Raw genomic sequence first — 57,671 nt, 5'->3', positions numbered from 1 at the left:
GCTTTGCCTCTTTCGCCGGCGCGGCTTCCCGACCCACGCTCTTGCGCAGCGCGTCCATCAGATCGACCACGTTCTCGCCCTTCGGCCGCTCCGTCGGACGGATGACCTTGCCGGCCCGCTTCTGATTGATGAGATCGACGAGGGCCTTCTCATACTGGTCCTCGAACTTATCGGGCTCGAACGAACCGGCTTTCTGGTCGACGATGTGACGGGCCAAATCGAGCATATCTTTGGTGACCCTCACCTCCTGGATCTCGTCGAAATATTCCTTGGGGTCGCGGACTTCGTAGGGGTAGCGCAGCAGCGTCCCCATCAGGCCCTTGTCCAGCGGCTCCAGCGCGATGATGTGCTCGCGGTTGGTCAGCACGACGCGGCCGATCGCGACCTTGTCCATCTCGCGGATGGTCTCTCGGATCACTGCGAAGGCGTCGTGGCCGGCCTTGCCGTCCGGACGCAGATAATAGGGGCGGATCAGGTAGCGCGGGTCGATGTCGGTCTTGTCGACGAACTCGTCGATCTCGATGGTCCGGGTCGAGTCCAGCGCGACCTCTTCGAGATCCTCCTTCGTCACCTCGATGTATTGGCCCTTGTCGAATTCGTAGCCTTTGACGATGTCTTCGTTGGGCACCTCGTCGCCGGTGTCGGCGTCGACCTTCAGGTATTTGATGCGATGGCCCGTCTGCCGGTTGAGCTGGTTGAAGCTGATCTTCTCCGACTCAGAGGTGGCCGGATAGAGTGCGACCGGACAGGTCACCAGTGACAGACGCAGGAAGCCTTTCCAGTTGGCGCGTGGGGCCATGAACGCGGTACTCCGGGAGGACGGTGCTGGATTCAAGACGAACGGAGCCTGCCGGTTCCGACATCGTCGCGGCCCGCTGACAGGAAAATTGGTCATCTGCCTACAGCACCCCGGACACGTCCGAAAACGTCGTGAATCACTTGTTTTCCAGGTACCTCGTGGACCTTTTGGCCGGTATTGTGGATCTATGAACGCGATGACACAGCCCCTTGGAGACGGGCATACTCTGGACCCGGCGGACCTGGCCGCAATGGCCGACGCGTTGGCTCAGTCGGCCGATTACAGGGTCCTTCGACGCCTGATCCCCCGGTCTCCTTACACCCCGGCGGCCGGGCAGGAGGTCCGGACGGGCATTCTTCTCGATACCGAGACCACGGGCCTCGATTGCGCCAAGGACGAGATCATCGAGCTCGGGATGGTCAAATTTGACTACGCGGCCGACGGGCGGATACTTGGCGTCAGAGACACGTTCTCCGCGTTCAACGAACCGAGGGCGCCGATCTCCGCGGAAGTGACGGCCCTCACCGGCATCACAAGCGAAATGGTCGCGGGACACAAATTCGACGATGCCGCCGTCACAGCCTTCGTCGAAAGTGCAGTCATTACGATCGCGCACAACAGCGCCTTCGACAGAAAATTCGCCGAACGATACTGGCCCGTGTTCGAGCACAAGGCTTGGGGCTGCAGCATGAGCGAGATCGACTGGCGCAGGCACGGCTTCGCTGGCGCGCAGCTCGGCTATCTGCTGAACGGCGCCGGCTACTTCCACCACGCGCACCGGGCAGTCGACGATTGCCACGCTTTGCTGGAGGTTCTCGCTTTTGAATTGCCGACGATGGGCTCTTCCGCACTGGCGCTCCTGCTGGAGACCGCCCGTAAGCCGACAATGCGAGTCTGGGCGGAGCAGACCGCTTTCGAGCTCAAGGACTCGTTGAAACGTAGGGGCTATCGTTGGAACGACGGCAGCGATGGCAGGCTGAAGTCCTGGTTCAGGGACGTCGACGAGACCGCGCTCGACGACGAGATCGCGTTCTTGCGGGCCGAGATCTACATGCAGGACGTCGAGCCAACCGTGCAGAGGCTGACCACATTCACAAGGTTTTCCGGCCGGATTTAAGGTGGCCTAGCGGCCGAGACGCTTCTCGACGCGCTTGCGGCTGTTGCCGACCTTTTTGACGGCCTTCTTCACGGCCGATGCGGAGCGGCCGGTCTTCTTCGCTTCGTAGCGGACTTCGTAGTCCTGTCCCTTGGCGACGCGTGCCCGGTCCTGCTTGCGTCCACGCGCGGTCTTCTTCTTCGCTGCGGCCATCGGCTGCTCCTCTTGCGAACTGATGGCGATGCAACGCCGCAAGGATTCGCGGGTTCCGGAAACGAATTCTATCGTCCTCGCTTGAGCCCGCGTGTTGGCACGGCCCCGGATGCGGCGGATTCGAGCGCAGTTGCATCGGCTCGCCAGCCGGTGCGCAGCGCCTCTAGAAACTCGTCAAGGCGTCGGTCACCTTCGGCCCGTCGGGCGCTCGCGGCGACCAGCATGGCGCGAGGCCGATGCATCCGACGCCCATGAAGCAGATGGCGCGGTTCTTAGAAAGGCTGAGATCCGGATCGGAGATCATCCGTAGGCGCGCGAAGAACGGCTGTCCCTCACGGTCATGTGTCCAGGCCCCTATTGAAGTACGATCGTAATTTAATATTATGATCGTAATCACATCCTGTCGCCCCTCCGCGACGGATACCTTCTTCGGCTCTTCTCGAGGTTTCCATGGCCCGCACCACTGCCGCTTTAGTCCGACCCACACTCGGCGAAATCAGTGACCTGGCTCAACTCGGGCTTGCGGCGGCGGCTGCGGCTATCCGAAACGGCGACATCACGTCGGAGGCCTACACCGCGGCACTTTTGCAGCGCGCCCAGGTCGTTGCCGACTTAAATGCCTTCATCACCATCGATGAGCCCACCTTGCTCGCGTCCGCCAGGGAAGCAGATAAGGCGCGTGCCGCGGGGACAACAGCCCCGCTACTTGGCGTGCCCATCGGCATAAAGGACAGCTATTTAACGAAAGGGCTTCCAACAACTCTTGGTCTGGAAGGGCTCGCGAACTTCTTGCCTTACGAAGATGCGGACGCCGTTCTCGCCATCAAGGACGGCGGCGCCCTTGTGTTCGGCAAGAACAACCTGGTTGAGATGTCCTATGGCCTCACCGGCCACAACGCGCGCTTTGGCCAAGTGAAGAATCCGCATGCCCGCGATCGCGTGTCGGGTGGATCGTCCAGCGGCTCCGCCTCCTCCGTCGCCGCCAACATTGTACCCGCATCCCTCGGGGGCGATACGGTCGGGTCAATTCGGGTGCCCGCATCATTCTGCGGCGTGGTGGGGTTCAAGCCGACGACCGGGCGATGGCCGCGCGGCGGAGTCGCGCCAATTTCCCACACGCTCGACACCACGGGCGTGTTCGCGCGTAGCGTCGAGGACTGCGCTCTCATCGATCAGGTTGTGACCAAGGAGTCGGCCGCGGAGCTCTCCAATGGCGGCTATGACCTGAAGGGAGCCCGGCTGGCTTTCGCACCGCGTCAGTTTCTCGATCTCGTTGACGTGGAAGTCGAGGCTCGCTTCCGCGAGGTGGTTCGGCGGCTGCAGGACGCCGGCGCCGAAGTCGTCGAGGTCGATCTGGGCGACGATTTCAATGTCCTCGTCCAAACCGCGACATGGGGGATCTTCGCTTACGAGACGATGGGAGCCATTTCGGAATTCCTGCGTCAGCACGACCTTCCGACCACATTCGAGGAGATCTACAAGGGTCTAAAGCCTCAGCTTCACCAAGCATGGGGGCAAATAGTATTGCCTGGCGGTGCGGGTGCTACATCGGCAGAAGCCTACCAGACCGCGCTCAACGCGAGCCGTCCGGAAATCCGGCGCCGCCTCCAAAGGGCGTTCGTCGAACAGGGGGCGCAGGCGATCCTGCAGCCGACGACGCCGTGCCCGGCACCTTTGATCCAGAACCAGGCGACAGTCCATATTGCGGGACAGGAAGTCAGCTACCTGGCTTTAGCGAACCACACTGTGTCGGCCAGCAGCGTCGGGCTGCCCGGTATTAGCCTTCCTGTTGGCTTGTCCAGCAGTGGGCTGCCGATCGGCCTTGAGTTGGATGCCCCCTTAGGAGGCGACCGTGCACTCTTGAATCTCGCGAGCCGAGTCGAAGTCCTTTGGGAAGCCTAGCGCGTAGGGGCGAAGAGCGGGAACATCCATGCGTTTCGAGAAAGGCCACAAGGCAGCAACCCGACGGCACATTGTCGATATAGCCTCTAAATGCATTCGCCGAGACGGTGTCGCTGCCGCCAGCATCGGCGGGATCATGAGCGAGGCCGGTCTGACCAAAGGGGCCTTCTCTCCCCATTTCGAGTCCAAGGAGGCGCTCGTCCGTGAAGCGATGGCGAGTGCACTCGCCGACCAGCAGGATCGTCTCGGCGGGGACCAGCAGGGCGGGGACCTTGAAGCTTTGATCCGAGCCTACCTCAAGCGCTTCCACCTCGGAAATCCGGCGGAAGGGTGCCCCTCAGCGGCCTTGCTTCCGGAAATCGCCCGTCAACCGCTGCGTACTCGAAAGGCCTATGAGAAGGGACTGCGGAGCTACGTCTCGGCGCTGGCCGCGCTGCTTCCGATAACGGACACAGAGAACAGCCACCGCCGCGCAACGGCCGTCTTCGGGCTTATGGTCGGAACCCTCCAGCTCGCACGCGCTGTACCAGATGCTGCGTATGCCGAGCAGATTCTGGAAGGCGGCATCGACGCCGCGCTGCACCTCGCGCGAGCTCCATATCCCGAAGATTGAGCACCTTGGCGTGCTACTTGCGCTGGTGCCGCGCCGCGGCGTGCATCTTCGCCGGATTTTCGTCGCCCGTGCACTCCGCGGGGACCGAGCTCTTCGCGCCGGAGTCATCCTCTGAGCGTTCACGCTCCCCGCCTTTCATCGGCTTCTCAGGCATCATTCCATCCGAGCCTTGTCCTTCAGGTCGCGGATCCGGATATCGGCTTCTTCCTTGGAAGTGACGATCTCCGATTCGTCCGGCACACGCGCAATTGCACTGAGCCTCTTGAGCTCGTCGAGTTGTTCCGTTGTGGGCTTTTCCATCTTCGAATCCTTGAGCGCTTGCACGACGGCTTCGTCGTCGAGCACATCCAGCAGCTTGTCTATGGTTTGCTCGCAATCTCTGGGGCCGGCTCGACATGCCGGGCCAAAATGCCTTGTGCCTCTTCCAAGGCCTTCGCAACTCGCTGTTCCGGATCCATGACCGGTACTCCACATACTCCGCAGGAAAACGCGGCTATGATCGGCGCGTTCCTTTGCTCAGCCCCTTGAACGAGCTGGCCCGCAGTAGACCTTCGGAGGTGATGTCACGGTACTCGATGTCGGCATAGAACTTGGGTTCGACCCACGTCGCCTTCGGTTTCCTGATGGTCTTGGTCAACTTCTGCTTCGGGCTTACGACGGTATCGAGCGCCTTGCGGATCTGCGCCGAGGTGGTCCGGCTCCATCCGGTCCCGACCTTTCCCATGTAGACCAGATCCTTGCCTTCCTTTTTGCCCAAATAGAGCGCGGCCACGCCGGATGGGTCCTTGATGAAACCGACCACGGGAAACTTGCCCTTCTGAACGACCTTGATCTTCTGCCAAGCCTCCACTCGATCCGATCGGTATGGTGCAGCCACCCGCTTGGAGACGATGCCTTCGTAATCCAGCCTGCTGGCTGCGGCGAAGAGTGCCTGGCCGTCCCCTTCGTGGTGCTCGCTATAGAGGACGGGCTCCTTGAGGTCGTGCTCCTCGATCAGATTCTTGAGCAGCCTCTTCCGCTCGATTTGCGGCTCTTTCCGCAGATCTCGGCCATCCAGCCAGAGCAGATCGAAAGCGAAGTAGACCAGTCGATCCTGATCGCCTCTGCCGAGGTCTGCCTGCAACTCGGAGAAGTTCGTGCGTCCATCATGGATGACGACAACCTCGCCGTCGACAATGGCCTGTCCTTCGATATCGAAGGCAGCCGCAATCCTTGAGAACTTGTTGACCCAGTTGTAACCGTTGCGGGTGTAGGCCCGCCGGTCGTCACCGTCGATCCGGAGCTGGATGCGGTAGCCATCGTATTTGATTTCGTGAATCCATAGAGATCCCGAAGGAGCCTTCATCTTCAGGGTCGCCAACTGGGGTTCGATGAACCCCGGCATTGTTGGGCCTTCGGTCTTTTCGGCCCGAGGCGCCTTCGTACGCTTTGCCACGCTAGTCAACTCACAAAAAAGCCGCCGCCGGGTTGGGGCCGACGGCGGGCAGTCTACCTACCTTAATCAACGAGTCTCGCAACTTCGAAGGCGGCGAGGAGTTCTAGTGATTGCACTCATCCCGCATTTGCGCCAAACCGCGACGGGCGATCCAGTCTTCGCCAAACCCATCGAACTCCCGGCGAGAGCCGGCGTTTACTGACATCATGTCAGACGCATTCAATTACTTCCGCGCCTACGCCGTCCGAGCTCTCTGCAAAGCGAGATCTATGCCGCGGGGCAAGATGAAGCATCTGCAACTGGTGGCCGGCCGAATCTACAATCTCCTCAAGAAGGAGGCTGCCTACGGCCCCAATGTCCAGCACCTTGAGGACTTTCGCGCAGCTCAGAAGCTCGAGGCCTCTCTCGATCGCCAGCCAAGTGACCGCTCCGGCCGTCGCCCTGCTCCGGCGGCGCCGCAAAGCTCGCATAGGGAGGCTGGCTGAATGCCTTCGCTCGACGGGCGCGGTGTGGCAAGTGTTCTGCGAGAGTACGCGCAGCGCACCGCCTTGCGAGGCGGCAATCCCTACCGGGCGAAAGCCTACTCTCGGGCCGCCGACAGCTTGGCGGTTCTAGCCGTTCCTCTGGACGTGCTCGTCGCCGAAGATCGACTTACCGAGATCCCAGGAGTCGGCGATGCTATTGCCGACGTCATCACCAAGGTTCACAAGACGGGCAGTCATCCCAGCCTCGAAAAGTTGCGGAAGGAGATTCCCGCGGGCGTGCTCGAGATGCTCGCTATACCCGGCCTTCGTCCGGAGAAGGTACTGCGCCTGTACAAAGATCTCGGCATCGGCTCGCTCTCGGAGTTGGAGGCCGCCGCCAAGGATGACCGCATCAAGAAGGCGAAAGGACTCGGCGCCGCGCTGCAGACCAAGATCCTGCAGAACCTCGCGATCGTCAAAAGCGGAGAAGGCCGCCTCCACCTGCACCGCGCTGCCGCGCTGCTCACGCATGCGAAGGACTCGATCCGCAAGTCCCGCCCCGAACTCAAGCGTGTGACGATCGCCGGCGACTTCCGCCGCGGCTGCGAACTCGTTGGCGATCTCGCGATCGTTGCGGAGGCTGCCAAGCAGGTCAAGACATCGACGCCACCGGCCGACGGGCTGCAAATCCGAGTATCTGACCGCAAGCACTTCGGCGCTGCTCTCCTCTTCGCGACAGGCTCCGCCACTCATATCGAACAACTCCAGGCTTTGGCGGCGGAAAAGAGGATGCGATTGGAGCCCGATGGCTTGCACAAGGGCCGCATGCTGATCGCCGGCGAGGAGGCTGAAATCTACCGCGCCCTCGGTCTGCCCTTCATCGACCCTGAACTCCGGGAGGGGCGCGGCGAGATCGAGGCGGCTCTGAAAGGCAAGCTCCCGAAGCTCGTCACCGGCCAGGACCTGCGCGGGATCCTTCACTGCCACACGGATGCCTCTGACGGCACCGAGACACTGGAGACCATGGCTAAGGCCACGCGCCAGCGGGGCTTTGAGTATTTCGGCGTGGCGGACCATTCCAAGTCTGCCCACTATGCCGGAGGTCTCTCCGTCGAGGAGATCACGCAGCAGCACCGGGAAGCGGATCGACTGAACAAGCGCTTCGGCAAGGACTTCCGGATCCTCAAAGGGATTGAATCCGACATCCTGGCGGACGGGTCGCTCGACTATGACGACGACGTTCTGGAGCGCTTCGACTTCGTCGTCGCCAGCATCCACGGGCGCTTCAAGCTGGACCGTAAGGCGCAGACGCAGCGCCTGCTTCGGGCCGTTTCCAATCCTCACACCACCATTATTGGCCATATGACCGGCAGGCAGTTGCAGCGGCGGCCCGGCTACGAAATCGACGTCGAGAAGGTGCTGCGGGCTTGTGCGAAGCACGACGTGGTGGTCGAGATCAATGCTCATCCATGGCGGCTTGACCTGGACTGGCGCTGGCACCAGGCTGCTCTCGAGTTCGGCTGCATGCTGAGCATCAATCCCGACGCGCACTCGATTGCCGAGCTCGACCACATGCACTGGGGCGTTCAGATGGCCCGGAAGGGCGGCGTCCCTGCCGATCGGGTCCTGAACGCAATGAAGCTTCCCGAGATCACGCGCTATTTCCGCCACAAGCGGCGCTCGTTCGCCCGCGCCGCCTGATGCCGTAGGCGCACGATCTCTCGCTCGAAGGGAAGGTTTTGGCGGTCGCCGCCGATCGCGGCCACCGCTTCAGCAAACCGACCCAGGCCCGCATCATCCTGGTGAAAGATCACGGCGTCGAAGGTGACGCCCACGCCGGTCCGTTCGTCCGGCACCGTTATTTGGCGAGCCGTCGGCCCCGCCTGCCCAATCTCCGGCAGGTCCACCTGATCCCGTCCGAACTCTTCCTGTTTCTCCTCGAAGCTGGCTTCGAGGTTGGCGCGGGCGACCTCGGCGAGAACGTCACCACCGCCGGATTGGACCTCGAATGGATGCCACTCGGGACCCTGATCGAGCTCGGGCCGTCCGCGGTCGTCGAGCTGACGGGCCTCCGGACGCCCTGCGTCCTTATCGATCGCTTCCGAGCAGGCCTCAAGCGGCAGGTGCTCTCGTCGGCGGAAACAGGCCCCGCCTTCAAATCTGGAGTGCTGGGCGTGGTCCGGGCCGGGGGACCGGTTTTGGCCGGCGACAGCGCGCGGGTTCGCCTTCCATCCTCCTCGTTTCGGCCTTTGCCGGCCCTATAGAGAGCCCTGCCATGGCCCGAAAATCGACCTTGCCTCTTCGCCTGCAGCCCATGCTGGCCACACTGACCGATTCACCGTTCGACGATCCCGATTGGGTCTTCGAGGACAAGTTCGATGGTTTTCGAATGGTTGCGGAAATCCGGGGTGGTCGGGTCGCCCTCTACAGCCGCAACGGTAAAATCATCAGCCACTCCTATGTCGAGGTCGCGAAAGCACTTGAGGGCGTGAAAGCTGATGCTTTGATCGATGGCGAGCTCGTCGCGATCGGGAAGGACGGCGTATCCCATTTCCAATTGCTCCAGAACGCCCTGCGCCATGAGGCCAAGCTCTTGTACTGCGCGTTCGATCTCATGTTCGCGGACGGCGAGGACCTGCGTGCGCTGCCGCTCCTCGAGCGCAAGAAGCGGCTAAAGGCCATCCTTCCACGCCACAAGCTCATCGCCTTCAGCAACCACCGCAAAGGAAAAGGAACGAAGTTCTTCGCAGAAGCCGAGCGGAGGCATCTCGAAGGTATCATGGCCAAGCGCGCCGACAGCCCCTACGCGTCCGGACGCCGGACCGCCGACTGGCTGAAGGTGAAGACCGCGCAGCGGCAGGAGGTCGTGATTGCCGGCTTCACCGCGCCGAGGCGAACCCGGCCTTTCTTCGGCGCCCTCGTTCTGGCGGTACGCGAGGACGATTCATGGCGGTACATCGGCCATGTCGGCACCGGTTTCAGCCACCAGGTTCTGGAAGAGCTTCACGGCAAGCTGGTGAGGCTCAAAACCGCCAGATCGCCGTTTCCTGCCAAGGTGAAGGATGAGCGGGTCACGACGTGGGTGCGTCCTTCGTTGGTCGCGGAAGTGAAGTTTGCGGAGTGGACGAGCAAGGGCGAGCTGCGCCAGCCGGTCTATCTTGGCCTGCGGTCCGACAAGAAGGCCAAGGACGTCGTTCGCGAAAAGAGTTGGTCGCGCAAATAGAGCCGACGTGAAGAGACGTTCGACCCGGTCAACCAGCGGCGCGCTCGGCTGCCGAAGGCCACGGCGGGAGGGGCGGCAACCCGAGAGCTTTGCGTACAGGCCCGAATGACCGCCGATGAGCGGCGCATGCGCCAAGCCTGGCGAGAGCTTCGTAATGAGCCGGCACCGGGTAGCCCTTGTGATCCGCGAAGCCGTAGCCGGGGTGTCGCACGTCGAGCGCCCGCATCACGGCATCGCGCTCGACTTTCGCGAGGATGGAGGCGGCGGCGATGCTGGCGGACTTGGCATCACCCTTGATGATCGCCTGCTGAGGGGTGTCGATTTCCTTCAACCGCTTCGCATCGATCAGCAAATGATGCGGCGTCATCCCTAGGCCCCGGACCGCGCGCTGCATAGCCTGGATGCCTGCCCAATGGATGTTGATCGCGTCGATCTCCTCGACCTCGACGAACGCCACACACCAACTCTCCGCCTTTTCCTTGATCTCCTTGGCGAGCTCTTCGCGAGCCGCGGCGTCGAGTTTTTTCGAGTCGTCGATCCCGACGATCCGCGTCCCGGGTTTCAAGATCACGGCGCCCGCGGAGACTGGCCCGGCGAGAGGGCTCATTCCCGCCTCGTCCACGCCTGCCACGGCATAATGACCGCTTTCCCAGAGAGCGGTCTCGAAGCGGAGCATCTTGCGGAGGCGCTGCCCTTCGGACCGATTTTCAAAGCGGCGTTTATCGATTGCGGCCAGGATGGCACGCGCTCCAGCGCGGCTGTCGGCGCGCAAGATCTGCTCCACGCTGGCCTCGAGCGGTCTTTTCTCGACGACATAGCGTTGACGCAACACATCGAGTGAGTACTGGGACATCGCCGCCTTGGTGGAGACTGACTGTGGGAGCGTGTCGGTGAACTTTGTGGCGATTGTCTGAAGTTAAGCCATGCCTCATCCGCTGCGCAGCACCTTGTTGAATGGAACCGGGCCGGCTCTCATCCGAGGTTCGGATAATTTGCGCTGCCACCGACCTCAGAGCGTAACGAACTCGGCGCTGTAAGAGCCCAGTGCGCAACTCGGCCCTTCGATGGCCGAATCGAAAAGCGCTCGGTAGATCGGGCTGGCATGGCCGCAAACAAGGTAACGGCGGTACGCTTGGGGCTGGGGAGGCAATCGACGGTCCGGGACGGCAAAAATTGGCAATAGATCTCTTGCCACGGGCGGCCCAATGTGGCGATCGCCTTCAACGTTTGCTCGATCCGAGGAGTTCCCTGTATTCGGGCGAGCGCCGCTGGCGTCAGCCCTTACCTCTCATGTAAGCCCGGTGCACGACTCGGCGGCCTGATAGCCGAATCGAAAAGCGCTCGGTAGATCGGTCTGGCATGGCCGCAAACAAGGTAACGGCGGAACGCTTAGGGCTGGGGAGGCAATCGTCGGCGCAGCCTGGTCGAAGCGTTCCGAGGGGGGCCGCGACTACCTCTCGCTCAAGCTCGACGATCCTTCCTTCAACGCTCCGATCTACGCGAACCTGTTCGATGACGAAGGCGGCGAGGGTTACACCCTCCTGTGGTCGCGGCCGCGCAAGACCGGCGAGTAAGAGTGCCCCACCAAGCCCCGTCTGGTCCGCTGGGCGGGGCTTCTCATTCTTCCGGGCATGAGTGAGCGATAAGGTCTTTCGGATCGAGCGGCTCGACATTCAATTATTCGGCCTGTCCCCGAGTCCTTTTCTTGGCGCTTGCGGACGGGCGAATGAGCAGGTCGGCGGCCTCGACACCAAGGCTGCGCGCCAGCCGATCGACAACGTCGATACCTGCCGCATAAACGCTTCGCTCGAGTGCGCTGATGTAAGTGCGGTCGATTTCAGCACGATGAGCCAATTCCTCCTGTGACAAGCCACGGGCCTGCCGGAGCTTCCGCAAATTAATTGCAAGTATCTCGCGTATATCCATACGCGAGAGGGCATGTCCTTGAAGAGTATTTCACCACGGAGTATTCTCTACAAAACGCGATCGGGATGGCTCCCGCGACTATTTTGCTGCTCCTTCCTGCCCGCGTGTTAGAAATTGTCTAAACTAAGGCGTGGAGTCTTATGAGGAAGCCGCCGCTCGACCCAGACGTCGCCGACGCTGCGCCTGCAGATCAAATTCTCACTGGCTACGATGAGCAGCATGTCGTGACCTACATGCGCCTTCTGCAGGCCGAAAGCCAAGGGGCAGACTGGATGGAAGTCGCTCGACTGGTGCTGCATATCGATCCGGTGCGGGAGCCTGACCGTGCGCGAAGCGCATTTCAGAGTCATCTCGCGCGCGCCAAATGGGTGACTGAGCAAGGTCGCCTCTTACGCGCCACCAGCTCGAAATAGAAGAGAATCGTCGGCCGGCGGCTAACAGCAAGAACTATTTTCTTTTGCTGATCGGTGGTCATTCCTGTGCACCACGTGGTGCCAAACTAGGGACTTCCTACAACCGTTTCGTTCATAACTATTGCGCCGCCATCCTTGTTAGCTGCATACAATGGGAGGGACGTAATGCCTGAGTTCGACTGGCGGTCGCCGGAAACCTACAAGAACCTACAAGACGCCGAAATCACCGACATCGCCTGGGAATGTCTTCGTCGCAATGCGGACTATCGACGCGACTTTGAGGCTATGATGGCAAACAGTCCCGATGGCGAAGTGACACCAGAATTCAGGAGGAGATGGGGTATCTGCTTTCGCCCATGACCCGCAGAGGTCCTTCGCCGAGCAGACAATCTTTTGGGCGCCTGAGGTTCTAACCGCTGTCGTTCCGGTCACGGTTGCCGCGGCGGCCGATCTCGGGTCGGCGTCTCAGCCACTACTTGACCTTAGAATTAGCTAGGTGCGCCGCGCCGCGAGCTGACGCATCCGGGCGTGCTGGCGCAGGCATCCGCAAGAGGGCTTCTGCCCCTTTAGTGCTTTGCGCTGCGGCTGGGCGCCAGACGGCAAAACGATGCCATCCTGACAGGCTGCGTCGCGGGCTAGCTCTTCTTGCCCGTCTTCGACTTCAACGACAGACCAAGCCGCATCGCCATGCGCTTGATCGCGTCAGGCGATCGCCCGAGTTGCTTTGCTGCTTCTTCCACCGACGTGGAAGACTTGGCCAGCTCCATGAGCCGGCGATCCTCTTTGAACGACCAGGGCTTCCGCGCCATAACCGAAACGTTCCTCTTCGCATAGACACAACGACAAAGCCGCCAAGCGGACCCATGTTCGCTCGACGGCTTTGCTTGGGTGGGGCCGGGCTTGGGGGAGCCCGGTGCGAGAAGTGGATAGGGTATTGACAAAACTTCGCAACAAACACCGCGGATTAAGCTAACTGCTCAACCTTACCAGGAGGAAGTTGACGCATCTCGCTCCGTATAATCACGGAGGTTGCGTCAGCCGAGACCTATTCATGCAGGTCGTAGCCAAGGCGGTCGGACACGAAAGCTGATGGGATCGCCGTGCGGAGTGCCTCAGGCGGCAATTCACTGAGCAGACCGCAGTTGCGCTCCACTATCCCCGCTCGCAGCGCGCGCCGATGTTGTCGGTATCGCAGACATTGTTGTGCTCAAAGTATCAAGGTCAGCGCATTGCGTGCTCGGCGACATAGAGGTAGTCGCAGATATTGCCGCCATCGCCGTAGACCAGCAGCGATTCGCCCGCCAATCCGCGAACGATCATGTGAGGAATGAAACGATCATGTGAGGAATGAGCTTTTCGGAAAGCGACAGGGCCCGTAATCGTTGAAGCAGTTCGTCACCATGGGAAGACGGGAGGTCCTATGCGGGCGCCGGTTGTTCGCCAAAGATGCCGGATCACGGCCGGGCCGATGAAGCCTGCACGCTCGTGCAGAATCTCTTGCTCGTGATTTCGATCAATCTACACGCGAGCGCTGACTTTGGTCCCATCCCGTAGATCCGCAGCCGAGGTGCGTGGGCTCACTACCGAAGGGCAGACCTGTGGGCGAACCCGAGGCCGCGGAACCAACGGAGAAGATTTTTCTCGTCGGATTAAGGAAATTCGAGAATCTTCAAAGCGCTGCCGACGGTGAATAAAACAGAAACAATTTGTGAACGAAATTTATTCGTGGAGTTCCGCGAGTTAATTGAGGTAAGATTTTAATATTAATTCGATCCGGCGGAGGAAGAAATGTCCGAAAATTGGGAGCTGGCGCCCTCTTCGATTCACAATGATATGGCTGAAATGCAGCGGAAGCTGAGGAGCATCGGCGAGATGGAGCGCGTCTTGACCGAACGGAGTGCCGGCCGCGAAGCCTATCGATATCTGCTGGATGCCCACCGAATTTTATCACGAGAGGCATTCGAGGCCACTCGGTTGGTGGATCTCCACCAGCTCACGAACGCTCCGAGTCAGTCAAATGGCAGCCTAGCAGCGGCGGCGTGAGTGCTGTGCTCTAGGAGTGCCCAAGGATCTTTATCAGGATCTTTATCGCTCGACGCAAACTCGATTTTGGATTGAGCGCTGCGCGCGGCTGCGCCGTTAAACCCGAACGCGAGTGACGCTCGGGCAACTAAGCGCGCACTTCACGAATGCTCCTGCTCGTTCGTGCTCGTATCGGAAGCCTCTGTTTTTTCCGGAATTTTGAATTCCTCGAGCACATGTCCCGATTGCAGCGCCGCAACCAGCCATCGCGGTTGTTTTCCGCGCCCGGACCAAGTCTCGGAAGGTCTAAGCGGGTTGTAGTATTTAGGTATGACCTTTGGATATTTGCGTCGAACTGGTGCACTCGGTTCGAGAGTTCGCTCGTCCGGAGTTGCTTGGTCTAGACGATAGAGCTGCGAAAGGCGCTTTTCGAGTTCCTGTTTCTCCGCTGTAATCTTTTCGGCAAGGACCTTCGTTAGCTCCTCGTGAAGGAGCCAGAGTTCCTCGAAGTCCATTGCCTCAAGATCTTCCTTGCGCATCCTGCCCTTATCGATGTTCTGCTGCCTCCAACTTCATCGTGCCGATGTCGGCATGAAATCGAGCTCCGATGGAAAGTAGGCAAGCAAGGAAATCCCATTTCAAATTGACGTCCTGAATAGATTTAAATATAATTGATTTAAGAGAATATGCGATAAATATTTTTTAGATAATGGCCGTGCGAGGTTTGCCGTGTTGCACAGCGCAAAAATCAGAGTGGTCGATCTCCCCCTTTCGCAATTGAAAGCCTGCATGGCCGAGTTGATCATGCCTCCGGCGCGTTGCAGGGACATCGAGTTACTGGAGCTGCAAATCCAATTGCGGCTCCAGGCCCTGAGGGATATGGCAGTCATTCGATCACGGCTGCGGTCCTGTAGAGGCTGCGCGCCCCAGCAAGCGCCACGGACAACGGCCCGGCGCCGCAGTCGAGTACGGCGAAGGCCTTCGGCTGGCTGGCCTCCGCAACTCGCCGGCCCGCGGATCTAGGCGTTCCATTCGGACGGTGACTTTGGGCCAACGGGTGCACGTGACATGTGTGTCTTTGGCTATTAATGTGCAGGCCTCGGCATTTTTTTGCCCTTGATTAATGGTCGGGCGGCCGGTATTTCACTTGGGCATTTCTTTTGGTTCCATATTTCGCTTTGGATAACGCTTGTCTGTCGCTTGATTAATGTCCTCTCTGGGGATATAAATGAGGTACAACTATAGGGTGGTGACATGTCCCCGAAGAAGCTTGAATTAGAGATCATGTCCCTTGATGATCTTTGGGTGCTCCACGAAGAGATCAGTGGCATTTTGTCAGCCCGGATCAAGGCCGAAAAGCAGGAGCTGGAAAAGCGTTTGGCCGTGCTTAATGGAGAAGCCCGAGGGCCGCGGGACCCGAGTTCTTTTGAAAGAGTTCCGGACGACAAGCCGCGACGCAGGTATCCTCGGGTACTTCCAAAATATCGGAATCCTCAAACGTCCGAAACTTGGTCCGGTCGTGGCAAGCGGCCGCGCTGGTTGGTGGCTGCAATGAAATCCGGACGCAAGATCGAAGAGTTCCAGATCAGCGACGCCGGCGGGAAAGCCCGCCAGCGAGCTTAGGTCCCGGTCGGCGCGCGGGCTCTGCGGTACTGACGTGGTCCGTGGATAATGTTGGCTAGAGGGCATTGCGTCCTCTGAACACCTCAAGCGGCGTCCGCAACAAGATTGCCAGGTCGAGTTGCAAGCTCCAGTTGTCGATGTACCACAGGTCATATTCAACGCGTCGTTCGATTGCGGCTGAATTAGGCGTGGGACCGCGGCACCCGTGTATTTGTGCCCAGCCGGTCAAGCCGGGCTTGACGCGGCGCCGGAAAGCATAATTCCGCAAGAGTTTATTGAACTGCCCGTCGTGCGCCAAGGCGTGAGGGCGCGGGCCAACGAGCGACATGCTCCCATCGAGCACGTTAAGCAACTGCGGCAACTCGTCCAGGCTGGTGCGGCGCAGCCATTTTCCAACGCGTGTGACGCGGTGATCTGCGGGGATCGCTTGAACTACAGTAGGCCCGTCCTCCATCACATGCATGGTACGGAACTTGCGGATCAAGAAGTGGTGGCCGTTAAAACCGCAGCGCCGTTGCTTGAATAGAACGGGCCCGGAAGAATCAACCTTAATTGCAAGCGCAACCAAGGCCAGGAAAGGAGCCAGAATAATCAAGGAAAGTCCGGCGCCGAATAGGTCGATAGCGCGCTTTGTTGCGTTTGCCACAAACGACAAGGGGCCATGCTGGAGTTCTATGCAGACGGCACCACCGATGCGCCGCGTAGGATGACGGAGCAAATCTGAAGTCGCGCCGACCGGCACAAAAAAAATCGGAATTGGCAGAACTTTCAGGTCGGCCAAAAGCGTGCGCCACTCAGGCCACCGGTCGGGATTTGCCTCCAGGACGATTTCATCGATCGTCGAACCGCGAATGTGCTCAATCACTCGCGCACTCAGTCGCTTTCGAGAAGCGGCACTGGAGCCGATCGGAGGTAGGGTGAATCGGCCAGCTACGCTAAAGCCGAGTATTGCAAGACTCTGTGACAGCCCAGCATATTCGGACAGCGGTTGATCCGTAATGAGAACGATGGTTGTCCCGGCGAACTTTCGGCCACTCAGGCCTTTAAGTAGAAGGGCCCTGAACAGGCATCGCTCGGCAATCAGGCAAGCGAGACCGAACACAGCGAAGAATGGCCCAGCGCCCCGGGAGAATTGCGGAGAGATGCTCAAGGCATCCACCGCCAACGCCAACAGAACCAACCAGCTCCAGGCTAGACAAACACCTCGAATCTGCGTGCCCAGCACAAGCAATTCGGGGGGCGCATAAAGGCCCTTCAATTTTGATACGGAACCGAAAAAGCTCGCCGCAAGCAGCGCGTGTGCAACGCTCTGCCCCACTTCAGTCATGGTCCAGCCGGTGCGGATGTCACTGACCAGCGAGGACAAAAGGCTCGCGATCAAAATAGCCATGAGGTCGGCAGCGACGACCGCAAGTTCGATGGAATCGTACCGGATCGGCCACTTTCGCCCGGAAGATAGCGAGGACGGCAAGCGCGTCCCGGCCGCCTCGCAGTCTTGTTCCGCAATATGCCGGTTGACGAAGTTCATCACCAGGAACACAAGATTTTAAATGCCGAAAAATTTAAATGTATATTAACCAATTGATTTAATTTGTTCAAGTCAAAAATCAAGAATCATCCCCGGCGCCGACATGGCGCTAGTCCGTTTTCTTCTGCTGCGAGTAGCTGGCATTCAGTCCGGACATGAGATTCTCGGCGAAAACTTTGCCGCCCGCCGAGGCGGATCGGTAGGCCGCCATGAGCGCTGGTTCGAGAGTGCGCTGCCGCGTCAGGACAATTTCAATGTCCCTCTTGATGAGGTCACGCAATTCTGGGTTTCTAACGAGTCCATCGCGAGACAGCGCTAAAGAAAGCCGCAGTGAAAACAGGTCGACCTCGTTAGGGGTCGTGTAATACGACATCTTAAGGAGCCCGGCCATGTCATACTCGGGCTTCTCGGTCTCGGCCGAGGCAGCCGCAAGGAGGAGCCAGAGCTCGCCACGCAGCGGCGAAGAGTGCAGCTGCGATATGAGCAGGTGGAGGGCTGAGGGACTCGCCGTCACGCGAGATTTCGTTGACAGCAGATCACCTGTGTTGAAATTGCGACGGACAAGCCAGCGGTCGGATTGTTCCTCCTGCGCTGACTCGCTCAAGCTCGCCCTAAGCATAACTGTTCTCAGGATGTGGCCGGCCGAAGCAGGGATCGCGTCGTCGGAATACCGCGGGTCCGCAAGAAGCCAAATCGTTTGCGACAGTAGCGCTACGGCTAGCAAAACCATGAGGACGCGATGCCCCATCTGCGCCGGAAGAGTTGATCGGAGGTGCCTGCGATCGATCGGCTCTTGCGGCGGCGGACAATTGGTTTCATGCCCCGCACCTGCCAAGCTCCGCCCGAATGCCAACCCAAAGAGGCCGGCCAGTAGCAGTGATGGGCCTAAATCCGTCAGCCCTCCGGCGGAGAGACCTATTACCGCTACCGATACCGCTGCCGCTGCGCCTAGCGTAGGATACAAATAGTCGCGCCCGCGCGACAGAGATCGCTTCACCAGCGTCCAGGCAGTCACCGCTACGACCAGAAGCAGGCCGCAGAAGAATACCCGTCCCATATCTATTGCGATTGAGGCCGCGTCGGTCGGGCGCTCGCGAATGGAGCTTACGCCAATGTCCCGATAGATTGGTAGCACTGAACCGAACGAGCCCGCCCCGAACCCCGTCGGTCGAATATCCTGGAGCATCCGCTCGGTTGCGCTCTGGCTTTGGGTCGCTATCGCGATCGTCAGATCCGTATCCTTCTTGGCCGGGATGGCTGTAAAAAACGCGACGAAGATCAGCGTAGCTGTTGCGAAGACGCCGGTACTGCCCCAGATTCCCAAGGACCATTTGCGAATGATTGGAATCGCAAGCAGCAGCTCCGCTCCAAGCAAAGTGGCAATGAAGACGGTGGGGGTCTCGCGGAGAACAAGAGCCAGAAGGCAGACCAACAAGGACGCAAGCGCCACGGGCAACGCCCAATTGGCGGGCATAAAGGCTGGTCGGGGCTCGCGCCGGCGGCGCGCGTCGTCCAATTCGCGCAGGATAGCTGCGCACGATAGCAGAGTACCTAACACAGGGGCGACATGACCGCCCTCTGATGCGGGCGCGAACTCGTTTCGGAACTCCATGGCCCACGACAGCAGTGATATCGCCGCTCCGCAGCTCGCGATGCACAATAGGACGTAGAGGAAATCGGCAGCCCGCTGTCTGTCGAGCGCCACGATCACCGCGACAAGACCGGTGGCCAAAACGGCATTGTACTGAACAAGCGAGAGCACCGTGGCCCGGATGTCTACCGTGATTCTTTCGGCCAACGGTTCGTTCAGTGCAGCCGATGCAGTTATCCAGATCGAGTTACCCCAGCCTTGCACCGGAACAGGAACTAGCTGCAAAATCATCCAAAGGATCGGCGCCGCAAGGATCGCAATCGAGAGGGGATTCAGCACCTTCACAAAGCGAGCGAGTAGAGATGACGGGACCAAAACGCTCGCTGCCAGAAGCGAGGGGGCCATGATGACCGATGCGACAATTGGGCTTTTAAAGCCCTCGGACACAGCGATGGCCGAGGATAACGCCACGAGTAGCGCAAAGAATGTGAATCGGGAAATCATGAGAGACCATCCCCGTATTGCTGGCGGAGGTCGGCTTAATCAACGATAACCGGACTTCGCACTGGCCTTGTTTGCGGTTTCAGGAGTCGGAAAAGCCATATCGAATGTAATGGCTGTCGTTGTAGTAGTCGCTGCGAGACGCGTCGTAGCGAGCCATTGCTTTGATGTTGGTTTTGTTGAGAACCGCTCCGATCACCGAATCCGAAATGGTCGGTGCAGTGTGCAGGGCGTGCTGAACGACATCGGTCTTCGTGCGTCCCCATTCGACCACGAGAATGTAACAGTCAACCAGCGGAGATGTTACACGCACGTCGACCAGAGGAGTGAGCGGTGGAAGATCCACGATCACATAATCATACGTCTGTCGCAGACGCTCAAATAGCTTGCAGATGGCTTCCGTGGAAAGAATTTCGCTTGTATGAAATAGTGCTCCGCGGCGCACGGCCGGAAGGAAGACGAGATTGGTCTTCGGATCTCGCCAGATGACGTCCTCGAGCGAGCGACTGCCATTGGAAACCTCGATGAGGCCTGCAGAAGCTTTTGGACAGATACTTGCGGTCAAGGACGGGTTCCTCAGGTCGCAATCGACGATGATGGCCCGTTTTCCGCTGTGCCCAATCAGCTGGGCCAGAGATGCTGCGATGGTTGTCTTGCCTTCATTGGGAAGGGCCGAGGTTATCCCGATCACCTGGTTCGAAGTCTTCGCCGGGCTGTGGTCCACCGCAAGCTTGATGGAACGGATAGCTTCGGTGAAGCGGGAGAGCGGCATTTCGACCACCGCGCGATGAATCGCCGGAACATTGGAGATCGTCCTTGAGCGCAGGTCTTCCTCCGCCTGCGAAGACTTGGCAGGCGATTTCGAGGGCTTTGGAGCTTGCAATGCCGGTACAAGGCACAAGCAGGGTAGCTCGAGGCCGGCTTCGATCTGGGATGACGTACGAAAGACCCCGTCCATGACATCTCGCAGGAGCCCCAGGAGGACTCCGAGAGCGACCCCTGCAAACATCCCGAGGCCCAGCACGAGGTTGGTTTTTGGTTTGCTCCTGCTTTGAGGCGGTGAGGCGCCAAAGATCACCCGCGTCTCCGAAATTGGAAATGTCTCCTGCTGCGTTGAACCCATGTAGCGCTGCAGAAAGCTCTCGTACAAGCTGCGCAAGCCCTTTGCACGGCTTTCCAGATCTCTAATCGTGAGTTCAGCGGAATTCACCGATTGAGATTTTGACACGGCTTCGGCAAGCTGCTTCTCAATCTCCTGTTGTCTTTGCTTGGCGAGCTCGGCCTCGCTTCGGCTGATTTCGGCGAGGCGCCGGACCTCATCGAACATGGAGGTTCGATACTCCCGCATTCGGTTGCGGATGTTCACGACAGCCAAGTGGTCGCGACCGACCCGACTAGCTAGCTCGGCCTCGCGACGCGCGAGTTCAAGATATTGCTGGCGGAGAGTCGTTAGAATTGTACTGTTTGTTGCGTCTGTTCCGATGGCATCGAGACCGCCGAGCGGTGGTTGCCTTGCTGGATCTGAGCTGAGAAGAGTTTCGTACCGCGTTAACTTCGCGCTGGCTTCAGAGGTTTGAGCCCGCGCGGCGGCCAATCGAGTGTTGAGCTGGGTGATCAGTTGCTCGTCGATTGATTTGCCGTCGGAGGCGACGATGTTGTTCTGGGCCTTGTAGGTATCGACTGCGCGCTGGGCAGTGAGAGCCTGCTCGCCAAGATCGTGCATTCTCTCCTGTAACCAACTCGTTGCCCTCCGATTGGCTTCGAACCTCGCGTCCAGCTGATCGGTGACATAGGCGTTAGCAACCGCGTTCACGATCTCGGCCGCCCGTGGAGCGCTACTCGAACTGAAGCTGATTTCGATTACGTTACTCACGCCGACGCGAGTTGCCGAGAGTCGATTTAGGAAAACCCCGAGGGCCCCTTCGGACGGATCGTCCTCTGTATCCGATGGAGGAGGATTGTTCGAAGCCGAAATCTGAGCTCGAGCCCAGTGCCACGACGAAAGCAGTGATGAACTTGATCCATTGAAGTCTGGGTCGTCGGCAAGCTTCAATTGATTGAAGACCTTGGTCGCGATCGCCTTTGATTTCAGGATCTGAAGCTGCGTCTCGATTTGAGTGACGTCGAAGGCCGGTTCGGCAAGAAGAGACTGTTGCTGCACGAACTGTGCCCTGGGAATTCCAAGCAGAACCTGGGCCTGCGCCGTGTAGGTAGGAGGGGCCAATCGCAAGTAAAGCACGCTGGCGGCGCATGCAAGGACGACAGTAACAGCGATCACGATGTACTGCCTCCTCAAAAAGCTGACTGCAAGTTTGACAAGGTCTCCAAATCCGCCGCTGTCCGGCTGATCGAACGAACTCTGACCGCTCAGCGCGACGCGCGTTCTCTCGGTGTGTAGAAGATTGCTCTGGAGCATCGGGTACCTTTGAAGCGGATCGCGCCGTCATTGCGACAGTGCAGGGGGAGGCTGCTGCCCATTTCGTATTAAATCATATATTATAAAAATCCAGTTGCAAAATTAAATATTAATCTGTTATTAAGGTCGCCATCCAATGACGATGGCCGCGCCGAGTTTCGTTGAGATTGCGTCAAGTATCGGCGTTCTCTGAACTATTTTGTTTCCTGCTTATATTTAAAGAGAGTGGCAAAATTCAATGATGTCGGAGCGCGTGCGGGTTAATGGGGTCGTGAGCCTCATTATTTTACGGCTCCGGCCGGAGCGCGTGTCTCGGGGAGGTGTGAAATGATCGATATTCAATCTCCGCCGCCTGCCTGGATTGCACCCGCTCCCCCCGGAATGGTGGAGCTGGAGTTGTCTCTTCCGCAAATCGATTTGCTCTGTCGGACCCTCGGTGCGGCAGCCGCCGAAGGAAAGCAGATCTTCGGCTGCTCTATGTGGGGCTCTGGAGGATGTTTGATTATTGTTCCCAAGATCGGGCGGGTGAGCTCAATGGAAGATCAGGCGCGCGTCCGCGAACACGAGGTTGCGCACTGCAACGGCTGGAAACACGAAGACCGATGATTGCCAAGCCGAGAGTCGCGTTCCTTCGCAGCAAATCCGGTTCCGACTACGCACGTGTCGGCTGATGATGAGCGCGCTCGCTGGGCGATCTATGGCGGAGAATGTCTGTCTAGGTCTCCTGGCTGGCCAAGATTGAGGACTCAAAATGGCGCAGAGACCCATTCTAGTCACGGGCCGCAAAGGACAGTTGGCCAGGTGTCTTCATGAGGTTGCTTGCCACCATGGGCGGCCGATAGTGGCACTCGGGCGGCCGGACCTCGATTTAGAAGCCCGCCAGGACATCGACAAGCTCGTCGCGTCGATCTGGCCATCCGTCATCATCAATGCGGCTGCATATACTGCGGTTGACCAAGCAGAAAGCGAAGTTGCCAAAGCGTTCAGCGTCAATCGCGACGGTGCAGCTGCGTTGGCTGACGTCGCTTGGCAGATGAACATTCCGTTCGTACATCTTTCGACCGACTATGTATTCAGCGGCACCAAGCCCGACGCTTACGATGAATCCGATATTCCAGCCCCGTTGAATGTGTATGGCGCCTCGAAGTTGGCGAGCGAAGCGGCGGTGCTGGCAGCGCATCCACTAGCAACCATCGTCAGGTGCTCGTGGCTGTACAGCCCGTACGGTGCCAATTTCGTTCGCACCATGCTGCGCCTAGCTGAGACGCGACCTGTCGTTCGGGTTGTCGGAGACCAAGTTGGCAATCCAACATCTGCGTTCGACTTGGCGACGGGTCTTCTCCAGGTGATTGCGCGGCTACCGTCGATCGATCGAAGGACGAGCGCGGGAATATTTCATCTCGTCGGGCAAGGTGAAACGTCTTGGTATGGGTTTGCAGAGGCGATCTTTAATGGGCTCTCCCGTCGCGGAATCCCGGTTCCCAAGCTCGAAGCGGTCACAACGGACGAGTACCCGACCTCGGCGCGCAGGCCACGGAACTCGCGCCTGGATTCGTCCAAGGCTGAACGCGTATTCGGGGTCAGGTTGGGAGCTTGGCAGCATTCGCTTGATGTCTGCCTCACTGAATTACTTAGCACAGCGGGAGAAGCGGATGCTGAAAGGAATTGTTCTAGCTGGAGGCAGCGGAACGCGGCTGTATCCGATCACACGGGTGGTCAGCAAACAGTTGCTCCCGGTTTATGATAAGCCGATGATCTACTACCCGCTATCAACTTTGATGTTGGCGGGCATTAGGGATATCTTGCTGATCACCACACCGTCCGATCGTCCCCAATTCGAGCGGCTGCTGGGCAGCGGTCGACAATGGGGCATTCAGCTCAGCTACGCGGAGCAGCCCCGGCCGGCCGGCCTTGCCGACGCCTTTATCGTGGGCGCCGACTTCATCGGAAGCGATCGTGTAGCGATGATTCTCGGAGACAACATCTTTTTCGGAAATAGTCTCACCCAGCTGCTCGCTAGGGCCGCGGAACGGGAGCAAGGAGCAACCGTCTTCGCGTACCATGTCCGAGATCCGGAGCGGTACGGGGTCGTGACATTTGATGAAGCGGATCGCCCGGTGCGGATTGAGGAGAAGCCCAAACGGCCTGTTTCGAATTGGGCGATTACGGGACTTTATTTCTTCGACAGCCGGGTCGCGCAGTACGCCCGACGGATAGAGCCCTCGGTGCGTGGAGAGCTCGAAATAACCGATCTGCAGATGCGCTATCTTGCGGCTGGCGCACTTCACGTGGAGCGCATGGGGCGAGGCTTTGCCTGGCTAGACACTGGGACTGTCGAGTCGCTCACTGAAGCCGCCGGCTTTGTGCAGACGCTGGAGCATCGACAGGGAATGAAGGTGGGCTGCCCGGAAGAAGTGGCGTTCAGACAAGGTTTCATCGACCGGAACGAGCTCATGACACTGGCTGCTCCGCTGGAAAAGAGTGGCTACGGCAAGTACCTCACCGAACTGGTGAGCGTCCACGGCCTATCCTAACTTAACACAAGGAATGTTGGTCCGGTGGAAAGAATTCAGAACGGCTGCGTCACCCCCTTGAGACACCTGGTCAACAGACCGGTCTCGCGCAACGCGCCCATGATTGATTATGCTCTCAGGGGTCTACGACAATGCTGGATCTCCGAGAAGGGCAGATGGTCTCACATCTATCATCTCGATGGACGTGCTTCGCCGAATGAGTCTCTCCCGCACAGCGACGTGTTTTACACGCTCAACGTCCTCCTTGGCATGTCGCGCGTACGGGACATTCCGGACGATATCGATCTGGCACAAATATTCGATCGGAACGTCGATGAGCTCACTCGGCTTCCGGTTGCGAAATATGCTTTTGGCATGGCACTTTGGGCTGCGGCCGAGCTCGGATTCGCGCTACCTGAGCCGGTGAAGCGGAAGGTGAGAGCGATCTTGACCGATCAGACGCGCTGGAAGAGCTTCCGGGCCCAAGATTTGGGAATGCTGCTGATAGGGGTGGTAGCGCAAACGCGAGCTGGTGAGAACGAGTGGGCTGTATTTGCCGATCCGCTGTTCCGTTTCCTCAGCCATCGCTTTCGGAGCGAATCAGGATTATTTTTTGACACGCCATTCGGCTTTCGGCGGCGCTTCGCTTCGTTCGCGACACAGATTTATCTCGCCATGGGCTGCTATGAATACGGAGATTTCGTCAGAGATGGCTATGCCATTCATTTGGCCGACAAGTGCGTACGCAAGCTGATCGCCCTCCAGGGGCCCCAAGGCGAATGGCCCTGGTTCTTCGATGCGACGACTGGCCGCGTACTCGACTTCTACGAAATCTATTCCGTTCATCAATTTGGCATGGGCCCCGCGCTGTTGGAATTGGCGGAGCGCCACAACGTGCGAGGCGCACGAGAGGCACTAGCGAACGGCTTCAAATGGGGTCTCGGGCAGAATCAGCTCGGCCGCTCCATGCTTGTGCCCAAACTCGGATTGACGGTGCGCTCGCACGTTCGCGCGCGGGAATACACAAGTAGGATTCCGAGGATGTGTCGCGCGTTGAAGAACGCCTACTTGGGACGCGAGACGGGGTTGATCGACAATTTGGATGTGCGGCTCCGCCTCGAATGTCGCAGCTACGAACTTGGCTGGATCTTGTGGTCGTTTGGTCAACGTGTCGACATGCGCGAGCTTACGCATGATCAGGCGTTTAGCGATATCTCCGTGGAACGAGATACGATCTAGCGGTTCCAAATCACAGACCGTCTGCTGCGCAGATGTGCAAACATCGCAATGGCGCGATGCGTTCTCACCGCGCAGAGAACGGCGGTCGCCTTGAGGCGGGCCGCGCCACCCGCGAGACGGTCGCTCATCATGATGGTGACGACGCCCGATGCGGGGGAGGCTAATACCAGCAGCGCCTGTGCAATCCAGCGCAGTCGCCATGCCGGATCTCGTTCTCTCATGTTTCGATAGTGAGCAATTTGCCGATCCCATTTGGCGTACAATTCCCGCAGGGAATTGCGTGCGGGGTGATAGACGATCATACCTGGGGTGTATTGAAAACGAAGGCCGGCGCAAACCGCACGCTGTCCCCATTCCATGTCTTCAGCAACGTCGACTCCCGCGAAGCGGCCCACGCGCTCGAAGTCGCGACGAAAGACCGCCATGTTGCCTGTCCCGGAGTAGCCGTGCCGTTCAATATATAGTTTGAACCGGTAGGCAAACACGCTTTCATATGCGGCGATAGCGCTGACGGCAGTTTCTGCCGGGTGCCAGATCCGAACGTCTCCTCCCAAGATCGTGCCAGGCGGAGACACGGTCAGTGCGTCGACAATGCTGCTCAGCCAATTCGGGTCTGCCCTGCAATCGGCGTCGATGAATGCAAGGATTTCGCCTCTCGCCAATTCCACGCCGGTGTTGCGTGCAGGTCCTGGGCCCGGGGTGATCTCGCGGAGCAGTGTTGCGCCTGGGTGCCTAACAATGGCATCGATCGGAACTGTTGCGGAACCGTTATCGACCACAATGACCTCAAACTTGTCGCGGTCCAGCAGCTGGCGATCGAGGCTGCAGAGGCAAATCTCCAGCGCCTCAGCTTGATTTAAATGCGGAATAATGACCGAGACCGTCGGTTTAATCTTGGGCGGGGTGGCGCCGCTACTCCAGGCGCTTGTATCCGGCTTTTTTTCGGCCATTCGTCGCCTCATTTTTTCGCTGATTTTAGATCGCTCGCATATTAAATTGTGCTGGACATTATATGTATTATAAATTTAAATCTATAATGTTTTGATTAGGTCGGTCGGATTAGGGGTTCCCATGCGTGCATCTTTTCTGGATTGCCCCATTGATATTCTCACGATGGACGAGACCGTTGAACTTGGGCGTCAAGCCATGCGGACACGAAAGCGACTGCAGCACGTCGCACTGAACGTCGCCAAGTTCGTCAACATGCGCTCCGATGCAGTGCTCGCCGCGGATGTGGCCAGCAGCGACATCGTCGGCATCGACGGCATGGGAATCGTCTGGGCCGCGCGAGCACTTGGGCTTCCGGTCACCTCGCGCGTGGCTGGCGTGGACCTCCTTTGCGAATTGCTGAAGGTCTGTGCTGAGGATGGTTTCAGACCATATTTCTTGGGAGCCACTCCCGCCGTGCTCGATCAGGCCGTTCGTCGCGTCCGCGACAAGCATCCTGCCCTCGTCTTCGCCGGTTGGACGGATGGCTACTTCGATGATCGCGAAGAGCGCGAGATTGTCCGAAAGATCCGATCGAGCGGGGCCGACTGCCTTTTTATTGGAATGCCCACGCCGCGCAAAGAGCGATTTCTCGCGGCTCACCGCGACGAACTCGGCGTACCCTACATTATGGGGGTCGGTGGCGCGTTTGATATTCTTTCCGGCGTGGTACGACGAGCACCGGTTCTCATCCAGCAGCTCGGCCTTGAGTGGCTGTATCGGATCTATCAGGAGCCCCGGCGCATGTGGTGGCGTTACGCAAGGACCAATACTCTGTTTGCGGCCATGCTAGCGCAGGCGATGATCATGCGATCGAGCGTACAAGGAGCACTCCCGCCCAGCCAAGTCGGAGGATGAGATGCAGAAGCATTTCCTGATCCTGCTGGGGACCCGGCCGGAGGCGATCAAACTCTTTCCAGTGATCAATCGACTGAAGTCAGAAAACAGAAAGGACGTCGCGATCACCGTCTGCGCGACGGCTCAGCACCGGCAGTTGCTCGATCAGGTTCTCAAGTTGGCCGAAGTCATACCGGATTTCGATCTGGACATAATGACAAGCAACCAGACCCTCGATCATCTCACGGCCCGGTTATTGGCTCAGATCGGGGACATGCTCGAGAAAGTCAGGCCCACAAGGGTCATCGTTCAGGGCGATACGGCGACTGCGATGACGGGAGCGCTTTCTGCTTACTACCACAGAATTCCCGTCTCGCATGTCGAGGCTGGATTAAGAAGTGGAGATATCTTCGCCCCATGGCCCGAGGAGGTGAACCGAAAAATTGTTGGCTCGATTGCGGACCAACATTTTGCGCCGACCGAGCGGGCCGCGCAGGCCTTGCGATCCGAGAATATCCCGACAAACCGGATTCATGTGACAGGCAACACTGTCGTTGATGCGCTGATCCTTGCGAAGGCCAGGGTTGAAGGCGATCCCACGCTTTCGGCGCGATGGAACGAGATTAGGCAGTGCCACGGAAACCGCCGTATTATCCTGGTCACGTGTCATCGGCGTGAGAATTTCGGAGGCGGAGTTCTCAACATCGTAGCTGCATTGGAGACAATCCTTGCACGAGAGGATGTTGCGGTGGTTCTGCCTGTTCACCCGAATCCAAACGTTAGGGACGTGTTCGTTAGCAGGTTCTCCAATCACCCGCGCGTCGTGCTCATTTCCCCTCAGGAATACACCGACTTTGTCAGTCTGCTATCACTGTCATATCTCGTCCTAACCGATTCTGGTGGCGTGCAAGAAGAGGCGCCGACGTTCGGAAAGCCGGTGCTCGTCATGCGTGACACGACCGAGAGGCCGGAAGGCATTGAGGCAGGAACCGCCCGCCTTGTCGGCGCGAGCCACGAGCGAATTGTGGGCGAAACATTCCGTCTGCTGGATGACGATGAAATTTATGCATCAATGGCGCGCTCTCACAATCCATTCGGGGATGGCCATGCGAGCGAGCGAATCGTGAAAGTTCTACTCGATGCCTGAATTTGCCAAAGTCGCAGTTCTTGGTCTCGGCTATATTGGACTGCCGACCGCTGCGCTGATCGCGAGCCGCGGTTTACGGGTCGTTGGAGTTGATACCAACGAGCGCATCGTGGACACCGTCGGATCCGGTAAGATCCACATTGCTGAGCCCGACTTGGACGGGCTGGTTTCGAAGGTCGTCTCGAGTGGAGCGCTCGCGACCTCCTGCAAGCCCCAACCGGCCGATGTTTTCATCATCGCAGTGCCGACGCCAATTGACGGAGAAAATCGCCCGGATCTATCAAGCGTGGATGCTGCCATCGAGAGCATCGTCGACCTACTTACACCTGGTAATCTAGTAATCCTCGAGTCCACCTCTCCGATCGGAACGACTGAAGCAATCGCAAAACGGATTGGTGAACGGAGGCCAGACCTGCACATCGGCACCAACGGCAAGGAGAACGGCGCGATCTACGTCGCGTATTGTCCGGAGCGCGTGTTGCCGGGGCGCATCTTGACCGAGCTTGCCAACAATGACCGTTGCATTGGCGGCATCACCCCGGCGTGCACACGCCGCGCCCAACGCTTCTATAAGATGTTTGTTCGTGGTGCTTGCGTCGGCACGACGGCGCGGGCGGCTGAGCTGGTGAAGCTAACGGAAAATGCCTTCCGCGACACCAACATCGCGTTCGCAAACGAGCTTTCGTTGATTTGCGATAGGTTGGAGATCAACGTGTGGGAGGTGATCGACATTGCAAATCGCCACCCGCGAGTGAACGTGCTACGGCCTGGCCCGGGCGTGGGAGGGCACTGCATTGCGGTGGACCCCTGGTTCATAATCGACTCTGCACCCGATCTGGCGCGTATCATGCGGATGAGCCGCGAAGTGAACAAGACCAAGACGCGCACGGTCATCGAGCGTGCGGAGGCGCTGATCGAGGAGAATTCTTACGCCAACATCGCCTGCTGTGGCTTGACCTTCAAAGCCAATGTCGACGACTTGCGCGAGAGCCCGGCGCTGGAAATAGTTTTACATCTAGCGGGAAAGTATGGTTCGCGCATAAAGGTGGTCGAGCCAAATCTTCGACGCTTGCCACCGGAATTGGCTGATTGCCGGGTCGGCTTTGTGAGTATCGACGAAGCGCTACGAAGCTGTGAGGTGGCCATCATTCTTGTCGATCACGATGAATTCAAGATGGTCCCCTTAGCTGAACGCCGTCATCTCGACGTCATCGATACGCGCGGCATCTGGCAGGATATGCCGATGAGGGCGTAGTCCCTCCGATGTTGATCACCGAGATGGACCCGCTTCATGTCAATGGCTTGTCCCGATACCTTGGTAATCATCGAGAAAACCGCCAAGGCTTGCAAAGCGAGGGTCGCGAATACCTCCGGCTTAGGATGTTTAGATGCCTAGTTGCAGATTAAAGGAGAGTGGCGTTGAGTGATCTGAAGGGCAAGCGCATTCTCGTCACGGGCGCTTCCGGCTTCATCGGATCGCATATCGTCGATCTGCTGTGCGAGGAGGGCTGCATCGAGATCGTGGCACTCGACAACATGCTAACGGGTCGACCGGAAAACCTGCGAAGGGCGCTGACTCGAGGACCGGTGCGGGTGGTACATGGCGACGTGCGTGATATCAAGCTGATGGCAGCGTTGACCAAGTCGACTGACATAGTCTTTCACCAGGCCGCATTACGCAATGCCCGTTGTGCTGCGGAGCCGCGCCTCTTCATGGAGGTAATGGTAACTGGCACGTTCGAACTGCTTGAGCTTTGTGTGAAGCACGACGTCGAGAAGGTCATAGCGGCCTCTTCAGCTTCCGTGTACGGCTCGGCAGAGGAGCTGCCAACCACGGAGCGTGAAGCGCCTTACCGGAACCGTACTCTTCATGGTGCGGGGAAGGCTTTTAGCGAGGGATTGTTGCGCGCCTATAACGAGATGTATGGTCTGGACTACGTCGCGCTCCGATACTTCAACGTCTATGGCAGTCGAATGGGCATTCACGGCCGCTACACTGAAATGCTGATTCGTTGGATGGAGCGAATTGAGGCGGGATGGCCTCCTATCATCTTCGGCGATGGTCAGCAGACGATGGATTTTGTGCACGTACGTGACGTTGGCCGCGCCAACATACTTGCGGCCAAGGCTCATGTCACCGACGAGGTATTCAACGTGGGGAGCGGTACGGAGACCAGCCTAACGCAACTCGCGGAGGTGCTCGTAGAGATAATGGGGCGTCGCGGACTGGCCCCAGAGTTCGCTCGCGAGCGTTGCGCCAGCCCTGTGCCGCGTTGGTGCGCTTCAACTGGGAAGGCGGAGCGGTTACTGGACTTCCGTGCGTCCATGTCGCTCGAAAAGGGTCTTGCCGAACTGGTGAAATGGTGGCGGCTCGAGCGTGGACTCGCGGCAGATCGTCACAGATCCGAGTTGGCCTCGTAACTCCCGCTAACCGCCTGCCGTGATCTGTCGAGAGTATCGCTGCGCGTTCTGGCGCTGCTCAGATGGCATCGATGGCACACACGTGGATCCCCTTGACGGCTCTGCCGGATGGATCATCCATCTTTGTGAATTCCTGCGACCAGCGGAACGCAGCGGGGCTCGAACACGCAATGGACGGCCCGACAGGTACAGTCAAACAAGCCGTCGGGTTCTTGAAGATGCTGTCAAAGATCATTCTATAGAGATATCCCTCCTTCGAGGTCGGCGTTTGCTTCGGAAAGCGATCCGCGGCCTGGGCCAGCATCTCATCGGTGACTGTTTGCGCCGCCTGTTGCTTCAGGCAATCAATCCAGTTGTACCCGACTCCGTCCGAGAACTGCTCCTTCTGGCGCCACAGGACGTCTTCCGGGAGGAGATCCCGAAATGCCTCCCGCAGTATGTACTTTTCAATTCTTTTGCCCGGACACATCTTGTCGGCGGGGTCTATGGACATTGCGTAATCCAGAAAATCCTTATCCAGGAACGGTACGCGTGTCTCCACCCCCCACGCTGCCGTGGCCTTGTTGGCGCGACAACAATCATATTTGCTGAGCGCGAATAGCTTGCGTACCGTTTCCTGGTGGAACTCCTCGGCGGTCGGGGCCATGTGAAAATACAGGTACCCTCCGAACACTTCGTCGGCGCCTTCCCCCGAGAGGACCATCTTGATTCCCATCGATTTTATCCTGCGGGCCATCAGGTACATCGGAGTGGCCGCGCGGATCGATGTGACATCAAAGGTTTCGAGATGGCGGATAACGTCCTTGAGGGCATCGAGGCCCTCCTCGATCGTGAAGATGATCTCGTGATGCACGGTACCAATGTGCGCCGCCACCTTCCGTGCATACTGCATGTCCGGAGCCCCTTCGAGGCCGACCGAGAACGAGTGGAGCCGCGGCCACCATGCCTCCTCGACTTCTCCCGTTTCAATTCTCTTGAAGCGATGCTGCGCGACGATTGCGGCGATTAGCGACGAATCCAAGCCACCTGATATGAGCACGCCATACGGGACATCGCACATCAGCTGCTGTTTGACTGCGGAGTCAAGAGCCGCTCGCAGGGCCGGTAAAGAGACCTTTCGCGCGGGGACCGTGTGTGCCCACTCGGGATCGTACCACTTCACGAACTGTCTATCGCGACTTGTGTAATAGTGGCCCGGTGGGAACTCTTGGATCGTTTCGCATACGTCATCCAGCGCCTTCATTTCGCTTGCGACGTAGCTCGTGCCGTCGATGCCCCATCCTATATAGAGAGGAACAATGCCCAGATGATCTCGGGCAATGAAAAATTCATTCTGCCTTTCGTCAAACAATGCAAACGCGAAGATGCCACTTAACATTTTGCATACGGCAGGCCCATATTCGTCGTATAGGTACAGAATGATTTCGCAATCTGAATTCGTCGTCCACGGGTGGGTGCGCTTCAGCTCTTGACGCAACGCGAGGTGGTTGTAGATCTCCCCATTCACGGCGAGCACGCGGCGGGCACTTGAATCGATGAGGGGCTGCGCGCCGTGGTCGATATCGACGATTGAAAGTCGCTCGTGAGCAAGCACCGCGCGATCGTTTACGTAAACTCCACTCCAGTCTGGGCCCCGATGTCGGATGGTCTTGGCCATATCGAGGGCGCGGGCGCGCGCAAATTCCAGCGATTCCTTAAATTCGAAAAGTCCGACAAAGCCGCACACGATGTTTGTCCTATTGCTTGGAAAAAATCGATTGCTCGAAGACCGGATCCGCGGCGTGAAAAGGATTATGCAATGCTAATTCTGAAGTTGATCTAGCCTTCGTTGAAGTGAAGCAGCAAGGAGGCTGACTTTGGGTCCGAGCAAGAGGTCATTGACGGGGTAGTCGCCAACGTGATGCTCGCGCAGGCTTCGGGCAAATCGTCCCCATTGGTGGGATCGATGCCACTTGTCGCCCGTGACAAATAGGTCGATATGACCTGGATAAGGGCGCGGCGCGTATTTGCGGACCGCCGCTACGGTGGCGCTTTCGACCCGTTCCCTCGCCCTTCGTGCAGCGGGGTCCATGAGTGCTTGGGCCCGTTGCCGCTCCAGTCGTTGCCGCAGTCTGCGTAAGAACTCTGCGGGCGCCAGCGCAGTCGCATAGCCGGCAAGGCGAACCCACAGCAGTGAGGTGCGCCCGAACACCGCGGGAAATGGGCTGCCGATGAGCGCGAGGAGGGAGACCTCATGCCCCGCGGCGACGAGCTGTTGTGCAACCTCGAATGCAAGGGTCCCGCCAGCACAGTGGCCCGCAATTCGATAGGGGCCGTGAGGCCGATACCGGCGTATCTGCTCGATCTCATAGCGTGCCAGCGCTTCGATGGAATGCAAAGGTTCGGTCCCGTCGAGCCCTGGTGGCTGAACGCCGATAACCGGCTGCGCAGCATCCAGGTGGCGTGCCAATGGCAAAAGACAAAAGACATCGCCAGCGTGACCGGATACCGCGAAAATCGGCGCCCTGCTTCCCTCTGGCTTAATCGGAACAATGGAGACAGGTCCGCTCTGCAGCGCCTCCGCCTGGCGCAGCAAGGCGATTATCTCGTCCTTACGGCCCTTCAGCGCTTCGCGCAATGCGAGGTCGAGCGCCCCCACCGGCGCGCTGCACCTGAGCTGGGCATTCTCAATCCACAGCTTCACGTCTCGGGATCGAAGCGTCGACAGCAGTGCGGCAGCATCCATTACAATCAACCTCTCGCGCAGGCGTTGACCACTAAAGTGCGTCCTCCGCCTCGGCCCTCCAGCCGCTTCTCTCCACTCGAGTCAGCAAGCGGCATTGTTACTTTAAAATTTAATATATGGCAATTAAATCCATGAAAGAAAATACTTGCGAATTATTATATCTGTGTCAGATTAATAATGCGATGCTTTTTTGGTATTTACGTTGAGTTCTCGGCGCGAAGTGCATTGGGCGTTTAAATATGAATTTAATGCAGCCATCATTTCGGCCGCGGTTGGCTTCCGGGCGATCGGAGCGCTCCGTGGACATGCTTGCCATCGAAGCAGGATCCGGACTCGCAAAATGGCCTGACCGATATCGTGGCGATCCGCGGATCCCGACCAAAAGCTGCGCGGAAGAGAAGTGGCACTGATGAACTGCGAAGCGCCCTGGACCACCGATGATACGCGGGTCTTCAGGAAGACTGCGCGCGAGTTCATTGCAAAGGAGTTTCTCTCGCGCCAGGCCCAGTGGGATGAGCAGGGGCGGCCCGATCGGGAAGCATGGCGCAAGGCAGGCAGGGTCGGCCTGCTGCTCCCAGACGTACCGGATGAGTACGGCGGGGCTGGTGGGACGTTTGCTCACGAGGCGGTTGTCATTGAGGAGCTCGCCCGGGCAGGAATTCATTCGGGCTTTGGTGTTCAGAGTATCGTCGCGCACTACATTCTTGCTTACGGAAACGAGGAGCAGAGGCGCCGTTGGCTGCCGGGTATGGCCGCCGGCGAGCTGATCGGCGCAATTGGGATGACTGAGCCCAATGCAGGATCCGATGTTCAGGCAATTAAGACAACGGCCCGCAGGCAAGGAGATGAGTACATCGTCAATGGCTCCAAGACGTTCATCACGAATGGCTCGCAGACAAGCCTTCTCTGCCTGGCTGTCCGGACAGGGGGGGCGGCGCCGGGGCCAAGGGCACTCTCTTTGCTCGTGTTGGAAACCAACGATTTGGCAGGTTATCGGGTCGGACGTTCGCTGCACAAGATAGGTCGACATTCACAGGACACGACCGAGCTGTTCTTCGATGATGTGCGTGTGCCGGCCCGAAATTTGCTCGGTCCGAGTGAGGGTAGGGGATTGTTCCAGATGATGGATCAGCTCTCCTACGAGCGGTTGTCAATCGCAGTGAGCGCGGTCGCCACCGCGGAGAGCGCGGTGGACCTAACGACGCGCTACGTGAAGGAGCGCAACGCATTCGGCAAGCCGCTCATCGATCTGCAGAACACGAGGTTCAAGCTCGCAGAGTGCAAGACCGACGTGCACATCGGTCGGATCTTCGTGGACAAGTGCATTCAGCAGTTCATCGCGGGCCGGCTCGACTCGATCACTGCGGCGATGGCGAAGTACTGGCTCACCGAATGCCAATGTCGAGTGATCGACGAGTGTGTGCAGTTGCACGGCGGTTATGGCTACATGCAGGAATATCCGATTGCGCGGATGTGGGTCGATAGCCGCATCCAAAAAATCTACGCCGGATCGAATGAGATCATGAAGGAAATCGTAGGGAGCTCTTTATGACGACGCTGAGCGAGGTCCGGGTGCACGGGGCGACGAAGGCTGCAGGATGGCAATTGGACCATCTCGTCAACAAATGGAACAACACGCGGGCCGAGTTCCCGCAGGTCTGCGCACACGAACTGTTCGAACAGCAAGTCAGTCGTGAACCGGCGGCGATCGCATTGGAGCATGGCCGTGTGCAGATCAGCTATCAGGAGCTGAACGAGCGCGCCAATAAAGTGGCTCATCACTTGCGTCGAAGTGGGGTCGGGCCAGACGTGCTGGTTGGGGTGTGTTTCGACCGCTCTCCGCAAATGGTCGTCGCGCTGCTCGCAGTCTGGAAGGCCGGGGGAGCCTACGTGCCCCTCGATCCGAGTTACCCGCTCGAGCGACTGGCGTTCATGATCGAAGACTCGCAAACGCCCATCCTACTCACCGAGGAGAAGCATCGGCGGCTCTTCGAGGCCGCGGCCACCAGGCTGATCTGCCTTGATTCCGATTGGCCGATGCTGTCCCGAGAGCCGCGCGAGAATCCCTCGCCGATCACGGCTCCAACGAACCTTGCTTACGTGATGTATACCTCCGGCTCGACCGGCAAGCCCAAAGGGGCCATGATCCTTCACCGCGGGCTGGTCAATTACCTCTGGTGGGCAATCAAGGCCTACGAGGTCGGGCCCGGGAGTTCGGTGCCCCTTCACAGTTCTATCTCTTTCGACCTCACAGTGACCAGTCTGTACACGCCCCTTCTGGCGGGTGGGTCCGTCGAGCTGCTTTCCGAGGACGTTGCAGCGCAGAGCTTGGTGGCTGCGCTGCTCAGATCGGGGGATCGCGGACTTGTTAAGATCACGCCCGCGCACCTGGAACTGCTGAGCCGTCAGATCGATCGCAGCGAGGCCGTGAACTTTTCACGAGCTTTCGTGATCGGAGGTGAAAATCTGCTGGCCGAAACTCTGCAGTTTTGGCGCGATGCTGCGCCTGATACGAGACTGATCAACGAGTACGGCCCGACTGAAACGGTCGTAGGTTGCTGTGTCTATGAGGTGCAACACGGAGATCCCAGTACGGGATCTGTACCTATAGGGCGACCCATCGCAAATACCCAGTTGTACGTCTTGGATGCGAGCTTGGAGCCGGTCCCTCCTGGGGCAACCGGTGAACTATATATCGGCGGTGCAGGTGTAGCGCTCGGGTACTTGAACAGGCCGGAACTGACGGCAGAACGTTTCCTGGCAGATCCGTTCAGCCACGACCCCGAGGCGCGGCTATACAAAACGGGAGACCTCGCCCGCTACCGCAAAGACGGCATGCTTGAATATCTCGGGCGCGTGGACGATCAGGTTAAGATCCGTGGCTATCGAATAGAGCTTGGCGAGATCGAGGCAGCCCTTGCATCCCATCGCCGTGTCCAGTCATGCGCAGTTGTTGCGCGGGAGGACGAGCCGGGAAGAAAAATTCTGGTCGCGTATGTTGTCCCACACGATTCAAAAACATCAAGTGGTGACGAGCTTCGGGCATTTTTGAAGGACACGTTGCCGGAATATATGATTCCTGCCCAGTTTGTATTCCTTGACTCGCTTCCGCTCACACCAAATGGAAAAGTGGATCGCAAGGCCCTGCCTTTGCCATCGAGAGAAAGCCTGGCGGCAGGAAAGGGTGGAGCACCCAGGAGCAGGAGCGAGGAGACGGTCGCGGAGATCTGGAACGAGCTGCTGAAGGTCGATGGAATTGGTATCCACGACGATTTCTTCGACCTCGGGGCAGATTCGTTGACTGCCACTGCTCTGGTCGCAAAAATTCGCGGGGCCTTTAGCGTCGAACTCAGTCTCGCGAGCCTGTTCGAGAGGCCGACGATCGCGGGAATCGCGGAAATGATCGACGTGCTCGCGCTTGCGCGCGGAGGCCCCGGGGCGCAGGCCACGTTAGGCCAACGTGAGGAGTTCACGCTATGACGGAAACTGTTGCGCTCTTGTCCGCCCTCCGGCAACGCGATGTGAAACTCTGGATCGAACGCGATCAGCTCAAGTGCAGTGCTCCAGCTGGCGCACTTGATGCCGAAATGCGGGCGAGCTTGGTTAACCAAAAGGACCAGCTCTTGGCCCTGTTGCGGCAGTCGAATGGCAATCCGGCTGCGCCAGAAGAACCCGCACCACCGCTCCTGCCGACAATTTCTCGCCAGGTCGGGTTGCCCGTGATCCCGGCCAGGGATGAGCAGATGTCCGACTTCGTCAGCGCGCTACGGAGTTGCGGATACGACCTCGCGAAATGCGCTGCACGCGTCGGCGTGTTCCCGCGGCTGGGCGTAAATTTTTGGGAGAGGATGAGATCGAATTGGAAGCCTCAGCCGGATGACCCGATCGATAACCTGATTACGCTGTTCATCGACGGTCACGCGGTAAGGGCGGATCTCCTGGCCCGCCAGATTTCAGCCTCGTTCGTAGATACGGCCCTTGAAATGAGGCTGGTTGAAGAACGGGGCCATTTGCTGAACGCGAACCTATGCCTGTTCCCATGTTTCGGGAAATACATCGTCACCGATCAGGCGGCGAAAAACACGGCCATCAACCAGGTTATGTGGCTTTGGGGGGAGAGTTTCATTTTAGGAGGCTTCGTCGACCGGAAAGTGCGCAGACGCGGCATTGATCTCGGGACCGGTTCGGGGGTGCACGCGATTCTTGCCAGTGATCACTGCTCGCAGGTGGTCGGCGCAGACGTCAGCTCTCGTGCGATTGCTTTCTCCAATTTCAACGCGCAGCTGAACGGGAGCAAAAACATTGATTTTGTTCTGAGCGACCTGCTCGATTCGATCGATGGGTCATGCGACCTCCTGATCGCCAACGTCCCCTATGCCCCCGACACCGCAGCCAGAGCAGGCGACAATTTCTGGAGTGGCGGCATTGATGGCACCGACCTTTTGAGGAGAGTTGTTGAAGCCCTTCCAACAAGATTGGAGAGGGATGGGGTCGCCCACATCAACTCGCTGTTTCCGAACCCTCCGGGAACGCAGATCAAGGATCACTTTGATGCCTGGTTGGGAGGAAAACTCGGCGAGTGGCAGGTGTTGGATCACACGTGGGCAGTGCCACGATATCAAGACCTGCTTTCCGACAAGCCGTACGAGGGGGACAAGAGCGCTTGGCGTTTTGGCGTCGTGAGCTTGCGGCGTTCTGGCGGCGGCAATGGCTGGTGGAAGGAACTCGCCGGACGAGGGCGGTTTTTCCGACCCGACGGAAGCTGCGCCGTCGTTGCTGATCACGAACTTCATCAAGCGGCGCCGTAGATCGCCAGGAGTGAGCCGGCGCAGGGCGGTGCTGAGCGGCCCTGAAGGTTGGTACGATCGGGTCAGCGAAGGTGCGATTGACGATAGCAGGAAGAGCATTGGTGCGGAGTGAGGATGCCGCGAGCTAAGCGAGAGCTAAAGATTGCTATAAGTCTGGTTTACTACGTCCTCCGAAGCATTTTGCGGTGCTTGCTCAACCTTGCAGGACGATCGAGCGCGCAGCGGCTTACGATCCTGTATTATCATGGTGTCCTCTCTGGAGAGCGGACCGCCTTTGCGCGTCAGATGGAGACGCTTCACCGCGCGGCGCGGGTAATCCCGACATCGTACAGGGGGAAACTCCCTCCGGGAAAGAAATGCGTTGCGATAACGTTCGACGACGCGTTCACCAGTGTTGCTGAAAATGCACTTCCAGAGCTAGTCAAACATTCCTTTCCCGCGACAATATTCGTCCCGGTGGCGTGGTTAGGGCGACCGCCAGGATGGGCAATGGAGGAAGACGCCTTGGCACGCCCCTCCGCTGCTGGACCAAAAGTTTCCGAGTTGGTGATGTCGTCGGACGATTTGAAGGCGCTCCCGGCCTCTCTTGTCTCGCTCGGGTCTCACAGCATGACCCATCCTCCTATTTCCGCATTAGATCCCGAGCGAGCGAGAACAGAAATCGCCGACTCGCGCCAGCAATTGGCTGAATTGAGCGGGCGGGAGATTCTCGAGTTTTCGTTTCCCTATGGTGACTATAACGCGTCCGCCCTGGCGACGTGCCGCGCAGCAGGCTATCAGGTCGCGTATTCGATCAAACCTCAGGAAGTTGACCCCGCTGGCTCCGAGTTCTTGCGCGGACGCACGAAGGTCGATCTGTCGGATAGTCCAATCGAGTTCTATCTGAAATTCAATGGCGCGTACGAATGGTCTAGCTATGCTTCTCTCTTGATGAACGCGTTCCGATGGGCCTTCCGTAGGCCGGTGTCAAAAATCGAAGTCCAAGCGCGGTGAGCCCCTGTATGAAGGACCCTCACTCAACCGTGAAACTTTGGCCGGCCTGTCTCGCCCCTAATTCCAGCCAATAGTCCCTCTGCAGCAGCTCTGAAATTCTTAGAGGACATGGCAAAGAGATAGGTGATTGCGTAGGCGCAGCCAAAGAAGAGTCCCAACGGAAAATACCGATGCCAGTGCATGCGAACGAAATGAAGGTTGTTCCGGCTTTCGAGATAGACGGAAAGCCGAGATCTCTCGGCACGCAGACGGGCCGACCCGATCGTCGTGCCGCCCTTATGAGGTACGATCGAGTCCGGCGCATACCCTAACCCGTATCGCTTGGCGCGCATGGACCAGTCCGCATCCTCGTAATACAGGAAGAATCGCTCGTCCATTCTGCCAATTTTTTCGAGACAGGCTCGCGTGACATACATAGATCCACCTGCGATGCAGTCTAGATCGCCCTCGATCGAGCTGAGATCCACCGATGCACCCGCCTCTTCCCCCAGGCCGATAAAAGCAAGGCTTGTTCGTAACTTGCGCCAGCGGTGACCGGCGCGGCAATAGACGTAGTTGTGGTCAGCAGATGACACGATGGTACTGCCGACCATGCCTTTGCGGCCGGCGACGGCGCGATCTGTGAGAGCTTGCAAAGCGCGAGGATGAGGCTCGGAGTCCGGATTCAAGACCCAGATTCCGGCCCAGCCCGCGCTTGATAGCAGCCGGTCGATCCAAATGTTGAGCCCCCCGGCGTAGCCGAGATTCTCCGAAGCGCAGCCCAACCATACGCGCGCGTCTCGACGCTTCAGGGCCAAGCGTTTGACCTCGGACAACCGTCCCGATGGGGTGATCAAGGCATCTTCTGCCAACTCGCCCGAAATCGGCCTGCAGGCCCCCTGAGGGGCCACCAGTCTCTCACACAGGTCGCGGAACGCGCCGGGGCCGCCATTTTCACATATGAAGACGTCGAAACGAGGTTCTTCGGTCAACTGGGCGAGGGCGGCTAGACAGGCTTGTACGTCTTCCGGATTGCGAAAGCTGACGATCAGGATTGCCACTCGAAACGGATCTGCGTCAATCACACGACACTCCCACTGTATCTGTAATGCCGACCGGCTCCGCATTCAGCAGCGCAAATCCGTTACATGGACCCGGTAACATCGACCGCATTTTGTCGCTCCTTCCTTTCGCGGGTTTCCGGAGATACCCGCAATGTTTACTCTGTTCGATCGATGCGGCACGGACCCGCGTCGACTAGGGCGCGAGCGCGCCGGCCAAGAACGACCGTTGTCTCGTCCTCCACGACGCGTATGCGCGCCAGAGCAGCACGGACATGGGCAGCAGACAAGTTGCGGAGAATAGCATGCGCGTTGTCCAGGTTGGGCTGGGCGCGGACCAGATCATAAAGCCGAATAAGCTGACCGAGGCCAAGCTGAAAACCATGCACTGGAGAATGATGCGTCCGGAAGATCTCAAGCTCGTGAAGGCGACCCAGTGAAAGACAGCAATGGAAATGATATCGCCGAACAGTCTTCCGGCCAGAATCGACTCCGGGGCGGGGTGCGTCACAACCAAAAGCGCGCCAGCAACGACGCCGAGGCCGACGGTGGCATTTGCGAACGCGAGTTTCGCCGTCTCACCTAAGCTCAGCAAAAGTATGGTATGAGCTCCGCGATACGTCGAGAGGAACACGATTCCCGTAATGAGAACACGCCATGATGGCGGGACGGAGTAGTGGCTGCCGTAGATGAGCGGGGCCAAGAAATCGAGCGTCAGGCCGACCGCAGCAGCATAAGCGAAGGCAAGAAGTGAAAAGAGCCACAGCAACCAGGTGAACGATGCAAGCTGCCGCTCCGGCGTGCCTTGACTACGCACCATCATCGACATTCCAAGGGTGCCAAAAATTTCGAACATCGGCGATATCGGGGTCTGTGCGAGACCGACCACGACCGCGTACACCGCAAGCGACTCCACGCCGAGTTTGCCGGCCACAAGGAGCCGGTCCGCCTGGCTTATTAACGCGAGCGCAATCCCGTTCGCGGTCAGCGGTAAACCATACTTAAGCACCTCCCGAATAAACCGCGGAGGGGCACGCCACTCATAGTCAAAGGGAGAAAGCAAATGGCTCAAGACGACCAGCAAGAATGCCTCCACGGCCAGCGATATCAGAATGATCCGATGATCCGGCACCCAGGACACCGCTAGAATCACGATAGCAAACCCCGCTATGCTGCTCACGCAAACCGAAAGGGCTTGGGGGCGATATTCGTAGTCCCTCTGGATTTGATAGACGCCCAAATGATAGAGCGACCGTATTAATGGAATGAACGCGGCAAGCAGGAAGCTTTTCCAGAATTGGGGCACGCCGAACATTGCGCTCAGGGGAACGCAAAACGAGGCGAGAGGGATCGAGATCACCAGCCCTCGCAGGAGCTGTAGCCCATGCGCTGCCGCCAGGAACTCGCGAGCCTCTGGTCCCGATCTGACAAGCACCACATGGTTCAAGCCAACCTCGGAGATCATCTCTGAAGTCGTAATCACGACCGCGATCGCGATCGCTATGCCGAGTTCTGCTGGGGCAAGAAAATGAGACAGCAGGATCGTTCGAAAGAACCGGGATGAGAATCCGACCAGCGGGGCTGCCGCAGCCAACGACAAACGGCGGGTCCATGGGCCGATTTCGAATCCAAGTTTCATGAGACGTATACCTGCGCGCGATGAACAGAAGCCACCAACCAAGGCGCTCCGCTCAGCACGCGTAAGAACGGGAAAACTTGCCCACTGAATCTAAATCCGAGTTCGCTCCCGCCGCTGTCGCACAGCCGCGCTTGTGCTGGTCGGAGTTGATTCAGTATGGGGATGCATCGCGGAGGTTCCCGCCTCGAGTTTGATTCTCGCATGTGCCCAGACGATGCCACCCCTGCGGGGTCTGATGAATTAAATGACGATTTGATATTAATATCTTGATCGATTAGTTTCAACCGGTATAATTATATTTGAATTAAATAGATCGGAGGAGGGTACGTGACCTTACAGGATCTGGTGATCCACAATTACCGTCAGGCGCTTGCGAGAGTCGGGTTGGATCGTCTTGCTCCCTCGCCGGAGAATGTTTGGCCTTACGTGAAGCACCTAAAGCCGTCCCCGCGACACGGCTCGGGCGAGAGCATGGAGCAGCTCTTCTACAGTCATACCGGGCGGCTCGCCCACAAATGGCACCACTATCACCGCATTTACGATCGTCATCTGGAAAGATTTCGCGGAACTTCCGTGAAATTCCTCGAGATCGGCGTCAGCCATGGCGGATCGCTGCAGATTTGGAGCAAGTACTTCGGACCGAACGCCACCATCTTCGGGATTGATGTCGACCCGCGCTGCTCCGTCGTGGACGACCCGCCCTCGATCAACGTGCGAATTGGCTCACAAGGCGACGTGCAATTTCTGCGGTCCGTCGTTGCTGAGATGGGCGGCATCGATATCGTACTCGACGATGGAAGCCATTGGGTGCCGCACCAGCGAGCAAGCTTTGAAGCCCTATTCCCGCTGATCTCGGCGCGCGGTGTCTATATTGTCGAGGACCTGCAGACCAACTACTGGCGTGGACGTTACGAGGGAGGCTGGCGCCGCCGCTCGACCTTTTTGGAGCAGATGAAAGACCTCGTCGACGACATGCACAAATGGTGGCACACGAAGCCGCAGCGCCTGCCTGACGCGCATCGGTTCGTTGATGCGGTGCACTTCTACAATGCGATGGTGGTGATCGAGAAGGAGCCGCAGGACAAGCCATCCTCGATACAAATTGGCGAGCCGTCGTTTGTCGATCCTTTCACCGCTCGGGTTGAGGAGCCAATTGAGTGAGGGCGTCCTTTATCGGCGCCTGCTCTGAGAACCAACTGCGCGGCCTCGATAATGGACCGATTTGGCCTTTCAAGCAGGTTTGCTCTGATCAGCTTCATAGGCGTGCTGAGTTCCATCACGACGATGAGCGCGCGCGGAAGCACCTACTATATCTCCGCCGAGGGCTCCGATCTGAACGGCGGCACCGATAAGGATAATCCCTGGCAGCATGCGCCGGGTATGCCGGATTGCAACGCCGCTTGTTCGGCGGCGACTCCGAAACCCGGCGATCGCTTCATTTTTCGGGGCCGCGACACGTGGCATACGTCTGTAGGTAAGGTTCGCGGAATGCCCTGGACGTGGACTTGGAGTGGGATGACCACGGACCACGTCTACATAGGGGTGGACAACACCTGGTTCAGCGGTTCGTCCTGGGCGCGTCCGATCCTGCACATGGACAATCCATCGAGTACGGAGAGGCCGGAAAGCTGCAGCTACGACGATTCGGACATAACCGGCGTAAGTCTCGAGAACGTGCGGTACGTCGATTTTGACGGCTTCGAATTTACGGGAAAGTGCTGGGGTGGGACCCCGCGCGGAGCTTCGATCTTTCGCAGCGGCTCCAACATCACCGTTTCGAACTCATACTTTCACGGTTGGACGATGACGACGCATGCCGGCAACGATACTCACTACATGATTTTGGGTACGGGAAGCGGAACAACGGGCAACGTTGTTGCATCGAATGTCTTTGATGGATCGGATTCGTCCTTGGGGACAACGCCGGGCAAGTCCAGCGGCTTCGCGATTTACGCCGAGTGCTATGATGTGCATGGCAATGTTTTTCGTCACGTCTCCAACGGAGCTGTGTGTTCGAACCTGACCCATGTTCACGGGAATCTCTTTGAGTATATGTACAACCCGGTTGAGCGGCATTTTGCTCACGGCAATGTTGTGGAATCTCTTGGAGGGCTCGAGCAGGGAACGACATATTTCTACAACAACGTCGTTCGCCATACCGCTGAGGGAGTGACGGTTTGGCTGCAAGCATCGATTTTATATGTCTTCAACAATGTGTTTTATGATATCGGCAATCCAGTTAACTGCCTGATGCAGAACCCACCCGGCTTTAGGGCCGGCGCTGGCGTCGCCACCTCCTACATCTACAACAACACATTCGAATCGCCGTGCCATCTCAATTTCAACGCTGCCAACAGCACTACGCCCTCATGGTCGGGCTCGGTCTATTTCGGAAACAACCACGTCGTCGGATACTCGAGTGTTGCCGCTAGCATAGGATGCCGCTCCGCGGCGAACTGCTATCTCAATGACCAGGGCGGCAATGTCCTTCAAAGCAAGGCGAAAGCCGCGGCCGAGGGCTACACGACCGCAAACGGCTACGCTCCCGCCTCTGGGAGTGCTGCGACAATCGGTCGTGCCCTCAACTTATCGGCGATGTGCCCGTCTGTCCCCGCGCTCTGCAGCACCACGAGTTTTGGTGCAATCGATAGGCCGGACCGCGTCGCAATCTATCCCGCAATTCCCGTTCTTTCGCGACCGAGCGATCATCCCTGGAACGTCGGAGCCTTTTAGCGCAGTCGCGCGCCATGCGAGCAATGACGGAGAGTGTACATGTTTCACCGTGACCCTATGAGCTTCGGAAGAAGACCCCGGTCCGCGCCTTATATTCAGAAACAACAATATCGCCGGTTACTCAAGCGTTGCCGCTGGCGTAGGCTCTCGCTCAGCGAACAACTGCTATCTCCATGATCGAGGTGGCAACATTCCCCAAAGTAGATCGGAACCGAAGCTCGACTTCTCGACGGATGATTGGCGCCCATTAGGGGGCCGAGGACATAACGTCGTGCAGCCCGCTCGCACCATTGAAGGTCAGCCGGCGAGCGTTGGAGCACTGCTCCCGAAGAGAGGCGCGGATTCCAATGCAGAGTCCCCAAAACAACCAAACATTATTCCAATAATGAACTGTCAGCCCCACGAACATGAGCACGACGAGGCTCAAGGTGAATGCGGTGCAAAGCTGACCGACGTAGGGATCATGCGAAGTGCGGGCGTAAATCTGCCGCGAAGGCCAGAATGAGGCAACATTTGCAAGGAGCAGAGGGATTATCGAGGGAATTCCGAACCGAATGATCATGACGAGCCAGGTGGAATCGACTGAAACGTTCCCGAAGAAATCATCTGCGGGCGCGTAGCTATCGAATCCGTACCCGACGTAGGGCGACAGGCCGATGTAGTAGAACGCAGTGTCCCAAGTGGCGACCCGAAAATAGCCGGTGGATGGATCGAGCGTCAGATTTGCGACGATCCATGACACCGGCCTGTTTGCAACCAAGAAGACAACCAAGAGGAGGGCGAACATGGCTGCGCTTAGAACCTGCCATCGGCAGCGGATGCCATGGAGGAGCCCGTCGTAGAGCCGGACAAAGATCGCGATCAAAAAAGCGATTAGCGGTGCGGACGACATTGCGAGCAGGCATCCAAAGAAACACAGGCTGCCATAGCAAACTCTACCAAGGGACGTGCGTTCGGAGTACAAGAAGATGGCCCCGGCCGCGGCGCAGAACGTGCCGAATAAGATCGGATGAGGAAATGTCGAAAATGCGCGCAGCCATCCGTATCGGTATTCGTATCCCGGAATGGGTAAGCCAAACAGCACAAAGCCAAGGTGAGTCTGGCTCAATTGTTCGAGGCTTGCGAGGGCGATTAAAACGATGCAAATGAGTTTGAGCGCTCGAACAAATGTTTCCAGCGCTGGATGGCCGAAGATATAGGACCGCGCCACCAGGTAGCCGCCCCCAAATTCGGTTATCAGCGCGGCCGTCGACGACCATGACTGGTCGGTCTGGGATACGGCAATCAACAGCCAGGCACAAAACGCACATGTAATTATATCAGGTGCGCCCCGATGCCGGCCTCTTTGCAACAGTTCGACCGCTGCGGGGAACACCAGCAGCGCGATCACCAGCCGGGCGATTGTGAACTTTGCGCCGGCAAGGAAGAAAGTCATGTTTGAGTGAACGGCAAGGCCGATCACGACAGCCCAGATGGCGAAGCTGTTCGGGCTGTTCGGCGCAACCGGAATGGCAGCCTGAGCATCAGGCGAAAAATGACGATCGAATTGCACCCTGCTGATGCTCCGGGTTGACAATCTGCAAGCCTCCTCAAACACCGCTTTTAATAAAAACGGCCGTTGATCTTTATTATATTATATAATACATTTTTATTTATTGTGGAAATTAAATCTCTGATCGGGCTGAGGTCGAGCTTGAGGTCGCAATGACGTGGTCCGTACAGGTCTGCTGTGTCGCAAACAACAATGCGATCTTGAAGCGAAATCTGAAGTCGTCGCCGGACGTGGCCAAGCGCCGGGTCCCGCTTTCGGTGATATGGGGCGCGAAGGCCGCGTCAGTTGCTTATCGCGAAGCCATTCAAGCAGCCCGGGCGGAGATTGTCGTTTTCGCCCATCAGGACGTCTATTTTCCAGAAGGCTGGTTCTCCAGACTGGAATCCGTCTGCGAGCGGCTGAGTTCAGCCGACCCATCTTGGGCCGTAGCGGGTCTATGCGGCATGACAAACGAGGGCGAATTCGTCGGACACCTCTGGGATGCCGGGCTGGGTGCCGTGTGCGGGGGATCGTTCAGCTTCCCCCGAATCGTAACCAGTCTCGACGAAGTGGTCTTGATCGTACGCCGCGCGTCGGGGATCGTCTTTGATCCGGCACTGCCGTCGTTCCATCTCTACGGGACCGACATCGTGCTTGAAGCACGTCGAGCCGGCATGAAGTCCTACGTCGTCGATCTGCCGGTCATTCACAACAGCAAGGCCGGCGTTCGCTTGGACAAAACGTATATTGCCGCCTATCGCTTTATGGTTCGCAAATGGAGAGCACTGCTTCCGTTGCCAACCGTCATCGTTCGGCTGACGAACAATCCTTGGCCGCTGCTGTTGCGCCGCCTGCGCCTGAGATACAAGGCCGTTTTCCGGGCCTCCACATTGCGTCCCATGGTTGAATCGCCCGAATTGGTCGCGAGACAGCTCGGATTTGCCAAGACGCTGGAGGATCGCGCTTGAACGATCTCTCTGGAACGATTGCGTTGCAGTCGACTGGTAGCCCGGTTGCCGCCGTTGCACCCCCGTCGATGACCGTCGTGGTGTGCATCGAATCGGGGTTATTGGAGCCGCTCACGCTGCGAATGGTCGAGAGCTTACGCCGATTTGGCGGCCGCTTTGCGAGCCTGGACGTGGTTGCTGTAACCCCTCGCTTCACCCCGCCTCTGGCGCCGACGACGCGCCGCCGTATGGCGGAATTGGGGATTGATCACTTGCGCGTGCATCCGAGGGATCCCTACGCTTGGCACCACTACATGAACAAGCCGGAAGCGCTCGCGGCTGTCGAGGCACGGACCCGGAGCAATGCAATCGCCTGGCTCGACAGTGACATTCTCTTCTTGCGTGAGCCGAACGAACTTGAGCTGCCGGATGGGGTCGATTTCATCGCTGGTGCCCCAGACGCAGGCGTGATCGGGTCGGCTGGAGCGGGGGATGCTAACGAATCGTTCTGGGGACGATCCGCGGCGCTCGTAGGCAAGAGGCTTGACGATTTGCCGTGGTTGCGCACCAGCGACGGGCGCCTCATTCGGTTCTACGTGAATTCCGGCGTGTTTGTTTATCGCCGCGCAACCGGCTTTGGTCGCGCGTATCTTGCTAACTGCAAGAAGTTCTTGGAGTTGAAGGTGGCAAGGACGCATTCCCAAGTGCATTTCCTGGACCAGGTGATGCTCGGCTTAACAGTCATCGAGCGCGGTCTGAGCTGGAAGATGCTACCGGCCTCAAGCAACTTCCCCGTTTGTGGTGCTTTGCCCGACAACTACGAACCCTCCAAAGTCGCCGACGTGAGTGTTCTCCATTTTCACGATTCGATGGGTCGTGCGCTCTGGGGGAAGCTCCTCGATAGCCTGGGACCGGACCATGATCGGGTGCGCGCCTGGCTCGAACCGCAGGGCCCGATAGAGTTGCCGCCGTCGGGCCTGTCTTCGCTCATGCGCGGAGCGCTCCGTATAACCCGCGGTGTGCGAAGACAAGTGTTCTACGCGCGCTCCGGATTTAGCAAAGCCAGCAGCAGGGCAGGATCGACCTGCTGATCGAAAGTTGGCGCCGGCGGCGGGCTTGCCGGAGCAAGCTCGTCCACAAGGTGGAGGAGGTGGATCGTGGGAATCGACTTGACTGGCCTCAGGGCCTTAAACTTCGCAAACCGCGTCTACAAATTCAATTTTCGAAAGACCGCAACATTGGGCCGGCACGAGATCCATTTCTGGAAACAGGAATTCGATACCGTGCGGAAGGGTTTCGGCTTCGAATATGACCCGTCGCTCGCCGTAGGTTCGTTCTGCGAACCTCTTCTCAAAAAGCTGGGTGCCGAAGACATCACCTCCATCGATGCGTCCGGCTTCGAAGGTGCATCGCTGGTTCACGATTTCAATCTGCCAGTTCCGGAAACGCTGCACAATCAATTCGATGCGTTCCTGGATTTCGGCTCAATCGAGCATATTTTCAATGTCGCACAAGTGGTCGACAATATCGTCAAGTTGGTCAAGCCTGGTGGCCAGGTCCTGATCGCTACCAACGCGAACGGGTTTCCGTCACATGGCCTGTTTCAGTATTCTCCGGAATTCTTCTATAGCGTCTTCAGCGAACGGAACGGCTTCCGGAACACATGCGTTTTTCTGGTCAATACGTCTCGTCCGAAGCTGTGGCATCTGATCGAACAACCGGCCCGTCTCAAGCGGCGGAACCAGCTCCCGTTTGCAAGTCAAATGAGCTTGGTGGTCCTCTCCACCAAAGTCAGCTGTGCGGATAAATTGCACGTGGTCCAGTCCGATTATGATGATACCTGGGCGAGGTTCGATAAGGGCAATTGGACCAGATGGAATCCCGAGCATATCTCGACGTGGAAGAAAGTGCTGCACGGAGTAGTCAACCCGTACGCTTACAAAATGGCGTCGCAGCTCGCTTTGGCCTTTGAGGTACGACAGCAGTACAGAGCCGATCGCATCCTGCTGGACCCGGACAATGTGGATCCAGCAAGATTCAAGAGGGATGGCAGTTCTCGAGCCGGTTCTGAGGCCTACGGCGCGGCCGCGGAAGCGCATTGATGGCAGGAAGGAGAACGCGGGTCGGCATCACCAAATCCGGCCTCCTCATGCAGGCCGCCGGTTCGCGTGAACTCGGCTCGACCGACCGTGGCGGACCGCTTGAGGGCAAGTCCAGGCGGGCAATTTTGTGGGCCGGAGCGCTCTTGGCCGGATTGATCATTGCCCTTCCAGGCCCGTGTGAAGCGCGGGATGCGAAGCCAGTCGCTCGACCTGATGCTGAACGCGGAACGACGGCCGGAATTGCGACGGGCATCCAAGCCGGGCCGACCGGCTCAGCCCAGAAGGATGATCATCCTCCTGAGCCCGGGGCTTGTACCGCCCAGCATCCTCTTCTCCTGAGCAAATACAGAAAACGGCCGGACTGGCCAGTCGCTGGTGTCGACTTTTGCGTGGGCTACGCGGTGGAGACCGTCTTGAAGGACCCTGCAACGATCTCGCTCGACGGTGTCTCGGTCGATACGAAGAATCATATTGTCACCTTGACCGGCAGCGACGTTACGCTTGACGGCTATGACTTCTCGCTTGACGGCGGCTGGCAGGTGCGGGTGAAGGCTTCCGGGAGCAGAATCGTGAACTCAAAGTTCGTCGTTGGTTCCAACGATCTTCTACCGATCGTAGGCAGTCCGGAGGCCTCGCATCTGGATATTAGTCATTGCACGATTGACGGCGCCGAGCACGACCCTCCTCCTTGGGGAACAATGGTCGCATATAGCGGGGTCGACCTCACCATCGAATACTCCTGGCTGAAGAATTCCGGCGGCGACATGATTCAGCAGATCGGCGGTACTGGTTCTATCGTCATCGAGCACAATCTCATCGAGAATGGCGGCTTGAGTCCGGGAACACACGGTGACTACACGCAGCTCGAAGGCGGTCCGTTCACCGTCGCCATCAACTACAATACGACGCTGCAGAGTCGCGGCACCACGCAAGGCCTAATGACCGAGTACGTCGCGGAAGGTGAAATCGGCCACAATACGATGATCGGAACAGTCAGTTACTTCGTGTCGGTGGACCTGTCATCGATCAGAACAACTTTCACGGTTCATGACAACTATTTCGATCCTCGGGGTTACGGATTTGCCTATCCTTCGCGCAATACCGGAACGCCGAACGACTCCAGCCCGAAATCAATCTTCACCAACAACGTGAATATGCGTACGGGTGTCGTGCTGCAGGACGCCGTGCGTCGGTGAGTGTCTGTAGACCGCCGCCCCGATTGGTAGGTCCAATCGTTCGAGGAAACCAGATTGGTCGAGTATCTGGGAAAAGATCGGATTGCTGTAAACGATGTAGAGTTCGTGGTCGTTCTGCTCGAGCACGCTTCTTAAATTGTCGAGCATGCGCTTGAGGACGTCCTTTCCGAATGGATTATAGAGGAAGAGCACAGTGTCCTCGGTCGGAAATCGATAGGATGCGGCGTCGGCAAGGACTGAGGATATGTCCCGACATCTGGGCGCGATGAGTCGGCTTATATTTTCGGCCGCAATCGCGTTCAGTTCGGCGGCGAACTCGATTCCCAGCACGCGCCGAAACGGATATTCCGAGGCCACGAGCAAGGTCAGACCCTTGCCGGAGCCTACGTCGATGTACACAAAGCGTTCGAGTGGGATCTGCAGGATTTCGATGGCTTTCCGCACGAAATCCGGGTCGGATGCCTGATACCGGACTCCTTCCGCATGATGAGGGCTCCGGATCTGGAGTTTCCAAAGAGGAATCGTCCCCGCGGTATCCGTTCCGTAACGACGATCGAAAGCGCTTTGCGCTTCCTTGGGAACGGAGAGGCGTCGCACATGCTCGATGCCGCCTTTCACGAACGACGCGAAGCCCTCCTGACGGAGCTTCTGCATACCGAACCGCAGCAGTGTTCTGAGCTGGCTGCGTCCGCTGGTCTCCTCAGACATGTGACAACTCGCGTGCTGGGATAGAGGCGCGGTCCTGGCGGGTTGCCGCGGCTTGCAGGCGACCAAGACAAATATAGCAGATAAATGATTATTTAAAATAACGCGATCCGGCTTTAATCTTCATCCAATATGTTGTTTAATTTGAAGCCAGGATTTCAGCGATTGTGCGAGCTACCATGGTCTCAGCGGGATACAGGGGGGTCGACGGGGCCGGTTACGTCGCCCAGGGTCCGAACTCGGGGGACCGCGTTTCTAAAGACGCGGTCAACGACCGCGTCCTGCACGCGAAATCCATTCGGACTGCGGCTGTGAGAACGGACGAGGCTGCGCCGCGCCACATCGAGATTCTCCGAACCCGGCCGGAAATCGAAGCGCTTCGGGGGTTTTGGAACGCATGCAATCCCCCGCGAGACGCCGATCTCGAGTTTTTCTTATTCATTTCCGACATCTATCCTGAAGTCGAGCGGCCACATGTCCTGGTTCTCTACGAGGGCGGCGCTCCAAAAGCTCTTCTCGTGGGCCGACTTGAACGGGTTCGCTTACCCCTGCGGCTGGGATATCTCCCGCTCCCTAGTCCGACCGTTCGGATGATCCAAATCGTGCACGGCGGCTGGTTGGGAGCACTCTCCGAAATCAACGCCAAGCTCCTCGTGGAAGGTCTCATTGCCTCGCTCGCGGCGGGAGAGGCCGACGTAGCGTCCTTGCATTCGCCCGATCTTGCTTGCTCGATCGCTCGATACGCTCGAACTCTGCCGTCGTGGTGGTGTTCGGACCACACGGTCCGGCCGGAGGCGAGGCGCGTACGCGAGCTTTTGCCGGAAGCCGGTCCATTCTTGCGCAGCCTTTCTCAGAACGAGCGATACCAGCAGCGAAAGCGCGAGCGAAACCTGAGAAGCAGCTTTGGCGAGCCGTTGATCGAGATCTTTACCAGGCCGACCGAGGTCGATCGGCTGATGCGTGACGCCGAGACGGTCGCCTGCAGGTCTTATCAGAGAGGCCTTCACGTAGGCTTCTCGGATACTCCGGTCATTCGCAATCGTCTGCGGTTCGAAGCTGAAAGGGGATGGCTACAAGGATATGTTCTCTACCTCAACGGCGACCCGGTGGCTTTCTGGATCGGTTCCCTGCGCAACGGTGTTTTCCTTAGTGAGTACCTATCATTTGATCCGGCATATACGAAGTATGCTCCCGGAATGTATCTGATGCTGGTCGTGATGGAGAAACTGCATGACGGTCCCAGTCATGCTCCCGTGCGACTTGTCGATTTCGGCATCGGTGATGCTCCGTATAAGGCACGATTGGCCACTCGTCATTGGCAGGAATCGACGGTTCTCGTCTTCAGTCCGCGGTTGAGGTCCGTTTCGACTAATGCGCTCCGTTCGTCTGTCGCGATGGCGAACCGGTGGATGAAGGAGGCACTGCGCTTCACACCCTGGCTCTCGACGTTGAAACGGAGGTGGCGCGCCCGGGTGATGAGCGATGAGTGAGGGGGCGGAGACATCGGTGCATTCTACCCTGGGCCAGAAGTTCGAATTGCCTCGCGAGGCGCGCAACAGCGAGGCCGCTGATTCCGCCCCAAGTCGGGCAAGCCCGGCGCCGCCAGCACATGATAAGCACGCCCTTGGCGAAGCGGCCGCATTGGGTGTGTTGATCCCGCTCCCTCTGAACGGGATGGGTGTCGGCTATACATGCAGCTCTCTTGCCCGCTGGATGGCGGACGAGCGGATCGAAATCACGGTCGTCACATCCCGTAACGAGCTCGCGCTGCCTTCAGTTAAGGTGATCGAGGCTTTGCCGCGCTGGGCTCGACATGTGCCTTATCGTTGGACTCGCGGCTATGCGGGTCACAGGATCGAGCGGGACTTCCTTTCGTGTTTTGAACAGTACCGATCGCGAAGGCTCGCGGCTAGCCTTTGGCCTGATGCGTCGCTTGGGACAATCCATGAGCTGAAGCGGCGAGGCGTGACTGTTTTTCGAGAACAGTTCAATTGCCACACGGCTACGGCCAAAAGGATTCTGGACCAAGCATATGGGCGCCTTGGTGTTGAACCAGCACACACGATCACGGCTGAGACCGTCGAAGGCGAGAGGCGGGTCTTGGACGCGGTGGATTATGTTTTCTGTCCGAGTCCTTTGGTGCGAAGCTCATTGCTCGAGAATGGTATTCCGGCACGCAAGCTGCTGGACACCACGTATGGATGGGATCCCGAGCGGTTCACAGGACCACAAAGGCCTCTCGCGCCAGCCGAAGGCATCACGGCTCTTTTCGTAGGCACGATCTGTGTGCGTAAAGGTGCTCATTTACTGTTGGACTACTGGCAGCAAAGCGGCATCAAGGGGCGCCTGGTGCTGGCCGGTGAACTGGAGCCGATCATCAAGGAAAAATATGGGCACCTGTTCGGGAGGGATGACATCGTTGTTCTCGACTACTCCAAAGATGTTGGTGCACTCTACAAGTCTGCCGATATGTTCCTGTTTCCATCTCTGGAAGAGGGAAGCCCTCTGGTGATCTACGAGGCGTGCGGTTGTGGGCTGCCGACGGTAACATCTCCGATGGGGGCGGGCAGGATCGTGCGGCACGACTGCGAAGGATTTGTAATCGATCCCTACGATGCAGCGGGCTGGTGTGCGACACTTCGTAAGTTGGCCGCGGACGCGGTACTAAGGCGGCGTATGTCCAATGCTGCCTTCGAGCGTGCGCGATTATACAGTTGGGAGCAGGTGGCAGCCGCCCGGCGGCAACTGATATTTGACGTCCTCCGCGCGACTTCATAATCCGGGGCTGAAAGGTCGTAGGTCAAGCCCTGGTCCGGCGTCGTCCGCTGCTGTCACTGCTTCGGCTGTTTTCGCGATCTTCCGCAGATTGGCTTCCAGATCTGAGACAATGTCGTGCAGCAGATGTGCTGCAAGTGGATCTGTGACCTCGCGCTCTAGGATGCGGTAACGCGCGATTTGCAACTCCTGCTCATTACTTTGGCGCTCTGTCATCGTGTTGCACCCTCGAAAGGCTACCCGGATGTGACCCCTTCAGTCGTCCATTGGGCGAAGCGCTTCTTGGTTCGGCCGCTATCCGCTATTTCTTTGTCGTGCCCTGAGGCGGGCCGGAAATTCTAGTAGAACGCGACGGCAATTCGAGTTTCCTTGCGCCAGACCACCGCGCAGCGCCTCCGCTCGCCTTCCGGAAGCAGAGTGAGCGCAAATTCCTCCGGAACGCTGCGAGCTTCGCGAACGTCGAGGGCTGCGCCAAACGGAGAAATGCTCCGGATGTTGCACTCCGTCTGCGAGCGTCCAAAACTAATCAGGCCCAGATGTGTCGATCGGGGTTTGCTCTCATTCATGACGGGCTCCCAATTGTGAGGCTCCGGCTGCTGCTGGAGTAGCCCACGGAATGGCCCGACTCCCGCAGCCCGGGAGATCGAAGAATAATAACACGTCACCGGCGCCAGTTAAATAATTAATTGTTTAATTTGTGGCAATAAATGTAGGTGTGCGCGATGTTCGGTGGCGTTCTGACGTGCCAGCCCCCATTTGGGTCCGCCGATTGATTGATGCAAGCTATTGAGAAAAAAGGCACTTTGGATTGCTTCCGGGTCGGCATGTGCTTTCCGAGCGGCGATTCCGGGCTTTAATTGGATGTGGAATTAAATGGATGAAGTTTTAAAATTAAACCGCCGGGGCTTTGTCGCCGCCTCTGATGATGGAAGGCGGATAGCAGTCGTAGCAACACGACCATGTTGCGCCCGCGAGCGGCAATTCATCTGAGTTGTTCATTTGCATACGAAAGGAACGTGCGCCCCCAAGGCGGCGAGTTGCGTGCCCAGTGACGGAAGCAATCGGTCGCTGCTTGACTCGTTGTCGATCCGACCGGCCGTCACGCCCGGGAGTATCTCAGCGGATCTCCGGTTGGAAACGGTGGCGCAATCGCAACAAATTGTGGCGGCTCGTGTTCGCTCTATTTCATCTGAACAGGTTTTACTCTTGCGTTTTGGAGGCAGACGCCTGCGAAGCAAGATTAAATGAATCCAGATTGCGACAGCTCGAATCCGATCTGGTTGATGATGTGGATCTTTCCCGGAAAATTCATTGTGAGTCACAATCTCAATCCCCGGGTTCATACGGTATTTCGAATTGAACTTTGAGCCATGGTCTGGTGGCGGTGAGCCAGTATTCGGCGCTTTGATAATTTAATTTTCTGGTGTGACGTGCCTACCAAAACATCACCCTAGCACAGCCCCGATGTCGTCCAAAAAAAGCCCGCGGTGCCGGGGCAATAGTCTGCCCGCCGGTCTGACGTGGTCGGCTCGAGAAGAAGCAAGACAGCATGGCGCTCGGGGAGCATCCTTGGATGAGCACATGTTGAGGGGAAATAGACATCAGGAGAACAGGTAGATGGCGCTTAACGACGGCTCAGCTAATGCACCGGTTGGATCACCGCAGCTTCCGAGCTTGCTGGACTCCTACGGTGCTAGCCGCCCTGCATGGAGTGTCGCCGGCGTGGATTATCATGTTGGGGTGCCGCAGGGTTTGGCACTCAAGGATCCCGCGACGATTTCGATGGCCGGTGTTTCGGTTGACACGACCAATCACGTGGTGACGGTCTCTGGCAACAATGTCACTCTTGACGGCTACGACTTTTCTGGCGGCGGTGGCTGGCAAGTAAGTGTCGAGGCCGCGAACACAAAGATCCTCGATTCCAATTTCGTCGTTGGGTCCAACAACTACACGCCGATTGTTGGTACCGAACAGGCGTCCAACCTGAGTGTGTCCAATTGCACGATCGACGGGGCAGGACACGACGCGGGAGTGTCGGGCACTCTGTTTTTGTATAGCGGCACCAACTTTAGCATCGACCACTCGTGGCTGAAGAATGCTGGCGGGGACACGATCCAGCAGACTGGTGGCTCCGGCTCCATCGTCATCGAACACAATCTTATCCAGGATGGCGGCCTGAGCCCGACATCTCACGGGGACCTTACGCAGTTCGAGGGCGGCCCATTCACGCTTGCCATGAACTACAATACGACTGTCGAAAACAACGGTGAGACCCAGGGACTGTACACAGAGTTCATCTCTCAAGGGCAGATTACCCACAACACGATGCTCGGTAACCAGAGCTACTTTACGTCAATCGATACCCAATCCCTCACCGGAACCCTGACAGTCCAGGACAACTATTACGACCCGTCCAAGGCGTACGGTTTTGCCTATGAGGGCGGCTCGAGTCCGTTGGCTGTTCTTGATCATAACGTGGATATGACGAGCGGAACGCCCGCTACCACCGCCACAGGCACGCCCACTGGCACGGTGACCGGCACTCCGACTGACACGACTACGTCTACTCCGACTGACACGGTGACCGCCACTCCGACTGACCCGTCGACGGCTACTCCGACTGATAAGACGGCGGGCACTCCGACTGACACGTCTACGAGTTCTACGGCCGACGCGACGACCGGCACTCCGACTGACCCGTCGACGGCTACTCCGTCTGATACGACGGCGGGCACTCCGACTCACACGTCTACGGGCACTCCGACCGACACGACGACCGGCACTCCGACCGACACGGTTACCGGCTCTCCGACCGATTCGTCGGACGGTTCGACGGGAACCGCTACGGATGCTCCGAATGCTCCGGTGCTGGTGAGCGATTCGATCGTTCATCATCATGCAATCGTGTCGGGAACGGCCGATCCGGGCACGACCGTGCAGCTCTACGAAGGCACAACGCTGCTCGGCTCGGGGACAACGGACGGTGATGGAAACTGGAGCGTAAGGACCTCTGCCCTCAAGGCCGGGTCACACACCTTCACTGCGACGGCTACGGATGAGGCGGGCAACACGAGTGCCTTGTCTGATCCGCTGGATCCCACTGTCGGTTCGCATAGCGGCTCGCACGCCCAACATGCCAGTACGATCACGGAGCCGAGCAGCAGCCAGGTCAATCCGAGCGGTGGTGCTCAGACGGCTGGCAGCGATGGTCATTCCGGCACGGGAAGCGGGGACACGTTCGTCTTCCACAGCAACTTCGGCCACCAAGCCGGGGCTTCCACGGCCGCCGCAGCTGGCCCCGATCAGCTCCAGGCTCACAACAGCGTATTCGACAGTTTTGCCAGCACCCTGTCGCATGCGGCTCAGTCGGGCCACGACCCCGTTAGTCCAACCGGGATTGACACGCTCGCGCTGAAGACCATGAAAGTCGATGCATCTCACAGCCACGACTTCCATTTCGCCTAACCGACAAGCGTAACGACTCAACTCTGCCTTGGGGATGGTCTCGCAAAGGCACGGTTCAGGGGCAAGTGCTATGAGTGATATAGGATGGCGGGGGGTGATCCCC

Annotated in this window: 52 protein-coding genes and 1 pseudogene (1 of these 53 running past the window's edge); 32 read left to right on the top strand and 21 right to left on the bottom strand. The window is 58.3% G+C overall.

The annotated features are described in order from the left end of the window. Positions 1-799 carry the 5' portion of a non-homologous end joining protein Ku gene (gene ku, locus AOQ71_RS15905; RefSeq protein ID WP_057747620.1) on the bottom strand. Its footprint begins 128 nt before the window's first position, so the window shows 799 of its 927 coding nt (coding positions 1-799); its start codon is at positions 797-799; its stop codon lies off the left edge, out of view. A 196-nt stretch (positions 800-995) separates the two neighbouring features. Here ku and AOQ71_RS15900 point away from each other — a divergent pair, with 196 nt between their 5' ends. Beyond that, entirely contained in the window at positions 996-1,916 is a 921-nt protein-coding gene (locus AOQ71_RS15900) for a 3'-5' exonuclease (RefSeq protein ID WP_057748039.1), read from the top strand. Positions 1,917-1,922: 6 nt separating this feature from the next. Here the strand turns inward: AOQ71_RS15900 and AOQ71_RS15895 are convergent, their stop codons facing one another. Then, complete coding sequence (locus tag AOQ71_RS15895; protein ID WP_028133503.1) at positions 1,923-2,108, bottom strand: DUF3606 domain-containing protein; 186 nt, start codon at positions 2,106-2,108, stop codon at positions 1,923-1,925. Between the two features lie 450 nt (positions 2,109-2,558). Between AOQ71_RS15895 and AOQ71_RS15890 the strand changes: the two genes are divergently transcribed. Together AOQ71_RS15890 and AOQ71_RS15885 are read left to right on the top strand one after the other, a co-directional pair. After that, positions 2,559-4,010: an amidase family protein gene (locus tag AOQ71_RS15890; protein WP_057747619.1), complete on the top strand. Its 1,452-nt coding sequence runs from the start codon at positions 2,559-2,561 to the stop codon at positions 4,008-4,010. 28 nt (positions 4,011-4,038) lie between these two features. Next, positions 4,039-4,623, top strand: coding sequence for a TetR/AcrR family transcriptional regulator (locus tag AOQ71_RS15885; RefSeq protein ID WP_057747618.1), 585 nt, complete (start codon positions 4,039-4,041; stop codon positions 4,621-4,623). 153 nt (positions 4,624-4,776) lie between these two features. Here AOQ71_RS15885 and AOQ71_RS15880 read toward each other — a convergent pair whose 3' ends face one another. Together AOQ71_RS15880 and ligD (AOQ71_RS15875) are read right to left on the bottom strand one after the other, a co-directional pair. Continuing rightward, the gene (locus AOQ71_RS15880; RefSeq protein WP_057747617.1) at positions 4,777-4,968 is read right to left on the bottom strand and encodes a hypothetical protein; all 192 of its coding nucleotides are present in this window, start codon (positions 4,966-4,968) and stop codon (positions 4,777-4,779) included. Positions 4,969-5,116: 148 nt separating this feature from the next. Continuing rightward, the gene (ligD, locus tag AOQ71_RS15875; protein WP_083514261.1) at positions 5,117-6,007 is read right to left on the bottom strand and encodes a non-homologous end-joining DNA ligase; all 891 of its coding nucleotides are present in this window, start codon (positions 6,005-6,007) and stop codon (positions 5,117-5,119) included. A 536-nt stretch (positions 6,008-6,543) separates the two neighbouring features. On the opposite strand from ligD (AOQ71_RS15875), the gene AOQ71_RS15865 reads away from it, so the two are divergent. From AOQ71_RS15865 to ligD (AOQ71_RS15855), 3 genes are read left to right on the top strand one after another with little or no spacing between them, the layout of a single operon-like run. Continuing rightward, positions 6,544-8,223, top strand: a complete 1,680-nt coding sequence (locus AOQ71_RS15865) for a DNA polymerase/3'-5' exonuclease PolX (protein WP_057747614.1) — start codon at positions 6,544-6,546, stop codon at positions 8,221-8,223. A 38-nt stretch (positions 8,224-8,261) separates the two neighbouring features. Then, positions 8,262-8,786: an MOSC domain-containing protein gene (locus tag AOQ71_RS15860; protein ID WP_057747613.1), complete on the top strand. Its 525-nt coding sequence runs from the start codon at positions 8,262-8,264 to the stop codon at positions 8,784-8,786. 11 nt (positions 8,787-8,797) lie between these two features. Beyond that, complete coding sequence (gene ligD, locus AOQ71_RS15855) at positions 8,798-9,745, top strand: non-homologous end-joining DNA ligase (RefSeq protein ID WP_057747612.1); 948 nt, start codon at positions 8,798-8,800, stop codon at positions 9,743-9,745. Positions 9,746-9,773: 28 nt separating this feature from the next. Here the strand turns inward: ligD (AOQ71_RS15855) and rnhB are convergent, their stop codons facing one another. Next, positions 9,774-10,598 carry a ribonuclease HII gene (gene rnhB, locus AOQ71_RS15850; RefSeq protein WP_057747611.1) on the bottom strand — a complete coding sequence of 275 codons (825 nt, stop codon included), beginning with the start codon at positions 10,596-10,598 and terminating at the stop codon, positions 9,774-9,776. 544 nt (positions 10,599-11,142) lie between these two features. Here rnhB and AOQ71_RS43265 point away from each other — a divergent pair. Beyond that, positions 11,143-11,319: pseudogene (locus AOQ71_RS43265) on the top strand (DUF736 domain-containing protein); the annotation flags it as partial. Between the two features lie 103 nt (positions 11,320-11,422). On the opposite strand, the gene AOQ71_RS43260 reads toward AOQ71_RS43265, so the two are convergent. Then, positions 11,423-11,671 carry a helix-turn-helix domain-containing protein gene (locus AOQ71_RS43260; RefSeq protein ID WP_083514240.1) on the bottom strand — a complete coding sequence of 83 codons (249 nt, stop codon included), beginning with the start codon at positions 11,669-11,671 and terminating at the stop codon, positions 11,423-11,425. A gap of 140 nt (positions 11,672-11,811) precedes the next feature. Here AOQ71_RS43260 and AOQ71_RS15840 point away from each other — a divergent pair, with 140 nt between their 5' ends. Then, positions 11,812-12,084: a hypothetical protein gene (locus tag AOQ71_RS15840; protein ID WP_057747609.1), complete on the top strand. Its 273-nt coding sequence runs from the start codon at positions 11,812-11,814 to the stop codon at positions 12,082-12,084. 165 nt (positions 12,085-12,249) lie between these two features. Further along, positions 12,250-12,444, top strand: coding sequence for a transcriptional regulator domain-containing protein (locus AOQ71_RS43255; protein ID WP_083514239.1), 195 nt, complete (start codon positions 12,250-12,252; stop codon positions 12,442-12,444). Positions 12,445-12,719: 275 nt separating this feature from the next. Here the strand turns inward: AOQ71_RS43255 and AOQ71_RS49710 are convergent, their stop codons facing one another. Then, positions 12,720-12,851 carry a YbaK/EbsC family protein gene (locus AOQ71_RS49710; RefSeq protein WP_283809596.1) on the bottom strand — a complete coding sequence of 44 codons (132 nt, stop codon included), beginning with the start codon at positions 12,849-12,851 and terminating at the stop codon, positions 12,720-12,722. 454 nt (positions 12,852-13,305) lie between these two features. Then, the gene (locus AOQ71_RS45105; RefSeq protein WP_245316911.1) at positions 13,306-13,413 is read right to left on the bottom strand and encodes a hypothetical protein; all 108 of its coding nucleotides are present in this window, start codon (positions 13,411-13,413) and stop codon (positions 13,306-13,308) included. A 459-nt stretch (positions 13,414-13,872) separates the two neighbouring features. On the opposite strand from AOQ71_RS45105, the gene AOQ71_RS15835 reads away from it, so the two are divergent. Then, a complete protein-coding gene (locus AOQ71_RS15835; RefSeq protein ID WP_057747608.1) occupies positions 13,873-14,127 on the top strand; it encodes a hypothetical protein in 255 nt (84 codons plus the stop codon). Between the two features lie 140 nt (positions 14,128-14,267). On the opposite strand, the gene AOQ71_RS15830 is transcribed toward AOQ71_RS15835, so the two are convergent. Further along, a complete protein-coding gene (locus tag AOQ71_RS15830) occupies positions 14,268-14,645 on the bottom strand; it encodes an H-NS histone family protein (RefSeq protein ID WP_057747607.1) in 378 nt (125 codons plus the stop codon). Between the two features lie 715 nt (positions 14,646-15,360). Between AOQ71_RS15830 and AOQ71_RS15825 the strand changes: the two genes are divergently transcribed. Continuing rightward, complete coding sequence (locus AOQ71_RS15825) at positions 15,361-15,729, top strand: H-NS histone family protein (protein WP_057747606.1); 369 nt, start codon at positions 15,361-15,363, stop codon at positions 15,727-15,729. 55 nt (positions 15,730-15,784) lie between these two features. Here the strand turns inward: AOQ71_RS15825 and AOQ71_RS15820 are convergent, their stop codons facing one another. From AOQ71_RS15820 to AOQ71_RS15810, 3 genes are all read right to left on the bottom strand, one after another. Then, on the bottom strand, positions 15,785-17,257 hold the full coding sequence (locus AOQ71_RS15820; RefSeq protein WP_083514260.1) for an exopolysaccharide biosynthesis polyprenyl glycosylphosphotransferase: 1,473 nt from the start codon (positions 17,255-17,257) through the stop codon (positions 15,785-15,787). A gap of 109 nt (positions 17,258-17,366) precedes the next feature. After that, complete coding sequence (locus AOQ71_RS15815) at positions 17,367-19,352, bottom strand: hypothetical protein (protein WP_063958238.1); 1,986 nt, start codon at positions 19,350-19,352, stop codon at positions 17,367-17,369. Positions 19,353-19,431: 79 nt separating this feature from the next. Further along, on the bottom strand, positions 19,432-21,765 hold the full coding sequence (locus tag AOQ71_RS15810; protein ID WP_057747604.1) for a Wzz/FepE/Etk N-terminal domain-containing protein: 2,334 nt from the start codon (positions 21,763-21,765) through the stop codon (positions 19,432-19,434). A 327-nt stretch (positions 21,766-22,092) separates the two neighbouring features. Here AOQ71_RS15810 and AOQ71_RS15805 point away from each other — a divergent pair, with 327 nt between their 5' ends. The 4 genes from AOQ71_RS15805 (at position 22,093) to AOQ71_RS15790 (ending at position 25,517) form a co-directional block, all read left to right on the top strand. Beyond that, positions 22,093-22,371: a hypothetical protein gene (locus AOQ71_RS15805; protein ID WP_157083533.1), complete on the top strand. Its 279-nt coding sequence runs from the start codon at positions 22,093-22,095 to the stop codon at positions 22,369-22,371. A 145-nt stretch (positions 22,372-22,516) separates the two neighbouring features. Further along, complete coding sequence (rfbD, locus tag AOQ71_RS15800) at positions 22,517-23,509, top strand: dTDP-4-dehydrorhamnose reductase (RefSeq protein ID WP_057747602.1); 993 nt, start codon at positions 22,517-22,519, stop codon at positions 23,507-23,509. Next, the gene (rfbA, locus tag AOQ71_RS15795; protein ID WP_057747601.1) at positions 23,418-24,299 is read left to right on the top strand and encodes a glucose-1-phosphate thymidylyltransferase RfbA; all 882 of its coding nucleotides are present in this window, start codon (positions 23,418-23,420) and stop codon (positions 24,297-24,299) included. The genes rfbD and rfbA overlap by 92 nt, the downstream gene beginning before the upstream one ends. 219 nt (positions 24,300-24,518) lie before the next feature. Beyond that, positions 24,519-25,517: a hypothetical protein gene (locus tag AOQ71_RS15790; protein WP_245316894.1), complete on the top strand. Its 999-nt coding sequence runs from the start codon at positions 24,519-24,521 to the stop codon at positions 25,515-25,517. Here the strand turns inward: AOQ71_RS15790 and AOQ71_RS15785 are convergent. Then, positions 25,514-26,467, bottom strand: a complete 954-nt coding sequence (locus AOQ71_RS15785) for a glycosyltransferase family 2 protein (protein WP_083514238.1) — start codon at positions 26,465-26,467, stop codon at positions 25,514-25,516. The two genes, AOQ71_RS15790 and AOQ71_RS15785, sit on opposite strands and share 4 nt — an antisense overlap. Positions 26,468-26,588: 121 nt before the next feature. On the opposite strand from AOQ71_RS15785, the gene AOQ71_RS15780 reads away from it, so the two are divergent. The 4 genes from AOQ71_RS15780 (at position 26,589) to AOQ71_RS15765 (ending at position 30,909) form a co-directional block, all read left to right on the top strand. Beyond that, the gene (locus AOQ71_RS15780; RefSeq protein WP_057747600.1) at positions 26,589-27,362 is read left to right on the top strand and encodes a WecB/TagA/CpsF family glycosyltransferase; all 774 of its coding nucleotides are present in this window, start codon (positions 26,589-26,591) and stop codon (positions 27,360-27,362) included. A 1-nt stretch (position 27,363) separates the two neighbouring features. Continuing rightward, a complete protein-coding gene (gene wecB / locus AOQ71_RS15775) occupies positions 27,364-28,488 on the top strand; it encodes a non-hydrolyzing UDP-N-acetylglucosamine 2-epimerase (protein WP_057747599.1) in 1,125 nt (374 codons plus the stop codon). Beyond that, a complete protein-coding gene (gene wecC, locus AOQ71_RS15770) occupies positions 28,481-29,743 on the top strand; it encodes a UDP-N-acetyl-D-mannosamine dehydrogenase (RefSeq protein WP_057747598.1) in 1,263 nt (420 codons plus the stop codon). Before wecB ends, wecC begins: the two co-directional genes overlap by 8 nt. Positions 29,744-29,916: 173 nt before the next feature. After that, positions 29,917-30,909: an NAD-dependent epimerase/dehydratase family protein gene (locus AOQ71_RS15765; protein WP_057748029.1), complete on the top strand. Its 993-nt coding sequence runs from the start codon at positions 29,917-29,919 to the stop codon at positions 30,907-30,909. Positions 30,910-30,967: 58 nt separating this feature from the next. Here the strand turns inward: AOQ71_RS15765 and asnB are convergent, their stop codons facing one another. Beyond that, the gene (asnB, locus tag AOQ71_RS15760) at positions 30,968-32,635 is read right to left on the bottom strand and encodes an asparagine synthase B (protein WP_057747597.1); all 1,668 of its coding nucleotides are present in this window, start codon (positions 32,633-32,635) and stop codon (positions 30,968-30,970) included. A gap of 75 nt (positions 32,636-32,710) precedes the next feature. Continuing rightward, positions 32,711-33,634, bottom strand: a complete 924-nt coding sequence (locus tag AOQ71_RS15755) for a thioesterase domain-containing protein (RefSeq protein ID WP_057747596.1) — start codon at positions 33,632-33,634, stop codon at positions 32,711-32,713. Between the two features lie 409 nt (positions 33,635-34,043). Between AOQ71_RS15755 and AOQ71_RS15750 the strand changes: the two genes are divergently transcribed. The 4 genes from AOQ71_RS15750 (at position 34,044) to AOQ71_RS15735 (ending at position 39,435) form a co-directional block, all read left to right on the top strand. Continuing rightward, positions 34,044-35,186 carry an acyl-CoA dehydrogenase family protein gene (locus AOQ71_RS15750; protein WP_057747595.1) on the top strand — a complete coding sequence of 381 codons (1,143 nt, stop codon included), beginning with the start codon at positions 34,044-34,046 and terminating at the stop codon, positions 35,184-35,186. After that, positions 35,183-37,114: a non-ribosomal peptide synthetase gene (locus AOQ71_RS15745; protein ID WP_057747594.1), complete on the top strand. Its 1,932-nt coding sequence runs from the start codon at positions 35,183-35,185 to the stop codon at positions 37,112-37,114. The genes AOQ71_RS15750 and AOQ71_RS15745 overlap by 4 nt, the downstream gene beginning before the upstream one ends. After that, on the top strand, positions 37,111-38,442 hold the full coding sequence (locus AOQ71_RS15740; protein WP_057747593.1) for a TubC N-terminal docking domain-related protein: 1,332 nt from the start codon (positions 37,111-37,113) through the stop codon (positions 38,440-38,442). The genes AOQ71_RS15745 and AOQ71_RS15740 overlap by 4 nt, the downstream gene beginning before the upstream one ends. A gap of 114 nt (positions 38,443-38,556) precedes the next feature. Further along, a complete protein-coding gene (locus tag AOQ71_RS15735) occupies positions 38,557-39,435 on the top strand; it encodes a polysaccharide deacetylase family protein (protein ID WP_057747592.1) in 879 nt (292 codons plus the stop codon). Positions 39,436-39,458: 23 nt separating this feature from the next. On the opposite strand, the gene AOQ71_RS15730 is transcribed toward AOQ71_RS15735, so the two are convergent. Together AOQ71_RS15730 and AOQ71_RS15725 are read right to left on the bottom strand one after the other, a co-directional pair. Continuing rightward, positions 39,459-40,499 (bottom strand): glycosyltransferase family 2 protein, encoded by a 1,041-nt coding sequence (locus AOQ71_RS15730; protein WP_245316893.1) that lies wholly within the window; start codon positions 40,497-40,499, stop codon positions 39,459-39,461. A 172-nt stretch (positions 40,500-40,671) separates the two neighbouring features. Then, complete coding sequence (locus tag AOQ71_RS15725; protein WP_057747590.1) at positions 40,672-42,114, bottom strand: oligosaccharide flippase family protein; 1,443 nt, start codon at positions 42,112-42,114, stop codon at positions 40,672-40,674. 327 nt (positions 42,115-42,441) lie between these two features. Between AOQ71_RS15725 and AOQ71_RS15720 the strand changes: the two genes are divergently transcribed. Further along, entirely contained in the window at positions 42,442-43,275 is an 834-nt protein-coding gene (locus AOQ71_RS15720; RefSeq protein ID WP_157083532.1) for a class I SAM-dependent methyltransferase, read from the top strand. Positions 43,276-43,326: 51 nt separating this feature from the next. Further along, positions 43,327-44,847, top strand: coding sequence for a hypothetical protein (locus AOQ71_RS15715; RefSeq protein WP_057747588.1), 1,521 nt, complete (start codon positions 43,327-43,329; stop codon positions 44,845-44,847). Positions 44,848-45,094: 247 nt separating this feature from the next. Here the strand turns inward: AOQ71_RS15715 and AOQ71_RS15710 are convergent, their stop codons facing one another. After that, the gene (locus AOQ71_RS15710) at positions 45,095-46,399 is read right to left on the bottom strand and encodes an O-antigen ligase family protein (RefSeq protein WP_057747587.1); all 1,305 of its coding nucleotides are present in this window, start codon (positions 46,397-46,399) and stop codon (positions 45,095-45,097) included. Positions 46,400-46,551: 152 nt separating this feature from the next. Here AOQ71_RS15710 and AOQ71_RS15705 point away from each other — a divergent pair, with 152 nt between their 5' ends. The 4 genes from AOQ71_RS15705 (at position 46,552) to AOQ71_RS15690 (ending at position 50,623) form a co-directional block, all read left to right on the top strand. Further along, positions 46,552-47,346, top strand: coding sequence for a hypothetical protein (locus AOQ71_RS15705; RefSeq protein WP_057747586.1), 795 nt, complete (start codon positions 46,552-46,554; stop codon positions 47,344-47,346). Further along, the gene (locus AOQ71_RS15700) at positions 47,343-48,416 is read left to right on the top strand and encodes a hypothetical protein (RefSeq protein ID WP_057747585.1); all 1,074 of its coding nucleotides are present in this window, start codon (positions 47,343-47,345) and stop codon (positions 48,414-48,416) included. Before AOQ71_RS15705 ends, AOQ71_RS15700 begins: the two co-directional genes overlap by 4 nt. A gap of 66 nt (positions 48,417-48,482) precedes the next feature. After that, the gene (locus AOQ71_RS15695; RefSeq protein WP_157083531.1) at positions 48,483-49,427 is read left to right on the top strand and encodes a class I SAM-dependent methyltransferase; all 945 of its coding nucleotides are present in this window, start codon (positions 48,483-48,485) and stop codon (positions 49,425-49,427) included. Further along, positions 49,427-50,623 (top strand): right-handed parallel beta-helix repeat-containing protein, encoded by a 1,197-nt coding sequence (locus tag AOQ71_RS15690; RefSeq protein ID WP_157083530.1) that lies wholly within the window; start codon positions 49,427-49,429, stop codon positions 50,621-50,623. The genes AOQ71_RS15695 and AOQ71_RS15690 overlap by 1 nt, the downstream gene beginning before the upstream one ends. Here the strand turns inward: AOQ71_RS15690 and AOQ71_RS15685 are convergent. Continuing rightward, entirely contained in the window at positions 50,558-51,331 is a 774-nt protein-coding gene (locus AOQ71_RS15685) for a class I SAM-dependent methyltransferase (protein ID WP_057747582.1), read from the bottom strand. The two genes, AOQ71_RS15690 and AOQ71_RS15685, sit on opposite strands and share 66 nt — an antisense overlap. A gap of 587 nt (positions 51,332-51,918) precedes the next feature. Between AOQ71_RS15685 and AOQ71_RS15680 the strand changes: the two genes are divergently transcribed. Continuing rightward, positions 51,919-52,818 (top strand): GNAT family N-acetyltransferase, encoded by a 900-nt coding sequence (locus tag AOQ71_RS15680; protein ID WP_162268361.1) that lies wholly within the window; start codon positions 51,919-51,921, stop codon positions 52,816-52,818. Between the two features lie 16 nt (positions 52,819-52,834). Then, positions 52,835-54,106: a glycosyltransferase family 4 protein gene (locus AOQ71_RS15675; RefSeq protein ID WP_162268360.1), complete on the top strand. Its 1,272-nt coding sequence runs from the start codon at positions 52,835-52,837 to the stop codon at positions 54,104-54,106. Here the strand turns inward: AOQ71_RS15675 and AOQ71_RS43250 are convergent. Further along, positions 54,101-54,319 carry a hypothetical protein gene (locus tag AOQ71_RS43250; protein WP_083514237.1) on the bottom strand — a complete coding sequence of 73 codons (219 nt, stop codon included), beginning with the start codon at positions 54,317-54,319 and terminating at the stop codon, positions 54,101-54,103. The genes AOQ71_RS15675 and AOQ71_RS43250 overlap by 6 nt on opposite strands. Before the next feature lie 122 nt (positions 54,320-54,441). Further along, a complete protein-coding gene (locus tag AOQ71_RS45100; protein WP_157083529.1) occupies positions 54,442-54,669 on the bottom strand; it encodes a PilZ domain-containing protein in 228 nt (75 codons plus the stop codon). 1,051 nt (positions 54,670-55,720) lie between these two features. Here AOQ71_RS45100 and AOQ71_RS15670 point away from each other — a divergent pair. Continuing rightward, complete coding sequence (locus tag AOQ71_RS15670; protein WP_157083528.1) at positions 55,721-57,568, top strand: Ig-like domain-containing protein; 1,848 nt, start codon at positions 55,721-55,723, stop codon at positions 57,566-57,568. Positions 57,569-57,671: the final 103 nt, after the last annotated feature.

Source organism: Bradyrhizobium manausense (assembly GCF_001440035.1).
Classification (GTDB): Bacteria; Pseudomonadota; Alphaproteobacteria; order Rhizobiales; family Xanthobacteraceae; genus Bradyrhizobium; species Bradyrhizobium manausense.
The sequence above is the reverse complement of the archived record's forward strand: the minus strand, read 5'-3'. Positions and strand labels throughout refer to the sequence as shown.

Coding starts and splice junctions, on each gene's coding strand:
- AOQ71_RS15685 (WP_057747582.1), bottom strand. CDS start 51,331: ATGTCTGAGGAGACCAGCGGACGCAGCCAGCTCAGAACACTGCTGCGG.
- wecC (WP_057747598.1), top strand. CDS start 28,481: ATGCCTGAATTTGCCAAAGTCGCAGTTCTTGGTCTCGGCTATATTGGA.
- AOQ71_RS15725 (WP_057747590.1), bottom strand. CDS start 42,114: ATGAAACTTGGATTCGAAATCGGCCCATGGACCCGCCGTTTGTCGTTG.
- AOQ71_RS15885 (WP_057747618.1), top strand. CDS start 4,039: ATGCGTTTCGAGAAAGGCCACAAGGCAGCAACCCGACGGCACATTGTC.
- AOQ71_RS43260 (WP_083514240.1), bottom strand. CDS start 11,671: ATGGATATACGCGAGATACTTGCAATTAATTTGCGGAAGCTCCGGCAG.
- AOQ71_RS15780 (WP_057747600.1), top strand. CDS start 26,589: ATGCGTGCATCTTTTCTGGATTGCCCCATTGATATTCTCACGATGGAC.
- rfbA (WP_057747601.1), top strand. CDS start 23,418: ATGCTGAAAGGAATTGTTCTAGCTGGAGGCAGCGGAACGCGGCTGTAT.
- AOQ71_RS43250 (WP_083514237.1), bottom strand. CDS start 54,319: ATGACAGAGCGCCAAAGTAATGAGCAGGAGTTGCAAATCGCGCGTTAC.
- AOQ71_RS15825 (WP_057747606.1), top strand. CDS start 15,361: ATGTCCCCGAAGAAGCTTGAATTAGAGATCATGTCCCTTGATGATCTT.
- AOQ71_RS15680 (WP_162268361.1), top strand. CDS start 51,919: ATGATCCAAATCGTGCACGGCGGCTGGTTGGGAGCACTCTCCGAAATC.
- AOQ71_RS45100 (WP_157083529.1), bottom strand. CDS start 54,669: ATGAATGAGAGCAAACCCCGATCGACACATCTGGGCCTGATTAGTTTT.
- AOQ71_RS15745 (WP_057747594.1), top strand. CDS start 35,183: ATGACGACGCTGAGCGAGGTCCGGGTGCACGGGGCGACGAAGGCTGCA.
- AOQ71_RS43255 (WP_083514239.1), top strand. CDS start 12,250: ATGCCTGAGTTCGACTGGCGGTCGCCGGAAACCTACAAGAACCTACAA.
- AOQ71_RS15670 (WP_157083528.1), top strand. CDS start 55,721: ATGGCGCTTAACGACGGCTCAGCTAATGCACCGGTTGGATCACCGCAG.
- AOQ71_RS15830 (WP_057747607.1), bottom strand. CDS start 14,645: ATGCGCAAGGAAGATCTTGAGGCAATGGACTTCGAGGAACTCTGGCTC.
- AOQ71_RS15750 (WP_057747595.1), top strand. CDS start 34,044: ATGAACTGCGAAGCGCCCTGGACCACCGATGATACGCGGGTCTTCAGG.
- AOQ71_RS15740 (WP_057747593.1), top strand. CDS start 37,111: ATGACGGAAACTGTTGCGCTCTTGTCCGCCCTCCGGCAACGCGATGTG.
- AOQ71_RS15840 (WP_057747609.1), top strand. CDS start 11,812: ATGAGGAAGCCGCCGCTCGACCCAGACGTCGCCGACGCTGCGCCTGCA.
- ligD (WP_083514261.1), bottom strand. CDS start 6,007: ATGCCGGGGTTCATCGAACCCCAGTTGGCGACCCTGAAGATGAAGGCT.
- rnhB (WP_057747611.1), bottom strand. CDS start 10,598: ATGTCCCAGTACTCACTCGATGTGTTGCGTCAACGCTATGTCGTCGAG.
- AOQ71_RS15690 (WP_157083530.1), top strand. CDS start 49,427: ATGGCAGGAAGGAGAACGCGGGTCGGCATCACCAAATCCGGCCTCCTC.
- AOQ71_RS15895 (WP_028133503.1), bottom strand. CDS start 2,108: ATGGCCGCAGCGAAGAAGAAGACCGCGCGTGGACGCAAGCAGGACCGG.
- AOQ71_RS49710 (WP_283809596.1), bottom strand. CDS start 12,851: ATGGAGCTGGCCAAGTCTTCCACGTCGGTGGAAGAAGCAGCAAAGCAA.
- AOQ71_RS15865 (WP_057747614.1), top strand. CDS start 6,544: ATGCCTTCGCTCGACGGGCGCGGTGTGGCAAGTGTTCTGCGAGAGTAC.
- AOQ71_RS15705 (WP_057747586.1), top strand. CDS start 46,552: ATGACGTGGTCCGTACAGGTCTGCTGTGTCGCAAACAACAATGCGATC.
- AOQ71_RS15755 (WP_057747596.1), bottom strand. CDS start 33,634: ATGGATGCTGCCGCACTGCTGTCGACGCTTCGATCCCGAGACGTGAAG.
- AOQ71_RS15785 (WP_083514238.1), bottom strand. CDS start 26,467: ATGGCCGAAAAAAAGCCGGATACAAGCGCCTGGAGTAGCGGCGCCACC.
- AOQ71_RS15735 (WP_057747592.1), top strand. CDS start 38,557: ATGCCGCGAGCTAAGCGAGAGCTAAAGATTGCTATAAGTCTGGTTTAC.
- rfbD (WP_057747602.1), top strand. CDS start 22,517: ATGGCGCAGAGACCCATTCTAGTCACGGGCCGCAAAGGACAGTTGGCC.
- AOQ71_RS15820 (WP_083514260.1), bottom strand. CDS start 17,257: ATGAACTTCGTCAACCGGCATATTGCGGAACAAGACTGCGAGGCGGCC.
- AOQ71_RS15810 (WP_057747604.1), bottom strand. CDS start 21,765: ATGCTCCAGAGCAATCTTCTACACACCGAGAGAACGCGCGTCGCGCTG.
- AOQ71_RS15900 (WP_057748039.1), top strand. CDS start 996: ATGACACAGCCCCTTGGAGACGGGCATACTCTGGACCCGGCGGACCTG.
- AOQ71_RS15815 (WP_063958238.1), bottom strand. CDS start 19,352: ATGATTTCCCGATTCACATTCTTTGCGCTACTCGTGGCGTTATCCTCG.
- ligD (WP_057747612.1), top strand. CDS start 8,798: ATGGCCCGAAAATCGACCTTGCCTCTTCGCCTGCAGCCCATGCTGGCC.
- AOQ71_RS15890 (WP_057747619.1), top strand. CDS start 2,559: ATGGCCCGCACCACTGCCGCTTTAGTCCGACCCACACTCGGCGAAATC.
- AOQ71_RS15805 (WP_157083533.1), top strand. CDS start 22,093: ATGATCGATATTCAATCTCCGCCGCCTGCCTGGATTGCACCCGCTCCC.
- AOQ71_RS15715 (WP_057747588.1), top strand. CDS start 43,327: ATGGACCGATTTGGCCTTTCAAGCAGGTTTGCTCTGATCAGCTTCATA.
- AOQ71_RS15835 (WP_057747608.1), top strand. CDS start 13,873: ATGTCCGAAAATTGGGAGCTGGCGCCCTCTTCGATTCACAATGATATG.
- wecB (WP_057747599.1), top strand. CDS start 27,364: ATGCAGAAGCATTTCCTGATCCTGCTGGGGACCCGGCCGGAGGCGATC.